The sequence below is a fragment of the Variovorax endophyticus genome, assembly GCF_025376855.1.
Classification (GTDB): Bacteria; Pseudomonadota; Gammaproteobacteria; order Burkholderiales; family Burkholderiaceae_C; genus Variovorax.
Map to the genome: position 1 here is coordinate 1 of NZ_JAHUTH010000045.1, position 56,139 is coordinate 56,139.

49 protein-coding genes, 4 tRNA genes and 1 pseudogene (1 of these 54 only partly in view) are annotated in these 56,139 nt (G+C 70.1%); 29 read left to right on the forward strand and 25 right to left on the reverse strand.

The window, feature by feature from the left end; translation table 11 throughout:
* A pseudogene (locus KV106_RS36965) lies at nt 1–186 on the reverse strand (hypothetical protein); the annotation flags it as partial.
* 111 nt (nt 187–297) lie between these two features.
* Here KV106_RS36965 and otnK point away from each other — a divergent pair.
* Complete coding sequence (otnK, locus tag KV106_RS36970; protein WP_261216938.1) at nt 298–1,578, forward strand: 3-oxo-tetronate kinase; 1,281 nt, start codon at nt 298–300, stop codon at nt 1,576–1,578.
* A 55-nt stretch (nt 1,579–1,633) separates the two neighbouring features.
* The gene (locus KV106_RS36975) at nt 1,634–2,314 is read left to right on the forward strand and encodes a class II aldolase/adducin family protein (RefSeq protein WP_261216940.1); all 681 of its coding nucleotides are present in this window, start codon (nt 1,634–1,636) and stop codon (nt 2,312–2,314) included.
* A 1-nt stretch (nt 2,315) separates the two neighbouring features.
* On the opposite strand, the gene KV106_RS36980 is transcribed toward KV106_RS36975, so the two are convergent.
* Nucleotides 2,316–3,863, reverse strand: coding sequence for a linalool dehydratase/isomerase domain-containing protein (locus KV106_RS36980; RefSeq protein WP_261216942.1), 1,548 nt, complete (start codon nt 3,861–3,863; stop codon nt 2,316–2,318).
* The gene (locus tag KV106_RS36985; protein WP_261216944.1) at nt 3,860–4,444 is read right to left on the reverse strand and encodes an SCO family protein; all 585 of its coding nucleotides are present in this window, start codon (nt 4,442–4,444) and stop codon (nt 3,860–3,862) included. Before KV106_RS36985 ends, KV106_RS36980 begins: the two co-directional genes overlap by 4 nt.
* A gap of 108 nt (nt 4,445–4,552) precedes the next feature.
* Here KV106_RS36985 and KV106_RS36990 point away from each other — a divergent pair, with 108 nt between their 5' ends.
* The 4 genes from KV106_RS36990 to KV106_RS37005 all read left to right on the forward strand — a co-directional run bounded on the left by KV106_RS36990 (nt 4,553) and on the right by KV106_RS37005 (nt 9,600).
* Nucleotides 4,553–5,233 carry a TetR/AcrR family transcriptional regulator gene (locus KV106_RS36990; RefSeq protein WP_261216946.1) on the forward strand — a complete coding sequence of 227 codons (681 nt, stop codon included), beginning with the start codon at nt 4,553–4,555 and terminating at the stop codon, nt 5,231–5,233.
* Between the two features lie 79 nt (nt 5,234–5,312).
* Nucleotides 5,313–7,484, forward strand: coding sequence for a sensor histidine kinase (locus KV106_RS36995; RefSeq protein WP_261216948.1), 2,172 nt, complete (start codon nt 5,313–5,315; stop codon nt 7,482–7,484).
* On the forward strand, nt 7,481–8,095 hold the full coding sequence (locus KV106_RS37000; protein WP_057591387.1) for a response regulator transcription factor: 615 nt from the start codon (nt 7,481–7,483) through the stop codon (nt 8,093–8,095). Before KV106_RS36995 ends, KV106_RS37000 begins: the two co-directional genes overlap by 4 nt.
* A 167-nt stretch (nt 8,096–8,262) precedes the next feature.
* Nucleotides 8,263–9,600, forward strand: a complete 1,338-nt coding sequence (locus KV106_RS37005) for an MFS family transporter (RefSeq protein WP_057591388.1) — start codon at nt 8,263–8,265, stop codon at nt 9,598–9,600.
* 72 nt (nt 9,601–9,672) lie between these two features.
* Here the strand turns inward: KV106_RS37005 and KV106_RS37010 are convergent, their stop codons facing one another.
* A complete protein-coding gene (locus tag KV106_RS37010) occupies nt 9,673–10,305 on the reverse strand; it encodes a TetR family transcriptional regulator (protein WP_261216950.1) in 633 nt (210 codons plus the stop codon).
* 83 nt (nt 10,306–10,388) lie between these two features.
* On the opposite strand from KV106_RS37010, the gene KV106_RS37015 reads away from it, so the two are divergent.
* The 3 genes from KV106_RS37015 (at nt 10,389) to KV106_RS37025 (ending at nt 12,916) form a co-directional block, all read left to right on the forward strand.
* A complete protein-coding gene (locus KV106_RS37015) occupies nt 10,389–11,054 on the forward strand; it encodes an O-methyltransferase (RefSeq protein WP_261216952.1) in 666 nt (221 codons plus the stop codon).
* Nucleotides 11,055–11,187: 133 nt separating this feature from the next.
* Complete coding sequence (locus KV106_RS37020; protein WP_261216958.1) at nt 11,188–12,384, forward strand: MFS transporter; 1,197 nt, start codon at nt 11,188–11,190, stop codon at nt 12,382–12,384.
* Between the two features lie 130 nt (nt 12,385–12,514).
* On the forward strand, nt 12,515–12,916 hold the full coding sequence (locus KV106_RS37025) for an HU family DNA-binding protein (protein WP_093341107.1): 402 nt from the start codon (nt 12,515–12,517) through the stop codon (nt 12,914–12,916).
* A 78-nt stretch (nt 12,917–12,994) separates the two neighbouring features.
* Here the strand turns inward: KV106_RS37025 and KV106_RS37030 are convergent, their stop codons facing one another.
* From KV106_RS37030 to KV106_RS37050, 5 genes are all read right to left on the reverse strand, one after another.
* Nucleotides 12,995–13,927 (reverse strand): LysR family transcriptional regulator, encoded by a 933-nt coding sequence (locus KV106_RS37030; protein WP_057591417.1) that lies wholly within the window; start codon nt 13,925–13,927, stop codon nt 12,995–12,997.
* 60 nt (nt 13,928–13,987) lie between these two features.
* On the reverse strand, nt 13,988–14,959 hold the full coding sequence (locus KV106_RS37035; protein ID WP_057591392.1) for a Bug family tripartite tricarboxylate transporter substrate binding protein: 972 nt from the start codon (nt 14,957–14,959) through the stop codon (nt 13,988–13,990).
* A gap of 86 nt (nt 14,960–15,045) precedes the next feature.
* Nucleotides 15,046–16,527 carry an FAD-dependent oxidoreductase gene (locus KV106_RS37040; RefSeq protein ID WP_261216963.1) on the reverse strand — a complete coding sequence of 494 codons (1,482 nt, stop codon included), beginning with the start codon at nt 16,525–16,527 and terminating at the stop codon, nt 15,046–15,048.
* Between the two features lie 41 nt (nt 16,528–16,568).
* Nucleotides 16,569–18,047, reverse strand: a complete 1,479-nt coding sequence (locus tag KV106_RS37045; RefSeq protein ID WP_261216965.1) for an aldehyde dehydrogenase — start codon at nt 18,045–18,047, stop codon at nt 16,569–16,571.
* Nucleotides 18,048–18,179: 132 nt separating this feature from the next.
* Nucleotides 18,180–19,127: a LysR family transcriptional regulator gene (locus KV106_RS37050; RefSeq protein WP_261216966.1), complete on the reverse strand. Its 948-nt coding sequence runs from the start codon at nt 19,125–19,127 to the stop codon at nt 18,180–18,182.
* A gap of 132 nt (nt 19,128–19,259) precedes the next feature.
* On the opposite strand from KV106_RS37050, the gene KV106_RS37055 reads away from it, so the two are divergent.
* The 6 genes from KV106_RS37055 to KV106_RS37080 all read left to right on the forward strand — a co-directional run bounded on the left by KV106_RS37055 (nt 19,260) and on the right by KV106_RS37080 (nt 27,497).
* A complete protein-coding gene (locus tag KV106_RS37055; protein ID WP_261216967.1) occupies nt 19,260–20,096 on the forward strand; it encodes an amidohydrolase family protein in 837 nt (278 codons plus the stop codon).
* Between the two features lie 22 nt (nt 20,097–20,118).
* Complete coding sequence (locus KV106_RS37060) at nt 20,119–21,111, forward strand: tripartite tricarboxylate transporter substrate binding protein (protein ID WP_057591396.1); 993 nt, start codon at nt 20,119–20,121, stop codon at nt 21,109–21,111.
* Between the two features lie 19 nt (nt 21,112–21,130).
* Nucleotides 21,131–24,202 carry a D-2-hydroxyglutarate dehydrogenase YdiJ gene (ydiJ, locus tag KV106_RS37065; protein ID WP_261216969.1) on the forward strand — a complete coding sequence of 1,024 codons (3,072 nt, stop codon included), beginning with the start codon at nt 21,131–21,133 and terminating at the stop codon, nt 24,200–24,202.
* Between the two features lie 53 nt (nt 24,203–24,255).
* A complete protein-coding gene (locus tag KV106_RS37070) occupies nt 24,256–25,140 on the forward strand; it encodes a LysR family transcriptional regulator (protein ID WP_057595175.1) in 885 nt (294 codons plus the stop codon).
* A 76-nt stretch (nt 25,141–25,216) separates the two neighbouring features.
* Nucleotides 25,217–26,377, forward strand: coding sequence for an agmatine deiminase family protein (locus KV106_RS37075; protein ID WP_314733667.1), 1,161 nt, complete (start codon nt 25,217–25,219; stop codon nt 26,375–26,377).
* Between the two features lie 28 nt (nt 26,378–26,405).
* Nucleotides 26,406–27,497 (forward strand): agmatine deiminase family protein, encoded by a 1,092-nt coding sequence (locus tag KV106_RS37080; protein WP_261216971.1) that lies wholly within the window; start codon nt 26,406–26,408, stop codon nt 27,495–27,497.
* Nucleotides 27,498–27,503: 6 nt separating this feature from the next.
* On the opposite strand, the gene paoC is transcribed toward KV106_RS37080, so the two are convergent.
* The 9 genes from paoC to KV106_RS37125 all read right to left on the reverse strand — a co-directional run bounded on the left by paoC (nt 27,504) and on the right by KV106_RS37125 (nt 36,536).
* The gene (gene paoC / locus KV106_RS37085) at nt 27,504–29,714 is read right to left on the reverse strand and encodes an aldehyde oxidoreductase molybdenum-binding subunit PaoC (protein WP_261216972.1); all 2,211 of its coding nucleotides are present in this window, start codon (nt 29,712–29,714) and stop codon (nt 27,504–27,506) included.
* Nucleotides 29,715–29,719: 5 nt separating this feature from the next.
* Nucleotides 29,720–30,670 carry an FAD binding domain-containing protein gene (locus tag KV106_RS37090; RefSeq protein ID WP_261216974.1) on the reverse strand — a complete coding sequence of 317 codons (951 nt, stop codon included), beginning with the start codon at nt 30,668–30,670 and terminating at the stop codon, nt 29,720–29,722.
* Nucleotides 30,667–31,311, reverse strand: coding sequence for an aldehyde dehydrogenase iron-sulfur subunit PaoA (gene paoA / locus KV106_RS37095; protein WP_261216976.1), 645 nt, complete (start codon nt 31,309–31,311; stop codon nt 30,667–30,669). The genes KV106_RS37090 and paoA overlap by 4 nt, the downstream gene beginning before the upstream one ends.
* A 418-nt stretch (nt 31,312–31,729) precedes the next feature.
* A tRNA-Ser gene (locus KV106_RS37100) sits at nt 31,730–31,817 on the reverse strand.
* Nucleotides 31,818–31,852: 35 nt separating this feature from the next.
* On the reverse strand, nt 31,853–33,127 hold the full coding sequence (gene hemW / locus KV106_RS37105; protein ID WP_409976598.1) for a radical SAM family heme chaperone HemW: 1,275 nt from the start codon (nt 33,125–33,127) through the stop codon (nt 31,853–31,855).
* The gene (gene rdgB / locus KV106_RS37110) at nt 33,118–33,717 is read right to left on the reverse strand and encodes an RdgB/HAM1 family non-canonical purine NTP pyrophosphatase (protein ID WP_057595164.1); all 600 of its coding nucleotides are present in this window, start codon (nt 33,715–33,717) and stop codon (nt 33,118–33,120) included. Before rdgB ends, hemW begins: the two co-directional genes overlap by 10 nt.
* A 52-nt stretch (nt 33,718–33,769) precedes the next feature.
* Nucleotides 33,770–34,501 (reverse strand): ribonuclease PH, encoded by a 732-nt coding sequence (rph, locus tag KV106_RS37115; RefSeq protein WP_093341137.1) that lies wholly within the window; start codon nt 34,499–34,501, stop codon nt 33,770–33,772.
* Nucleotides 34,502–34,567: 66 nt separating this feature from the next.
* Nucleotides 34,568–35,479 carry a PP2C family protein-serine/threonine phosphatase gene (locus tag KV106_RS37120; protein ID WP_057595161.1) on the reverse strand — a complete coding sequence of 304 codons (912 nt, stop codon included), beginning with the start codon at nt 35,477–35,479 and terminating at the stop codon, nt 34,568–34,570.
* 49 nt (nt 35,480–35,528) lie between these two features.
* Nucleotides 35,529–36,536, reverse strand: coding sequence for a serine/threonine protein kinase (locus KV106_RS37125; protein ID WP_057595160.1), 1,008 nt, complete (start codon nt 36,534–36,536; stop codon nt 35,529–35,531).
* 91 nt (nt 36,537–36,627) lie between these two features.
* Here KV106_RS37125 and KV106_RS37130 point away from each other — a divergent pair, with 91 nt between their 5' ends.
* From KV106_RS37130 to KV106_RS37145, 4 genes are all read left to right on the forward strand, one after another.
* Nucleotides 36,628–37,551, forward strand: coding sequence for a YicC/YloC family endoribonuclease (locus KV106_RS37130; RefSeq protein ID WP_261216980.1), 924 nt, complete (start codon nt 36,628–36,630; stop codon nt 37,549–37,551).
* Nucleotides 37,552–37,571: 20 nt separating this feature from the next.
* Nucleotides 37,572–38,192, forward strand: a complete 621-nt coding sequence (gene gmk, locus KV106_RS37135; protein WP_057595158.1) for a guanylate kinase — start codon at nt 37,572–37,574, stop codon at nt 38,190–38,192.
* Between the two features lie 30 nt (nt 38,193–38,222).
* Nucleotides 38,223–38,426, forward strand: coding sequence for a DNA-directed RNA polymerase subunit omega (gene rpoZ / locus KV106_RS37140; protein WP_057595157.1), 204 nt, complete (start codon nt 38,223–38,225; stop codon nt 38,424–38,426).
* A gap of 95 nt (nt 38,427–38,521) precedes the next feature.
* Nucleotides 38,522–40,777, forward strand: a complete 2,256-nt coding sequence (locus tag KV106_RS37145; RefSeq protein ID WP_057595156.1) for a RelA/SpoT family protein — start codon at nt 38,522–38,524, stop codon at nt 40,775–40,777.
* A 22-nt stretch (nt 40,778–40,799) separates the two neighbouring features.
* Here the strand turns inward: KV106_RS37145 and greB are convergent, their stop codons facing one another.
* The 4 genes from greB to hrcA all read right to left on the reverse strand — a co-directional run bounded on the left by greB (nt 40,800) and on the right by hrcA (nt 42,754).
* Complete coding sequence (gene greB, locus KV106_RS37150; RefSeq protein ID WP_261216983.1) at nt 40,800–41,375, reverse strand: transcription elongation factor GreB; 576 nt, start codon at nt 41,373–41,375, stop codon at nt 40,800–40,802.
* A 108-nt stretch (nt 41,376–41,483) separates the two neighbouring features.
* Nucleotides 41,484–41,560, reverse strand: a tRNA-Arg gene (locus KV106_RS37155).
* Between the two features lie 70 nt (nt 41,561–41,630).
* A tRNA-Ile gene (locus KV106_RS37160) sits at nt 41,631–41,707 on the reverse strand.
* Nucleotides 41,708–41,746: 39 nt separating this feature from the next.
* The gene (gene hrcA, locus KV106_RS37165; RefSeq protein WP_057595154.1) at nt 41,747–42,754 is read right to left on the reverse strand and encodes a heat-inducible transcriptional repressor HrcA; all 1,008 of its coding nucleotides are present in this window, start codon (nt 42,752–42,754) and stop codon (nt 41,747–41,749) included.
* 30 nt (nt 42,755–42,784) lie between these two features.
* Between hrcA and KV106_RS37170 the strand changes: the two genes are divergently transcribed.
* The 3 genes from KV106_RS37170 to rapZ are packed head-to-tail and all read left to right on the forward strand — an operon-like array spanning nt 42,785 to nt 46,287.
* The gene (locus tag KV106_RS37170) at nt 42,785–43,693 is read left to right on the forward strand and encodes an NAD kinase (RefSeq protein WP_057595153.1); all 909 of its coding nucleotides are present in this window, start codon (nt 42,785–42,787) and stop codon (nt 43,691–43,693) included.
* Nucleotide 43,694: 1 nt separating this feature from the next.
* A complete protein-coding gene (gene recN / locus KV106_RS37175; protein WP_261216991.1) occupies nt 43,695–45,380 on the forward strand; it encodes a DNA repair protein RecN in 1,686 nt (561 codons plus the stop codon).
* 31 nt (nt 45,381–45,411) lie between these two features.
* Nucleotides 45,412–46,287 (forward strand): RNase adapter RapZ, encoded by an 876-nt coding sequence (rapZ, locus tag KV106_RS37180; protein ID WP_057595151.1) that lies wholly within the window; start codon nt 45,412–45,414, stop codon nt 46,285–46,287.
* A 25-nt stretch (nt 46,288–46,312) separates the two neighbouring features.
* On the opposite strand, the gene mutY is transcribed toward rapZ, so the two are convergent.
* From mutY to mutM, 3 genes are all read right to left on the reverse strand, one after another.
* On the reverse strand, nt 46,313–47,353 hold the full coding sequence (gene mutY, locus KV106_RS37185) for an A/G-specific adenine glycosylase (protein WP_261217013.1): 1,041 nt from the start codon (nt 47,351–47,353) through the stop codon (nt 46,313–46,315).
* Nucleotides 47,354–47,426: 73 nt separating this feature from the next.
* Nucleotides 47,427–49,394 (reverse strand): dynamin family protein, encoded by a 1,968-nt coding sequence (locus tag KV106_RS37190; protein ID WP_261216993.1) that lies wholly within the window; start codon nt 49,392–49,394, stop codon nt 47,427–47,429.
* Between the two features lie 110 nt (nt 49,395–49,504).
* Nucleotides 49,505–50,314: a bifunctional DNA-formamidopyrimidine glycosylase/DNA-(apurinic or apyrimidinic site) lyase gene (mutM, locus tag KV106_RS37195; protein WP_261216995.1), complete on the reverse strand. Its 810-nt coding sequence runs from the start codon at nt 50,312–50,314 to the stop codon at nt 49,505–49,507.
* A 71-nt stretch (nt 50,315–50,385) separates the two neighbouring features.
* Here mutM and KV106_RS37200 point away from each other — a divergent pair, with 71 nt between their 5' ends.
* The 7 genes from KV106_RS37200 to pth all read left to right on the forward strand — a co-directional run.
* On the forward strand, nt 50,386–52,284 hold the full coding sequence (locus KV106_RS37200) for a tetratricopeptide repeat protein (protein ID WP_057595148.1): 1,899 nt from the start codon (nt 50,386–50,388) through the stop codon (nt 52,282–52,284).
* Complete coding sequence (locus KV106_RS37205; protein WP_261216997.1) at nt 52,284–52,811, forward strand: lipoprotein insertase outer membrane protein LolB; 528 nt, start codon at nt 52,284–52,286, stop codon at nt 52,809–52,811. The genes KV106_RS37200 and KV106_RS37205 overlap by 1 nt, the downstream gene beginning before the upstream one ends.
* Nucleotides 52,808–53,698 carry a 4-(cytidine 5'-diphospho)-2-C-methyl-D-erythritol kinase gene (gene ispE, locus KV106_RS37210; RefSeq protein ID WP_261216999.1) on the forward strand — a complete coding sequence of 297 codons (891 nt, stop codon included), beginning with the start codon at nt 52,808–52,810 and terminating at the stop codon, nt 53,696–53,698. The genes KV106_RS37205 and ispE overlap by 4 nt, the downstream gene beginning before the upstream one ends.
* 72 nt (nt 53,699–53,770) lie before the next feature.
* Nucleotides 53,771–53,847, forward strand: a tRNA-Gln gene (locus KV106_RS37215).
* 174 nt (nt 53,848–54,021) lie between these two features.
* A complete protein-coding gene (locus tag KV106_RS37220) occupies nt 54,022–54,996 on the forward strand; it encodes a ribose-phosphate pyrophosphokinase (RefSeq protein WP_057595146.1) in 975 nt (324 codons plus the stop codon).
* Nucleotides 54,997–55,131: 135 nt separating this feature from the next.
* Nucleotides 55,132–55,773: a 50S ribosomal protein L25/general stress protein Ctc gene (locus KV106_RS37225; protein ID WP_057595145.1), complete on the forward strand. Its 642-nt coding sequence runs from the start codon at nt 55,132–55,134 to the stop codon at nt 55,771–55,773.
* Nucleotides 55,774–55,856: 83 nt separating this feature from the next.
* A protein-coding gene (gene pth, locus KV106_RS37230; RefSeq protein ID WP_057595144.1) for an aminoacyl-tRNA hydrolase crosses the window boundary here: on the forward strand, nt 55,857–56,139 show its start. 350 nt of this gene lie beyond the right edge of the window; only the first 283 of its 633 coding nucleotides appear in the window; it begins with the start codon at nt 55,857–55,859; its stop codon lies off the right edge, out of view.

Consider the following 56,139-nt stretch of genomic DNA (forward strand, 5'->3'; position numbering starts at 1 on the left):
GTATTCGTTGCCGTCGACGTCCCAGACGCGGCAGCCCTGGCCGCGCTCGAAAAACTGCGGATAGCCCGCGGGCAAGCCCGCGGCATTCAGGTGCCCCGTCATGCCGCCGGGCACGACCTTGGCGGCGCGCTGCCGGAGCTGGAGATCGTGCTGGTTCGGCCTGTTCTGCGAGGCGACGGACGACATTCGGGAACCCTTCGTTGCGTTAGTTTTGAGGCATGATATATCATATTTACTGTAGCGCAATAGCTCACAAACCCGGCATCCGCCCTCGCACGAGAACGATCGGAGACACCCATGGCATTACTGTTCGGCGCCCTCGCCGATGACCTGACCGGCGGCATGGAACTGGCCGCGATGCTGGTGGCGCACGGCGTGCGCTGCGGCTTCGTGACGCGGCCCGAAGCGCTGGCCGAACTCGGCGACGAACTCGACGCGGTGGTGATCGCGCGCAAGACGCGCGTGGTGCCGGCGGCCGACGCGGTCGCGGCCTTCGAGGCCGGCGCGCGTGCGCTGCTGGAGCGCGGTGCGCGCCAGCTCTTCTTCAAGTACTGCGCCACCTTCGACTCCACCGACGACGGCAACATCGGCCCCTGCGCCGACCTGCTGCGCGCGCTCACGGGCGCGAAGCTCACCGCCTTCTGCCCCTCGTTCCCCGAGGCCGGCCGCCGCGTGTTCCAGGGCCACCTGTTCGCCGACCAGATGCTGATCTCGGAGTCGCCCAAGCGCTTCGACCCGCTGACGCCGATGCTCGATCCCAACCTCGTGCGCACGCTGCAGCGCCAGACCAAGACCCGCGTCGGCCTGATCCCGCAGCAGGTGGTGCATGCGGGCCTCGAGGCGATGCGCGCGCACGTGGCCGCGCTCGAGGCCGAGGGCACCGGCTTCGCGATCGCCGACGCGGCCGAGCCCGAGGACCTGCGCGCCCTTGCCGGCCTGACCTGGGACTGGCCGCTGATGACCGGCAACTCCTCGATCGGTGCCTACTACCCCGCGCTGTGGCGCGAGCATGGCTGGCTGGCGGCGGGCGACCGCGCGCCGCGCCTGCCCGCGGTCGAGGGCCCGGGCGTGGTGCTGGCCGGCAGCTGCGCCGACCGCTCGATCGAACAGCTGCGCGCCTTCGAACGCGAACGGCCGGTGCACTGGATCGACGTCGAACGCGCGATCGACGGCGCCGACGTGATCGGCGAGGCATTGGACTGGGCGCTCGCGGCGCTGCCGCAAGGCCCGGTCGCGATCGCGACCTCGGCGCATGCGCCGGTGATCGAGCGCGTGCAGGCACGCATCGGGCGGCACGAGGCGGCCGCGCTGGCCGAGGACATCCTCGGCCGGCTCGCGGTGCGGCTGCGCGACGCGGGCGTCAAGCGCTTCGTGATCTCTGGCGGCGAGACCTCGGGCTCGGTGCTCGCGCACCTGGCCATCGACCGGCTGCAGGTCGGCCCCTATGCCGGCCCCGGCATCGCGCGCGCGGTGACCCTCGGCGCCGCGCCGCTCGCGCTGTGCCTCAAGTCGGGCAAGCTGGGTCCGGTCGACATGCTGCTGCCCATGCTGCAGAGCATGCGCGACGCGGCCCGCTGAAGAACCGAACGTCCCACCTTCGCTTCACCGCGCCGACGCGCGCAAGGAACCGCCCATGACCACGTCCCCATATCCCCTCCCCCTGTCCGAAGACGCCCTGCGCCAGGCCCTGGCCGCCGGCTATCGCCGGCTCGCGCAGCTCGGCCTCAACAGCGGCAGCGCGGGCAACATCAGCTGCCGCTTCGACGGCGGCGCGCTGATCAGCCCCACGGGTGCCGACGCCGACACCATCGACCCGCAGGCACTGGTGTCGATCACGCTCGAGGGCGAGACCCGCGGCGCGGGCATCCCCTCGAGCGAATGGGCGATGCACACCGCCATCTACCGCCGCTACCCGCAGGCCGAGGCCGTGGTCCACACGCATTCGGATGCCTGCGTGGCGCTGTCGGCGCATCGGCGGCCGATCCCGGCCTTCCACTACATGCTCGCGGGCTTCGGCGGCGACGACATTCCCTGCGCGCAGTACGCCACCTTCGGCACCGATGCGCTCGCGCAATCGGCGGTCGACGCGCTCGAGAACCGCAACGCCTGCCTGCTCGCGAACCACGGGATGATCTGTTACGCGGCCACGGTCGAGAAGGCGGTGGCGAACGCCGCCAAGCTCGAGACCCTGGCGCGCCAGTACTGGATGAGCGCGCAGCTCGGCGCGCCCGTGATCCTCGACGCGCGGGAGATGGAGACGGTGCGCCAGCGCTACCGCGGCTACGGCAAGTCGCGGCTGCCCACGCGCGGCTGAGTCAGTCGGCGCCGAACGCCAGCACGAAGGCCGCGGTCGCGCCCTCGGGGCAGCGCAGCGCGAAGCCCTCGGGCGTCGCGCGCAGCGCCAGGGCCGCGCCGCCTTCGATGCGGTCCGCCTCGCCGCGCGCGACTTCGGCGCCATCGCACCACAGGGTCCAGGCACCGCGCGATGCCAGCCGCCCGATCTCGACCTCGACGCCGCCGCGCGCGCCCTCGCAGCGGCGCAGCGCGAAGCGCAGCACGCGCGCCTCGGTGTCGAACACCGCCTGCAGCACGTCGACCGCGTCGTCCACGCGCACCAGCGCGGGCTGGCGATGGTGGTGCTCGGGCCAGGGCTGGTTGTAGAGGCGCCAGAGCCCGTCGGGCACGTTGAGGCTCGCGTAGCCCAGCAGCACGTTGCCGGTCATCGGCTCGACCAGCGTGCGATGGCCCTGCGCGTCCTCGAGCTGGTCGTTGCGCGGGAAGTGGAAGCCGCCATCGCGCCAGGCCGGCGCCATGTGGCGATCGGCATGGTGCATGAAGCCCGCGAGCGTCTCGGCGTCGCCCATCTCCGAGGCCCAGGCCGCGGCGAAGCCGAAGTCGGAGTCGTCGTTGACCACCTGCTGGCCCATCACCGGCGGCCGCTCGGCCGAGCGCACCGAGCAGGCGCCGTCCTCGCCACGCAGCAGCCAGCCCGCGAGCTGCACCGGATAGTGCGCATGCACGAAGTCGCGGTTCCACATGTTCATCAGCATGCCGCACCAGGCATCGACCCAGGGCGAGGGGCCGGCGTTGTCGCGCAGCGCCTGCGTGTCCTGCGCCATCATCGTGAGGTAGTGGCCGTTGGCGCCGAGCCGGCCGAAGCGCTCCCAGGCCTGCTCGTAGGCCGCGGTGACCTCGGCCGCCATCGTGCCGCCATGCACCAGGTCGTGCATGCGAAAGCCCAGGATCGCGGGCTGGTTGCAGATCTGGAACACGCAGTTGGGCTCGCAGGCCACGCCGAGGTAGCCGCTCTCGACCATCTGCCAGTAGACATGCTGGTTGAGGCTGCGCTGGTCGTATTCGAAGCGGCGCTCCTTGCCGCCCCAGAAGAAGGACCAGTAGCTGAAGGTCAGCGCGCCGGGCTGCGCGTAGCGGTCGTCGTCGAACAGGTAGTGGTGCAGCAGCGCCATCGACTGCACGTAGGCGCTGTACATGATGTTGTCGCGCCCGACCGGGTTCCAGTCCTCCTCGTACGCGTTCGAGCGGTGCATGTTGAACACGCTGCCGCCGCGGCTCACGCGCGCCCAGTACATCCAGACCTCGGGCAGCAGCATCTTGGCGATCAGCCGCTCGAACACCGGCCGGAAGGCACCGGGCGCCGCGGGCAGCCGGTGGCGGTGCGCGAGCGCGATCGCGTAGGCCATGTAGGCGAGCTGGAAGCGGTAGCCGCCGAAGTCGTCCTGGCCGGTGCCGCGGCCCTGCATGCCCGACCAGTCGTTGACCGGCTGGCGCGAGAGGTTGGCGAAGTGGCGCAGGTGGCCGGCCTGCCGGTCGCTCAGCGGCATCGAGGCTTCGGGGCTGTTCATGGCGTGTCTCCGTGCATCAGTTCCTTCATGCGCGCGGCCACCGCCGGCGCGTCCAGCGATTCGGCGAAGTGCGCGAGGTAGCGGCCACCCGGCGCCATGAAGTAGGCCAGCGCGGTGTGCGGCACCACGTAGCCGCCGGGTGCCGCGGCATCGGGCACGCGGCGCGCGCACACGCGAAAGCTCTTCTTCGCGGCCTCGACCTGCGCCTCGCTGCCCGTGAGGCCGACGAAGCCGCCCGGATGGCGCGCCACGCAGGCGCGCAGCACCTCGGGCGTGTCGCGCGCGGGATCGACGCTCACGTAGAGCGGCTGCACGCGCGCGGCCAGCGGACCCAGCGCCCGCAGCGCCGCGCCGAGCTTGGCGAGCTCGCGCGGGCAGACCACGGCGCAGTGCGAGAAGCCGAAGAACACCAGCAGGTGGCGATCGCCATAGCTGCGCTGGTCGACCGGCGTGCCGAAGTGGTCGACCAGCGAGAAGGCGCCATCGATCGGCGCGGGCATCGGAGCCGGCGCGGCGGCAGCGGCGCCGCCGCAACAGCAGGGCGCGGGCGCGGCATCGGCGAAGGTGGAGAGGAAGGACATGGACGCATTCTTATTTGAACGCGTTCATTTATAGCCCGGGTTTTCCCGCAGCGCCACCTATACTTCGGCCGTCCATCGCCCCCACTCCCCTCGCCGGCCCCACGCTCCATGCCCTTGCGCGACCCGAAGCACGACCTGCGCCGCCGCGCGCGCAGCCAGGAAGACAAGGCGCTGGTGCGCGAGGACTTCATCGCCGCGGGCCGGCGGCTGCTCGCGGCCGAGGGCGCGGCCGGCGTGTCGCTGCGGCGCGTGGCGGCCGAGGCCGGCTATGCGCCGGGCAGCATCTACCAGTACTTCCACGACCAGCAGGACCTGTTCTTCCACATCCGCGGCCGCGACATGGACAGCGCCACCGAGCACCTGCGCCGGGCCATCGCGCGCACGCGCGATCCCGCGCGGCGCGTGCACAAGCTGTTCATGGCCACCGCCGACCACTGGCTCGCGCACATGGAGGAGTTCCTCGAGATCTTCCCCGCGCCCAGCCTGCGCGAGCCGCCGCCGCTGGACAGCGAGGGCCGGCCCTTCGGCCGCTCGCGCGCGGTGGTCGACAGCCTGCAGCTCTACTACGACACGGTCGATGCCTTCTTCGCCACGCTGCCGCGCCCGCCGCTGTCCTCGCGGCTCGCGGCCGACACGCTGCTGGCGTCGGTGTTCGGCACCATCGCCTTTCCGTGCATGACGCGCACCATGGCCTGGTCGGATACGCGCGCGATGGTGTCGCAGCTGGTCGAGGCGATGCTCGCGCAGTGGGCGGCGAAGGGCGCGGCGGCCGCGACACGCGCGCGCTGAGCGGCAAGCGGCGCCGGCGCGAAGGCCGCGGGGCGATCGGTGCAGAATCGCCTGCGCCGCGCCGGCCGTTCCCGCTTCCATGCCGCCCTCCCCGCCCTCTTCCGCCCCCCAGCCGCCGCCGCGCCGCCGCCGGCGCGCGCTGCTGCTCGGCGCCGGCCTGCTCGCGCTCGCGGCGCTGCTGATCGGCGCCGCCGGCCAATGGGCCGCCGCGCGCGAGGCCAGCTTCCAGGCCGACTCGATCCGCCGCGCGATGGAAGTGCACGTGCTGGGCCTGCGCGACTCGGCCGGCAAGTACAGCTACCTGCCGTTCACTGCGGCGCTGCATCCCGAGGTGCTGGCCGCGCTCGCGCACCCCGGCGACGCGGCCGTGAAGCAGCGCGCCAACCTCTACATCGAGGAGGTGAACCGGCAGGCCGGCTCCGACGCGCTCTACCTGATCGACCCGCAGGGCCTCACGCTCGCGGCCAGCAACTGGGCCACGCCGCAGAGCTTCGTCGGCGAGTCCTATGCCAACCGGCCCTACTTCATCGATGCGCGCGCGGGCCGCAGCGGCCTGTTCTACGGCGTGGGCCAGACCACCGGCGAACCGGGCCTGTTCATCTCGGCGCCGGTGCGCTCGGACACGGGCGCGGTGATCGGCGTGGTGACGGTCAAGGTCAGCCTGCGCGCGCTGCAGGAGGCCTGGACCTTCGTGCGCGACCCGATCCTGCTGACCGACGCGCGCGGCATCGTGTTCCTGAGCTCGGTGCCCGCGTGGATGTATCAGGCCACGCGCCCGCTCGACGCGGTGCAGCTCGAGCGGCTGCGGCGCGACCAGCAGTACGGCGCGCGCGCCAGCTTCCCCGCGCTGCCCTGGAAGACCCAGCGCGGCGACGGCGAGCCCGGCTACCTGGTGCGTACCGCGCTCGGCGGCAAGCCGCGCAGCTTCCTCGCGATCGACGAGCCGCTGCCCGACCTGGGCTGGACGCTCACGGTGATGGTCGACCATGCCGAGGTCACGCGCGCGCGCGAGCGCACCTGGATGCTGGGCCTGCTGGGCGCCGGCGTGCTGCTGCTCGGCGGCCTCTACTGGCGGCTGCGCGAGCGCCGCTTCGCCGAGCAGCGCGATGCGCGGCGCGAGCTCGAGCTGCGCGTGCGCGAGCGCACCCACGAGCTCGACGAGGCCCACGCCTTCCGCAAGGCGATGGAGGATTCGCTGCTGGTCGGCATGCGTGCGCGCGACCTCGAGGGCCGCATCACCTACGTCAACCCGGCCTTTTGCGAGATGACCGGCTACGGCGCCGACGAGCTGCTCGGCAAGCTGCCGCCCTACCCCTACTGGCATCCCGACGAGGTGCCGCGCCACTGGCACCACTACGACGCCATGATGAGCGGCCAGCCCGCGCTGTCGGGCTTCGAATCGCGGCTGCGCCATCGCGACGGCCGCGAGGTCATCACCATGGTCTACACCGCGCCGCTGATCGATGCCGACGGCGGCCACGCGGGCTGGATGAGCTCGGTGGTCGACATCACCGAGCAGAAGCGCGCCGAGCTGCGCCAGCGCCAGAACGACGAGCAGCTGCAGCATGCGCAGCGGCTCGCGAGCCTGGGCGAGATGGCCTCCACGCTGGCGCACGAGCTCAACCAGCCGCTGATGGCGCTGAGCAGCTTCGCGGGCGCGGCCAAGGCCTTCGCCGAGCAGGGCAACCAGGCGCTGCTGGCCAGCAGCCTCGACGAGACCATGGCGCAGGCGCGGCGCAGCGCCGAGATCGTGCGGCGCATCCGCGGCTTCGTGCGCCAGCGCACCGCGGGCACGGAAGACTGCGCGGTGGCGGCGCTGGCCGCCAATGCGCTGGCGCTGCTGCAGGGCGAGATGCGCCAGCGCCAGTCGCGCGCCGAGGTGCGCATCCCGGCCACGCTGCCGCCGGTGCGCGGCGACCGCGTGCTGCTCGAGCAGGTGCTGCTGAACCTGCTGTCCAACAGCCTGCAGGCGATGCAGGCCACGCCGGTCGAACGGCGCGTGGTCGAGCTCGAGGCCGAGGTGGTCGAGGGCCGCATGGAGATCCGCGTGCTCGACCGCGGCACGGGCATCGACGACGCGCTCGCCGAGCAGGTGTTCGCGCCCTTCTTCACCACCAAGCCCGGCGGCCTCGGGCTCGGCCTCAACATCTGCCGCACCATCGTCGAGGCGCACCGCGGCCGGCTGGTGTTCGACCACCGTCCGGGCGGTGGCACGGTATTCACCCTCGTGCTGGAGATCCCCTCCCCATGAACGCATCCGCCAACAACCTCTGCGTGGTCGACGACGACGAGGCCGTGCGCCGCTCGCTCGGCCTGCTGCTGCTCTCGCGCGGCTACGCGGTGCAGACCTTCGCCTCGGGCGAGGACTTCCTGGCCGGCGCCGACCTGCAGCGCGCGGGCTGCGCCATCCTCGACCTGCGCATGGACGGCATGAGCGGGCTGCAGGTGTTCGACGCGCTGCGCGCGCAGGACAGCCCGCTGGTGGTGCTGTTCCTCTCGGGCCATGGTGACATCCCGATGGCGGTGGAGGCGGTGCAGAACGGCGCCTTCGGCTGGCTCGAGAAGCCCTGCAACGACGAGCAGCTGCTCGACAGCATCGCGCGCGCCCTGCAGCGCGCCGGCGAGATCGCCGCGAAGCGCCAGGCGCGGCAGGCCGCGCAGGCGCTGTGGGACAAGCTCACGCCGCGCGAGATGCAGGTGGCGCGGCTGGTGGCCGAGGGCAAGCCCAACAAGCAGATCGCGCTCGAGCTCGCGCCGCTCGAGCAGCGCACGGTGGAGACCCACCGGGCCCACGTGTTCGCCAAGCTGGGCCTCGCGAACAGCCACCAGCTCGACCGCTTCCTGCGCGAGCACGGGCTGTAGCCGGGGCCGCGCCGCCCCGGAAACGTCACCTAGGGTTAACCCTTGCGTACCGATACGTAGCCGCGCGGCGGTGGGCTACGGACGACGGCGCGCGCGCGCCGCGCCAGACTCCCCGGGCACCGATTCAGGCCGCCTCCAGCGGCCGCGACCCGAGACAAGGACACGCCATGAACACCCTCGCCCGCACCGGCGGCGCCCCCGCCGGCGCCTCGCCGGCCGACACCACGCCCTACACCTTCGAGGAGAAGCGCAAGCGCATCTTCGCCATCTTCGCCGCCTCCTCGGGCAACCTGGTGGAGTGGTTCGACTTCTACGTCTACGCCTTCTGCGCGATCTACTTCGCGCCGGCCTTCTTCCCCAAGTCCGACCCCACGGTGCAGCTGCTCAACACCGCCGGCGTGTTCGCGGCCGGCTTCCTGATGCGCCCGATCGGCGGCTGGCTGTTCGGCCGCATCGCCGACCGCAAGGGCCGCAAGACCTCGATGGTGACCTCGGTCGTGATGATGTGCGTGGGCTCGCTGGTGATCGCCTGCCTGCCGACCTATGCGCAGATCGGCGCCGCCGCGCCCGCGCTGCTGCTGCTCGCGCGGCTGCTGCAGGGCCTGTCGGTCGGCGGCGAGTACGGCACCACCGCCACCTACATGAGCGAAGTGGCGATGCGCGGCCAGCGCGGCTTCTTCTCCTCGTTCCAGTACGTCACGCTGATCGGCGGCCAGCTGCTCGCGGTGGTGGTCGTGGTGGTGCTGCAGCAGGTGCTCGACGAAGCCGAGCTCAAGGCCTGGGGCTGGCGCATTCCCTTCGTGCTGGGTGCGGTGGCGGCCATCGTGGCGCTGCTGCTGCGCCGCACGCTGACCGAGACCGCCAGCACCAAGACCCGCGCCGCCAAGGGCGCCGGCACCATGGGCGAGCTGTTCCGCCACCACAAGCGCGCCTTCTTCGTGGTGCTGGGCTACACGGCCGGCGGCTCGCTGATCTTCTACACCTTCACCACCTACATGCAGAAGTACCTGGTGAACTCGGCCGGCATGTCGATCAAGACCGCCAGCAACGTGATGACCGCCTGCCTGTTCATCTACATGTGCATGCAGCCGCTGTTCGGCGCGCTGTCGGACCGCATCGGCCGGCGCAGCAACATGCTGCTGTTCGGCGCGCTCGGCATGCTGATGACGGTGCCGGTGCTCAGCAGCCTGCAGAACGTCGCGAGCCCGCTGATGGCCGGCGTGCTGATCACCGTCGCGCTGGCGGTGGTGAGCTTCTACACCTCGATCAGCGGCATCGTGAAGGCCGAGATGTTCCCGCCCGAGGTGCGCGCGCTCGGCGTGGGCCTGTCGTACGCGGTGGGCAACGCCATCTTCGGCGGCAGCGCCGAGTACGTGGCGCTGGGCCTGAAGTCGATCGGCCACGAGTCCTACTTCTACTGGTACGTGACCGCGATGATGGGCGTGGCCTTCCTGGTCAGCCTGCTGCTGCCGCGCCAGGCCACCTACCTGCATCACGACAAGTAAGACAAGGCGCTCGCGCGTCGAGAAGAGTCCCGCCGCGGGGTCCGCGCCGGGACTCTTTTTCTTGAGGCCCGATCACTCCGCGCCGAGGCTGCGCAGGTAGGCGCACAGCATGTCGGCCAGCGCCTCGGAGTAGGCCTTGATCTGCGCCTCGGTGCGCGGCGTTTCCGAGAACTGCTTGCCGACCGCGCTGAAGGTGGTGGTGACCAGCTCGCCGGCCAGCGCGCGCTTCGCCTTCGACAAGCCGGGCAGCGCCTCGCGCAGGAAGGCCTGCATCGCGCGTTCGCCCGCGGCGCGCGCGGCCTGAGCCTCGGGTGCGTCGCGGTAGAACGGCGCCGCGTCGTGCAGGGCGGTGCGCATGCCGGCCTCCTCGCACTCCGAGCGCACGAAGGCATGGACCAGCCGGCGCAGGCGATCGAGCGGCGGCGTCTGCACGTCCTCGAGGATGCCGCACAGCAGCTCGGTGGTCTGGCGCCATTCGTCGCTCTGCAGCCGGAACAGGATCGAGGCCTTGTTCGGAAAGTACTGGTAGACCGACCCCACGCTCACGCCCGCGCGCTCGGCCACGCGCGTGGTGGTGAAGCGGTGCACGCCCTCCTTGGCCAGAACCTGAAGGGCGGCTTCGAGGATCGCCGCGACAAGGTCGCTCGAACGGGCCTGCTGGGGCTGTCTTCTCGAGGAGAGCGGGGCGCTGCGGCGGGTGGGCATGGCGTGGCTTTCGGAATGCGAATGGAAAATCTGAAGCTTCCTTCATATTATCGACGCACACCGTCCGACTCCCGAAGAACACCATGAACACACTGACCACCGCACCGCTCGCGCCCCTGCTGGAGCGCCTGTTCGCCGAGGCCGATGCCTCCTCGCCGCGCACCAGCGCCGCCGTTGCCGGCCTGTCGAGCGACGAGCTCGCGCGCCTGATGCAAAGCCGCACCGAGTACCTCGATTTCTACGCCCGCCTGAAGGACTTCCCGCTCGCCGTCTCGCGCGAGACCGGCACGCTGCTCTACATGCTCGCGCGCGGCAACGGCGCGCGCAGCATCGTCGAGTTCGGCACCTCGTTCGGCATCTCCACCCTGCACCTGGCCGCGGCCCTGCGCGACAACGGCGGCGGCCGGCTGCTGAGCACCGAGTTCGAAGCCTCGAAGGTGGCGCGCGCCCGCGCGAACCTCGCGGCCGGCGGCCTCGCCGACCTGGTCGAGGTCCGCGAAGGCGACGCGCTGCGCACGCTGGCCACCGACCTGCCCGACCGCATCGACCTGCTGCTGCTCGACGGCGCCAAGGCGCTCTATCCCGGGGTGCTGGCGCTGGTCGAGCCGCGCCTGCGTCCCGGCGCGCTCGTGATCGCCGACAACGCCGACCACAGCCCCGAATACCTCGCGCGCGTGCGCTCGAGCGCGGCCGGCTACCTGTCGGTGCCCTTCGCCTCCGACGTCGAGCTCTCGATGCGGCTGGGCTGAGCCTTTCTTTTTTCCCGCCAGCCCCGCTGGCCGTAAGCGTCTGACGTCAAGCAACGCACCCCCGCGATCCTCGCGGCCGGGGTGCGTTTTCCTTTTCGCACCGGCCGTCCGAGGAATCACCTGGACCTCCTCAATGACCTCCACTTCCGTCCCGGCGATTCCCGCGCCGTCCCGCTCCGCGCAGAGCCGCCTGCTGCTGCTCGCCGCGGTGCTCTTCATCTCCTACCTCTGCGTCGGCCTCTCGCTGCCCGTGGTGCCGGTCCACGTGACGACGCGGCTGGGCCTCGGCAACTTCTGGGCCGGCCTCGCGGTCGGCATCGCCTTCCTCGCCACCGTGCTCACGCGCGCCCACGCGGGCAGCCTGTCGGACCGCCAGGGTCCCAAGCGCGCCGTGGTGCGCGGGCTGGCCTTCTATGTCGCGGGCGCGCTCGTCGCGTGGCTCGCGGGCCTGTGGATTCCCACGCCGTGGATCGGCTTCGCCCTGCTGGTCGCGGGCCGCCTGCTGCTGGGCCTCGGCGAGAGCCTGGTGGCCGTCGGCGTGATCGGCTGGGGCATCGGCCTCGTCGGCCCCGCGCGCTCGGGCCAGGTGCTCGCGCTCGTCGGTGCCGCCATCTACGGCGCGCTCGCGGTCGGCGGTCCGGTCGGCCTCGCGCTGCTCGAACGCTTCGGCTTCGCGGGTGCGATGGCCGCGAGCGCGCTGCTGCCCTGCATCGGGCTGCTGGCCGTGTGGCGGCTCGAGGGCGTGGCGGTGCAGCCGGGCGCGGGCCGGCCCTCGCTGCGCAGCGTGCTCGGCATCATCTGGCCGCATGGGCTGATCGTGTGCCTGCAGGGCATCGGCTTCGCGGCCATCTCCGCCTTCTTCGTGCTGCACTTCCGCGGCCAGCACTGGTCGCATGCGGGCCTCGGGCTCACGGCCTTCGGCAGCGGCTTCGTGCTGGTGCGTTTGCTGTTCGGGCATCTGCCCGACCGCATCGGCGGGCTGCCGGTGGCGATCGTGTCGCTGGCGGTCGAGGCCTTCGGCCAGGCGCTGATCTGGCAGGCGCCGAGCCCCGTCGCCGCGCTCGCGGGTGCCTTCCTCACCGGCCTCGGCTGCTCGATGATCTTTCCGGCCATGGGCCGAGAAGTGGTGCGGCTGGTGGCACCGCAACTGCGCGGCACCGCGCTCGGCGGCTTCTCGGCCTTCCAGGATCTGGCCTACGGGCTCACCGGCCCCGTGGCCGGGCTGCTCGCGGACCGCGCGGGCTATGGCGGCGTGTTCCTCATCGGCGCGGGCGCGGCGCTCGCCGGCCTCGCGATCGCACTGCGGCTGCGCAGCGTCGCGCGTGCATGAGAAAGCCCCACTCTCCCTTCGCACCGCAGGCCCTCTCTCGCGTTCGAATACACTCCACGCCGCTTGCAGCCTGCATCCGAGGCTGCGCCGTCATAGGCAACATGACGAATCAAACCTATCAGGAACTCAGTTGAACCGCATCGAACTCGTTGAGAAAATCGCCACCACCCACAACGTCAGCAAGGCAGAAGCCGCGCGCATCGTGGAAACGGTCACCAGCTCCATCGTCGCCGCCGTGAAGAAGGGCGACCCCGTCCAGATCGTCGGTTTCGGCACCTTCAAGCAAGTTGCTCGTGCAGCCCGCACCGGTTTCAATCCGAGCGTCGGCACCAAGATCAAGATCGCCGCCCAGAAGGTGCCGAAGTTCGTGCCGGGCGCCGCCTTCAAGGCCGCCGTGGACCCGAAGGCCGCCAAGCGCAAGGCCGACGCCAAGCCCGCCGCCAAGTCGGCTGCGAAGCCCGCTGCCAAGCCGGTCGCGAAGAAGGCTGCTGCCGCCCCCGCCAAGAAGGCCGTGGCCGCGAAGAAGAAGTGATGCACCGCGGCCTCTCGCAGGCCGCATGCACGCGATGAAGACGGCCCCGCGGGGCCGTTTTCTTTTGGGGTCAGCGAATCAGGCGCGCTTCCTCGGCCGCCGCACCGCCTGCGCGCCCGTGCTGAACTCGGCCGCCGCCTCCACCACCCACTCGCTGAACAGCTGCACCGCCTGCGAATCGCGCTTGTGCTCGGGGTAGACGAGGCAGTAGCGCTTCTCGTGCTTGAGGCTGATGTCGAAGGGCATGGCCAGCGTGCCGCGCGCCACGTCCTCCTGCACGTAGAAGCGCGGCACCAGCCCCACGCCCAGGCCCGCGCGCGCGGCATCGATCACCATCGCATAGAGCTCGAAGCGCATCGCCGGCGGCGGCACCGGCTGCGTCGAGCCCGCGGCCTCGAACCAGCGCTGCCAGGCCTCGGGCCGCACGCGCTTGTGCAGCAGCGGCAGCGCGATCAGGCCGGCGGGCTTCTTCAGCTTCGAGAGGTCGAAGTGGGCCGGGCTCAGCACCGGCACCACCTCCTCCTCGAACAGGTGCACCTTCTCGACCGCATCCCACACCGGGTCGTCGAAGTGCAGCGCGGCATCGAGATTGGTGCCGCGGAACGCGAAGGGCTCGGCGCGCTCCGACAGGTTGACGGTGATGCCCGGGTTCCTGCGCAGGAAGTCGTGCAGCCGTGGCAGCAGCCAGCGGCTCGCGAAGGTCGGGATCACGGCGAGCTCGAGCACGCCGCCCGCGCCCTTGTGCTGCATCAGCGACTTGGTATGCAGCTCGATCTCGTCGAGGTTGCCGCGGATGTTGCGCGCATAGAGCCGGCCCGCGTCGGTCAGCACCACCTGCTTCTTGCCGCGGCTGAACAGCTTCACGCCGAGGAAGCCCTCGAGCACGGCGATCTGCCGGCTCACCGCGCTCTCGGTCAGGTACATCTCGGCCGCGGCGCGCGCGAAGCTCTCGTGGCGCGCGGCCGACTCGAACAGCGACAAGGCGACGGTGCTGGGGATTTTTCGCTTCATGACGGATCGCGGCCCTTGGATCGAGGCGCCATTCTTGACCAGGACGAGCCGCGGCGGCACCTATTCCTCCACCTGGATGCGCGCGGCGCGCACCACCGTGCCCCAGCGCGCGTTCTCGCTCTTCACGAAGGCGCCGAAGTCGCGCGGCGCGATGTTCGAGGGCGTGTAGCCGATGTCGGTCATGCGCGCGCGTGCCGCCGGATCGCGCACCACCTTCTCGACCTGCGCCTGCAGCGCCTCGACCACGGCGGCGGGCGTGCCGGGCGGCGCGAGGATGCCGAACCAGGTGTCGGCATCGACCGCGTAACCGAGCTCCTTGAGCGTCGGCACGTCGGGCAGGCCCGCGAAGCGCTCGGGCGAGCCGAGCGCGAACAGCTTGAGCTTGCTGCGGCTCGCGACCGCCAGCGGCGTGGGCACGAAGCCGTACTCGACGTCGCCGGCCATCACGGCCGACATCACGGGCGCGGCGCCCGCATAGGGCACGGGCAGCGCCTTCGTGCCCTCGGCGCGCGAGCGCAGCAGCTCCATGCCCATCTGCGCCATGCTGCCCGGGCCCCAGTGCGCATAGGTGACCTCCCTGGCGCGCGCGCGGGCCACGAAGTCGGCCACGTCCTTGGTCTCGCTCGCGGGCCGCGCGGCCATCACGAAGCCCATCTTCGCGACCAGTGCCACGGGCTGGAAGCCGTCGGGGTCGTAGCGCACGGCCTTCTTGTAGATGTGCGGCGAGACCGAGATGAAGTCGGCCGCCGCGAACAGCAGCGTGGTGCCGTTGGCCGGCGCCGCATAGACGTAGTTGGCGCCGAGGATGCCGTTGACCCCGGGCCGGTTCTCGACGATCAGCGGCTGGCCCAGCGTGCTGCCGATCTGCGTGGCGACCAGCCGCGCGAGCACGTCGGTGCCGCCGCCGGGCGCATAGGGCACGACCAGGCGAATGGGCCCGGGCGGTGCCCAGTCGGCGCGGGCCGCGAAGCCGCCGAGGGCCGCGCAGGCGATGGCCAGGGCCGCGAGGCGGCGCGTCGTGATGAAGGGCATGTCTGTCTCCTTGGTTGTATGGACGTGCCGCGCCGCACCGCGCGGGCGGTGATGGCTGGGCGGCCGGAAAGAAAGCGGGGGCCGCGTCAGCGCGGTATCGCGTGGCGCGCGGCATGCGCGCCAGCGATGCGTCCGAACACGGCGCCGCGCAGCACGGAGGTCGCGCCCGTGTAGACCTGGTGGTAGAGGCCCGCGGCCTCGCCGGCCGCATAGAGGCCGGGGATGGTGCGGCCGTCGTTGTCGATCACCTGCGCATCGCGGTTGGTCTTCACGCCGCCGAAGGTGAAGCAGATGCCCGACATCACCGGGTAGGCGCAGAAGGGTCCGCGCGCCAGCGGCAGCGCCCAGTTCGACTTGGGCGGCGCGATACCCGCGGTGGCCACGCCGTCCACCGCGAGCGGCGCGAAGCGCGCGTCGGCATCGCCCGCGCAGGCCGCGTTGAAGGCCGCCACCGTGGCCAGCAGGCCGGCCGGGTCGATGCCGCAGGCGCGCGCGAGCGCTTCCAGCGACCCGGCCTCGATCGGCGGCTGGTCGGTGCGGATGCCCTTCTTCCAGTTCGGCACCTCGTGGATGCGCTGGTCGTAGACCATGAAGGCGATGCCGTCGGGCTGGTCCTTGATGGCGCGCGCGATCGGGTCGTAGTGCACGTCGACCGGCCCGGGCGCCTCGTCGACGAAGCGCCGGCCCTCCTTGTTGACCAGCAGGCCGTACGAGAAGCTCATCACCAGCGGCTCGACCTGGGCCGAGCGCGGGTCCATCGGCTCGGCATGGTAGGAGCCGAAGTCGCCGGCCGGCGCGCCGCCGGCATCGAGCGCCATGCGGATGCCCTCGCCGCGGTTGTAGTAGCCGCCGCGCGCCACCGGCCGCAGGTAGCGCGCCTGCGGGCCGATGTAGCGCGTGAGCATCTCGGGGTTGCCCTCGAAGCCGCCCGTGCCCAGCACCACGCCGCGCGCCACGATGCGCCGCACGCTGCCGTCGGGCCCGACGGTGTCGACCGCCAGCTCGCCGCGCGCGTCGGCGCGCCGCAGCTGCTGCGCGGTGCTGCGGTAGCGGATCGCCACGCCCAGGCGCAGCGCTTCGTCGCGCAGCGCCTCGATCAGCGCGAGGCCGCCGCCCACCGGCATCAGCCGCGGCGCGGCCGCGGTCACGAAGTAGGTCGGCAGCGCCGCGAAGCGCACGCCGAAGCCCTGGAGCCACCGCACCGTGGCGCCGGCCTCGCCGGCCAGCGTGGCGACCAGCTCGGGGTCGGGCATGCCGTGCGCCTTGACGTGCGGCGGCCAGTCCTCGTAGGGCGCGGCCGCGTGCTGCACGATCTCGGGGTCGATGTGGTGGCCGGCATTGGCCACCAGCAGTTGCTCGAAATCGTCGCTGACCTCGGTCTCGCTCTTCATGCGGAAGTAGGACTCGGTCCAGCGCGTGTTGCCGCCGAACTCCTCGGGTGTGGCGCGTTCCAGCACCGTCACGGTCGCGCCCGCGGCGGCCGCGGCCACCGCCGCGCTCAGGCCCGAGATGCCGCAGCCGACGACCAGCACGTCGCAGCGGTCGATGGGCAGGGATGCTTCGTTCATGTCTCCACTTTCTTCTCGTGTCGTTGCGTCGCGCGCGGCTGTCAGTACTTGCGGATGAACGGGTCCGGCATGTCGAGCTCGGTCGAGATCCACACGCTCTTGGTCTCGAGGAATTCCTTCACCGCCTCCACGCCGCCCTCGCGGCCCTGGCCGCTGTCCTTGAAGCCGCCGAAGGGCGTGGTGAAGCTGGTCGAGCGGTAGTTGTTGATCCACACCGTGCCGGCCTTGAGCCGCTCCGACATGTGCATCGCGCGGTGCAGGCTGCGCGTCCACACGCCGGCCGCGAGGCCGAAGCGGATGTCGTTGCCGATGCGCACCGCGTCGGCCTCGTCCTTGAACTTGAGCACCGACAGCACCGGCCCGAACACTTCCTCCTGCGCGATGCGCATGCCGTTGTCCACGCCCGTGAAGATGGTCGGCTCGACGAACTGGCCCGCGCCGTAGCCCGGGCCGCTGCGCACCTTGCCACCGAACGCGCAGTGCGCGCCCTCGGCCCTGGCGATGTCGATGTAGCTCACCACCTTGTCGAACTGCGGTCGCGTGGCCACCGGCCCCACCTGCACGTCGGGCAGCGAAGGATCGCCGAGCTTGGCCTTGGAGGCGATCGCGACCAGCCGCTCGACGAACTCGTCGTGGATGCTCTCCTGCAGCAGCAGCCGCGAGCCCGCCATGCAGGTCTGGCCGCCGGCCGAGAAGATGCCGGTGATCACGCCGTTGGCGGCGCGCGCGAGGTCGGCGTCGTCGAACACGATGTTGGGCGACTTGCCGCCGAGCTCGAGCGTCACGCGCTTGAAGTGCTTCGCCGCCGCCACGCTCACGCGGCGCCCGCCCTCGTCGCCGCCGGTGAAGGCGATGCAGGCCACGCCCGGATGCTCGACCAGCGGCTCGCCCACCTCCTTGCCGAAGCCCGTGACCACGTTGAACACGCCGGGCGGAAAGCCCGCTTCGACGAACAGCCGCGCGAGCTCGAGCAGCGACACCGAGGTGTGCTCCGAGGGCTTGGCGACGATGGCGTTGCCGGCCGCGAGCGCCGGCGCCACCTTCCATGCCGTCAGCAGCAGCGAGGAGTTCCACGGCGTGATGGTGCCGACCACGCCGATCGGCTCGAGGCGCGTGTAGTTGAAGACCTTGGGCTTGTCGATCGGGATCACCGCGCCCTGGATCTTGTCGGCCAGGCCGCCGTAGTAATAGAAGTACTTCGCCATGTACGACACCTGGCCGCGCACCTCGCTGCGCAGCTTGCCGTTGTCGCGCGCCTCGGCCTCGGTGAGGGTGTCGAGGTTGGCCTCGATCAGCGCGCCCAGGCGATGCAGCAGCATGCCGCGCTGCGTGGCCGACATCTGGCCCCACGGGCCCTGCATCGCGGCCTCGGCCGCCTTCACCGCGCGGTCGACGTCCTCGGCATTGCCCTGCGGAATGCGGGCCCAGGGCTCGCCCGAGAACGGGTCGAGCGAATCGAACCACTGGGCCGAGGCGCTCGCCTGCCATTCGTTGCCGATGAAGAGTCTGTACTGCTGCATTGCTTGCGTGCTCCGTGTGTGGGCCGGGTGAACTGGATGAATGGCGTTCAGTTTCCGGCGCGGCACGCGGGGGCACAAGCGATGAGTCCTGGGCCTCTCGTGAGCTTTCGTCATCGATGGCCGCGGCGGCGTTCAGCGCAGCACGCGCGACTTGTCGCAGGCCTCCTCGAAGATCCGGTGGATCAGTTCGCGGAACCAGCGGTGGCCCGCGTCGTGCTCGTTGCGCGGATGCCAGACCGCGTCGATCGACAGGCCCAGCTCGGGCAGCGGCATCGGCACCGCCACGCAGTCCGAGCCCGAGAGCACGCTGTCCATCCAGTGCGCGGGCATGGCCGCGATCAGGTCGGTGGATTCGATCACCGGCACCATGCCGAGCCAGGTCGGCACCTGGATCATCACGCGGCGCGCGAGCCCGCGCTCGGCCAGGATCTCGTCGAGGATGCTGCTGCCCACGCCCGAGACCTTGAGGTGGCCCAGCGAGAGGTACCTGTCGAGCGTCATCGGTTCGGAGGCCGCGGGATGGCCCTTGCGCATCAGCACCATCCACTGGTCGTCGAGGATGCGCCGCGAAGCCGACAGCACCGAACGGCCGCGCGACACCGACAGCCGGATCTCCACGCCCTCGTACTCCACGCGGTCCGAGGGCTGGTACATGTCGAAGGACTGCACCGACAGGCTGACGCCGGGCGCCACCGAGCTCAGGTGGATGCACAGCCGCGGCAGCAGCAGCACGCCGACGTAGTCCGACAGCCGCAGGTGGAAGGTGCGGCGCGCGGTCGCGGGATCGAAACCGCCGCGCACCTCGATCGCGCTCTCGATCTCGCTGAAGGCCTTGCGAAAGCTCGTGGCCAGCCGCACGGCCTCGGGCGTGGGCGCCATGCCCTGCGGCGTGCGCGTCAGCAGCGGGTCCTTGAACTGCGTGCGCAGGCGGCGCAGCGCATGGCTCACGGCCGAGGCGGTCAGGCCCAGCCGGGTCGCGGCCTTGACCACGCTGCGCTCCTCGAACAGGGCTTCGAAGATGACCAGCAGGTTGAGGTCGATGCTGCGCAGGTTCAGGGGCGGACCGCCGGCGGCGTTCATGGGATGAATCCGGTTCACGATGAAGATGACAAAGATGATCTTGCCGCATGCGGGGGCGTCTTAGAACAATAAGCCCGCATCCCCAGCTTCCTCTCCATGACCTCGCTTTCCCCGCATGACCGCCACCCGCCCGTGAGCGATGACCGCCCCGAGATATTCCCCGAAGGCTCCTGCGACACCCACTTCCACGTCTTCGGCGACGCGCGCGAATTCCCGCTGATCGACGAGCGTTCGTACACGCCGGCTCCGGCCTCCATGGCCGACTACCGGGCCGCCTTCGGCCCGGTGGGCGTCGAGCGCTGCGTGCTGGTGCAGCCCAGCGTCTACGGCCGCGACCATTCGCTGCTCAAGCGCACGCTGCGCGAAGCGGCGCCCGGCAGCATGCGCGGCGTGGCCGTGATCTTCGAGGACACGAGCGAGCGCGAGATCGAGGAACTGCACGCGCTGGGCGTGCGCGGCGCGCGCTGCAACGCGCTGTTCTCGGGCGGCGTGTCGGCCGCCAGCCTGCGTGCCATTGCCAGCCGCATCACGGCCTTCGGCTGGCACCTGCAGCTGCTGGTCGACGTGGAACGCGATCCCTTTCTGGTGCCGCGCATTGCCGCCACCGGGTTGCAGGTGGTGGTCGACCACTTCGGCCATCCGGCCCCGGGCTGGACGCCGCAGGGCCGCGGGCTCGCGAACCTGCGCGCGCTGCTCGCGGAAGGGCGCGCCTGGGTCAAGTTCTCGGGCGCCTACCGGCTCAGTGCATCGGCCTGCGCCACCGATCCCGCCGTGATCCCGCTGGCCCATGCGCTGGCGCGCGCCAACCCCGAACGCATCCTCTGGGGATCGGACTGGCCGCATCCCGGCATCGACGCGCGCTCCACCGCCAGCAGCGAACTGGCCGGAGCGCTGCGCGCCTGGTTGCCCGACGGCGATCTGCGACAGGTGCTGGTGCGCAACCCCACGCAGCTTTACTGGAACCATTGATTCATCACAGGGAGACGTTCGAATGACCGACAACAAGTTCAACCGCAGGACCTTCATCCAGGGCGGCGTCGCGCTCGCCGCATCGGCGGCGGCCTGGCCCGGCAGGGCACAGGGCCGGGCCTTTCCGACCAAGCCCCTCACGCTGATCGTGCCCTTCGCGCCGGGCGGCAACGTGGACATCACCGCCCGCACCCTGGGCGTGCCGCTGACGCGGCATGCGGGGCAGTCGGTGATCGTCGACAACCGCGCCGGTGGCGGCGGTGCCGTGGGCACCGGCTGGGCCGCGCGCGCCGAGAACGACGGCCATTCGCTGCTGGTGGCCACGCCGGGCCAGCTCGGCACCCTGCCCGAGATGATCAAGGTGCCCTACCGCGCCGACAGCTTCGTGCCGGTGGCCGTGCTGAGCCGCACGCCCGTGGTGGTGGTGGTGCGCGCCAACGATGCGCGCTTCAAGACCGCGGGCGACTTCCTGCGGGCGATGCAGGCCGGGAGCGAGAACGTGACCATCGGCCATGCGGGCCCGGGCTCGCCGAACCACCTGGCGCTGCTGCAGCTCGAGGATGCCGCGAAGGCACGCGTCAATGCCGTGCCCTACAAGGGTTCGGGACCGGCCGTGGTCGACCTGCTCGGCGGCCAGATCGACGCCGTGATCGACCAGATCACGAGCTCGGCACCGCACATCAAGAGCGGCGGCCTGCGCGCGCTGCTGGTGCTCGGCCCGCAGGTCGGCGGCATGCTGGCCAGCGTGCCGAATCTGGCGCAGCAGGGCATTGCGAACTTCGACGCCACCACCTTCGTCGGCGTGTTCGCGCCCAGGGGCATCGCGCCGCAGACCGTCGCTAGCCTGCAGGGCTGGATCGCGAAGTCGGTGGCCGAGCCGGAGTTCTCGAAGCCGATCCGCGAACTGGGCAGCGAGCCCTTCGCCGAGAGCGCGGCCTACCTGCAGCGGCTGGTGCAGGAGGACGCGGTGCTGGCGGCGCGGCTGGTCAAGCAAGGCCGCCTCAAGGCGGACTGATCGGCACGCACGGCCAGCCATGATCGCCCACGTTCCACCCCCGGTCACGCTGGCGCAGCACTATCGGCAGTTTCTCGCGGCGCTGGCCGCCGCAGGCTTCGAGGGCGAGATCAGCCAGCGTCATGCCGACCGCACGGTGCTCGCGACCGACAACTCGATCTACCAGCGGCTGCCGCAGGCCGTGGTGTTCCCGAAGCATGCCGACGACGTGGTGCGGCTCGCGACGCTGATAGACCGCGACGAGCATCGGCGCGTGGTGCTCGCGCCGCGCGGCGGCGGCACCGGCACCAACGGGCAGTCGCTGACCGACGGCATCGCGGTCGACCTGTCGCGGCACCTGAACGGCATCGTCTGGATCGATCCGGTGCGGCGCGTGGCGCGCGTGCAGGCCGGGGTGGTCAAGGACCAGCTCAACGCGGCGCTCGCGCCGCACGGCCTGTTCTTCGCGCCCGAGCTGTCGACCTCGAACCGCGCCACCATCGGCGGCATGGTCAGCACCGACGCGAGCGGCCAGGGCAGCTGCAGCTACGGCAAGACGCGCGACCACGTGCTCGCGCTCGAGGTCGTGCTGCCGGGCGGCGAGCGCTTCGAAAGCCGCCCCGCCGGACCCGACGAACTCCAGGCCCAGCTGGCGCGCCCGGGCCGCGTGGGCGATGCCTGGCGCTGCGCGCACCGGATCGCCGAGCGCGATGCCGCGCTGATCGAGCAACGCTTTCCCAGGCTCAACCGCTGCCTCACCGGCTACGACCTCGCGCACCTGCGCGAGCGCGACGGACGCTTCAACCTCAACAGCGTGCTCTGCGGCGCCGAAGGCTCGCTGGGCTTCATCGTCGAGGCCGAGCTCAACCTGCTGCCGATTCCGCGCCACACGATGCTGGTCAACGTGCGCTATGCGAGCTTCATGGATGCGCTGCGCGACGCCCAGGCGCTGATGGCGCATGCGCCGCTGTCGATCGAGACCGTGGACTCGCGCGTGCTGATGCTCGCGATGGAGGACATCGTGTGGCAGGGCGTGGCCGAGTACTTCCCCTCGAGCGGAGACAGCGCGCCCACGCGCGGCATCAACATGGTCGAGTTCAGCGGCGATTCGCAGGAGGCGCTCGAGACCCGCGTCGCGGCCTTCGTCGCGCACCTCGCGCGCGATGCCGGCGCGGCGCGCCTGGGCCACACCATCGCGGCCGGCCATGCCGCCGTGACCCGGGTCTACGCGATGCGCAAGCGCGCGGTGGGCCTGCTGGGCAATGTGCAGGGCGAGGCGCGGCCGCAGCCCTTCGTGGAAGACACCGCCGTGCCGCCCGAGCGGCTCGCCGACTACATCGCAGAGTTCCGCGCGCTGCTCGACGGCCACGGCCTCTCGTACGGCATGTTCGGTCATGTGGACGCCGGCGTGCTGCATGTGCGGCCCGCGCTCGACCTCAAGGACCCGGCCCAGGCCGCGCTGATCCGCCCGCTCTCCGACGCGGTCGCGCGGCTCACGCAAAAGTACGGCGGCCTGCTCTGGGGCGAGCATGGCAAGGGCGTGCGCTCCGAATACGCGCCGGCCTTCTTCGGCCCGCTGTATGCGTCGCTGCGGGAACTCAAGGCCGCCTTCGATCCGCACAACCAGCTCAACCCCGGCAAGATCGCGACGCCCGCGGGCGTCGATGCGGCGCTGCTGCGCATCGACGAGGTGCCGATGCGCGCCGACGCCGACCGCCGCATCGACGAACGCGTGTGGCAGAGCTACGCCGGCGGCCTGCATTGCAACGGCAACGGCGCCTGCTACGACTTCGACCCCGACGACGCCATGTGCCCCTCGTGGAAGGCCACGCGCGAGCGCCGCCATTCGCCCAAGGGGCGCGCCTCGCTGCTGCGCGAATGGCTGCGGCTGCAGGGCGAGGCCGGCGTCGACGTGCTGCAGGCCGCGGCGCGGCAGCCCTCGTTCCTGGCCGGGCTGCCCGAGCGCTGGCGCAACGGCCGGCGGAGCGCGAAGGCCGCCGACGATTTCTCGCACGAGGTCTACGAGGCGATGGCCGGCTGCCTGGCCTGCAAGTCCTGCGCGGGGCAATGCCCGGTGAAGGTCGACGTGCCGGATTTCCGTGCGCGCTTTCTCGAGCTCTACCACGCGCGCTACCTGCACCCGCTCAAGGACTACTTCATCGGCTCGCTCGAATACAGCATGCCCGGCCTCGCACGCATGCCGGCGCTCTACAACGGCCTGATGGCCCTGCCCGCGGTGCGCGGCCTGCTCGCGCGACATGCCGGCATGGTCGATGCACCGCTCTTGAGCCGCTTCGATTTCGGCGCCACCCTGCGGCGCTGGAACGTGCGCCACGCCACGCCCTCGGCGCTGGCGCGGCTGAGTGCCGACGAGCGCGCGCGTTCGGTGGTGCTGGTGCAGGACGCCTTCACGCGCTACTTCGAGACGCCCGTGTTCGCGGCCTTCATCGCGCTGGCCGCGCGACTGGGCTGCACCGTGTGGCTCGCGCCCTTCCGGCCCAACGGCAAGCCGCTGCAGGTGCAGGGCTTCCTGCGCGCCTTCGACCGCGCGGCGCGCCGCAACGCCGACATGCTCGATGCGCTGGCGCAATGCGGCGTGCCGCTGGTCGGCCTCGATCCCGCGATGACGCTGGTCTACCGCCAGGAGTACGCCAAGCTGCCGCGGATGGCGCGCCTGCCTTCGGTGCTGCTGCCGCAGGAATGGCTGCTCGATGCGCTGCCCGCCGAAGCGCCGCCGCGCGCCGCGCCGGGCGACTTCCGCCTGCTCGCGCATTGCACCGAGAAGACCAACGCGCCCGCGGCCGCCGCGCTGTGGCCGCGGGTGTTCGCGCGCGCCGGCCTGCGGCTCGAGGCGCAGGCCAGCGGCTGCTGCGGCATGTCGGGCACCTACGGCCACGAGCAGCGCAATCTGCAGACCTCGCAGCGGATCTTCTCGCAGTCGTGGGCGCCGCTGCTGGCGGCCGAGCCCGCGCCGGCGGAATTTCTCGCCACGGGTTATTCGTGCCGCAGCCAGGTCGAGCGGCTGCGGGCGCGGCGCCTGCGCCACCCGGTGGAGGTGCTGGCGCAGCTGTATGGCGGTGGTCACGAAGAGGACGCCGACGCCGCGCACTGAACCCCGTCGATGAAAGGCGCTATCTTGTGTGCCGATCCATCGACCGGGTTCCCATGTCCAACGCCAGACTGCCCTCCTTCAAATTCCTGATCGGCTTCGAAGCGGCCGCGCGCCTGGGCAACTACTCGCGCGCGGCCGAGGAGCTTCACGTCTCGCAATCGGCCATCAGCCACCAGATCGCGCAGCTCGAGCAGCAGGTCGGCCAGCCGCTGTTCCGGCGCAAGGGACGCGGCGTGGAGCTGACCGTGGCCGGCGGCCTGCTGCTCGACAGCGTGGGCAAGTCGCTCGAGCAGATCCGCCACGGCCTGCACCGCATCGAGACCTACATGGACGACCGCCTCGTCACGCTGGTCTGCCCCGCGCCCGTCGCGCACGGCTGGCTGCAGCCGCGCATCGACCGGCTGCTGCAGGCGCATCCCGACCTGTGCCCGATCGTCTCGGTCGACGAGAGCGCCCGCTTCATCGACGAGCTCGACGTGGACATCGCGATCACGCGCGAGCCGCTGCAGCAGCCGGGCGTGTTCGAGGTGCCGCTGCTGAGCGACGAGCTGGTGGCGGTCGGCCTGCCCGACGCCGACACGGATGCCGCGCCCGGCCTGCTGTGCCTCGAGGCCGACCTCACGAGCGACCGCATCGGCCCCTTCATCCGCGAGCACTTCGGCCAGTTGCGCAAGGCCGCGATCTACGACGACCCGCGCCTGCTGCTCGACGCCGCACTGCGCGGCCGCGGCCTCGCGCTGGTGTCGCGGCTCTCGGCCGACGATGCGCTGCGCAGCGGCCGCTTGCGCCACCTGGCGGCCTCGCCGAGCCTGCCGCTCGGCACCCTCTGGATCTCCCGCACGGAAGGCCCGTCGCGCCTGCCGCTGGTGCGCGAGGTGTTCGACAGCCTGTGGGGCTTCGCGCGTGAAGACGGTCATTTCATGAGCCAGATCGATTGATATGGCCAGAAAAGATCAATTGTGCGGATGAGTGAGCGTCTACAGAATCCGGGACTCCGTAGAAACCCTGATTCTTATGACGACTCGACGAACGCTCCTGGGCCTCGGTGGCCTGGGCCTCTTCCATGGACTGCTGAGCGCCTGCGGCGGTGGCGGCGGCAGCGCCGGCGGCCCCTCGCTCCCATTTCCGCCGCCGGCGCCCGCTCCCGCGCCCGCGCCTTCCCCTGCACCCGCCAGCGTCTGGCGCATGCCCGACGAGGGCGGTGCCCATCGCGCCGTCTGGATGGCGTTCGCCGCGCGCGAATCGATCTGGAGCGCCGAACTGCGCCAGCCGGTGCAGCGCGCGCTGGCGCGCATCGCCAATGCGATCAGCGTCTACGAGCCGGTGAAGATGCTCGTGAACGCCGAGGATGCGGCCACGGCACGCCAGCTCTGCGGCTCCAACGTGCAGTTGATCGAACACCCGATCGATGACCTCTGGGCGCGCGACACCGGTTGCGTGTTCGTGCGCAACGCCCGCGGCGAGCGGGCCGCCGTGAATTTCAACTTCAACGGCTGGGGCCGCAAGCAGCCGCATGCGCGCGACGCCACGGTGGCGGCGCGCATGGCCGAACTCGCGGGCGTGCCGCTGCTGCGCAGCCGCCTGGTGCTCGAAGGCGGCGGCATCGAGGTCGACGGGGAAGGCACGGCCATCGTCACCGAGAGCTGCGTGCTCAACGAGAACCGCAACCCGGGCGTGACCAAGGCCGCGGCCGAGAAAGAGCTTCAGCGCCTGCTGGGACTCACGAAGATCATCTGGCTGCCCGGCATCGCGGGCCGCGACATCACCGACGGCCATACCGACTTCTATGCACGCTTCCTCAAGCCGGGCGTGGTGGTGGCGGCACTGGACAACGACCCCGAGTCCTTCGACCATGCCGTGACCCGGCGCCACCTGGAACTGCTGCGCACGGCGACCGATGCGCGCGGACGCGCCCTGCGCATCGTCACGCTGGCCACGCCGGGCCGGGTGCGCCCCACCTACGCACGCAAGGAGTTCGCGGCCGGCTACGTGAATTTCCTGCTGACCGACAAGGCCGTGTTCCTGCCCGAGTTCGGCGATGCGGTGGCCGACGCAGCGGCCCGCGCGGCGCTGTCCGCGGAACTGCCGAGCCACCAGGTCGTGCAGCTCGACATCGATGCCATCGCCGCGGGCGGCGGCGGCATCCACTGCACCACGCAGCAGGAGCCGGCGTGACCCCGAACGCTTTCGCCAGGAGACCGACATGCATTTCTCGATGACCCGCCGCCGCCTGACCAGCGCCCTCGGCCTCGCGCCGCTGGGCTGCATCGCCGCCTCGCCCGCCGCCACGCCCGACAGCTGGCTGATGCCCGACGAAGCCGCGCCGCACCGCGCCACCTGGATGTCCTTCGGCCCGAGCGAGGCGATCTGGGGCCGGCGCCTGCTGGCGCCGGTGCGCCAGCACCTGGCCCGCATCGCGCGCACCATCGCCGAGTTCGAACCCGTGCACCTGCTGGTTCGCGAACGCGAGCACGACCTGGCCGCGCGCCTGTGCGGCAACCGCGTGCAGCTCGAGGTGCAGCCGGTGGACGACCTCTGGATGCGCGACACCGGGCCGGTGTTCGTGCGCAATGCGGCGGGCGAATGGGGCGGCGTCGACTTCAACTTCAACGGCTGGGGCGGCAAGCAGGCACATGCCGACGATGCCGAGGTGGCGGGCTATGTGAGCGGTGCCGCCAAGGCACGGCCGCTGGCCACGGAGCTGGTGCTCGAGGGCGGCGGCATCGAGGTCGACGGCGCGGGCACGGCGCTGATCACCGAGAGCTGTGTGCTCAACGCCAACCGCAATCCCGGCTGGCGCAAGGAGGACTGCGAGGCCGAACTGCGGCGCCTGCTGGGCCTGCGCAAGATCATCTGGCTGCCCGGCATCGCGGGCCGCGACATCACCGACGGCCACACCGACTTCTATGCGCGCTTCGCGGCACCGGGCATCGTGGTGGCGGGCCTGGAGAACGACCCCGATTCCTACGACCATGCCGTGACCCGGCGCCACCTCGAGATCCTGCGACAGGCCACCGACGCGCGCGGCCAGCGCCTGCGCGTGGAAGTGCTCGCAGGGCCGGATTCGGTGCGCGACGCCTACGACAGCGACGAGTTCGCGGCCGGCTACATCAACTTCTACGTCTGCAACGGCGCCGTCATCGCGCCGCAGTTCGGCGATGCGCGCGCCGACGGCAACGCCCGCGCACTGCTGCGCGAGCTGTTCCCGAAGCGCGAGGTGGTGCAGCTCGACATCGATGCGATCGCCGCGGGCGGCGGCGGCATCCACTGCACCACGCAGCAGCAGCCGCGCTGAAGTTCCTCAGGCCACCGGCGGCAGTCGATCGAGCAGCTTGTCGAGCGTGATCGGATAGCTGCGCACGCGGATGCCGGTCGCGTTGTAGACCGCGTTGGCGACCGCGGCCGCGACGCCGCACATGCCGAGCTCGCCCACGCCCTTGGCCTTCATCGGCGAGGAGATCGGGTCGGTCTCGTCGAGGAAGACCACGTCCTGGTGCGGGATGTCGGCATGCACCGGCACCTCGTAGCCCGCGAGGTCGTGGTTGACGAAGAAGCCGTGCCGCTTGTCGACCGCCAGTTCCTCCATCAGCGCGCCGCCCACGCCCATGGTCATCGCGCCGATCACCTGGCTGCGCGCGGCCTTGGGGTTGAGGATGCGGCCTGCTGCGCAGACCGCGAGCATGCGCCGCACGCGGATCTCGCCGGTGACCGCATCGACGCCGACCTCGACGAAGTGCGCGCCGAAGGTCGACTGCTGGTACTTCTTGTCGAGGTCGCCGTACTCGATGCCGTCCTCGGCCGAAAGGCCCTCGGCGCCCGCGGCCTCGGCCAGCGGCACCGCGCGCTCGCCGGCGTGCACCATGCCGTCGGCAAAGCTCGTATCGGCCACCGCGAAGCCCAGCTTGCCCGCCACCGCCTCGCGCAGCTTCATGCAGGCCGCGAACACGCCCGAGGTCGAGTTGTTCGCGCCCCACTGCCCACCCGAGCCGGCCGAGGCCGGATAGGCCGAATCGCCGAGCCGCACCTGCACCTTGTCGAGCGGCAGCCCCATGGTCTCGGCGGCGGTCTGCGCAATGATGGTGTACGAGCCGGTGCCGATGTCGGTCATGTCGGTTTCCACCGTGACCACGCCGCGGTTGTCGAGCCGCACGCGCGCGGCCGACTTCGTGAGCAGGTTGTTGCGGAAGGCCGCGGCCACGCCCATGCCGACGAGCCAGCGGCCGTCGCGCTGTTGCCCCGGCGACGCGTTGCGCCGGTTCCAGCCGAAGCGCTCGGCGCCGGTGCGCAGGCATTCGATGAGGCTGCGCTGCGAGTACGGGCGCTCGGGCTTCTCGGGATCGACCTGGGTGTCGTTGAGCACGCGGAACGCGATCGGATCGATTCCGAGCTTCTCGGCCATCTCGTCCATCGCGACCTCGAGCGCCATCAGGCCCGGCGCCTCGCCGGGCGCGCGCATCGCGTTGCCCTCGGGCAGGTCGAGCACCGCGAGCCGCGTGGCCGTGAGCCGGTTCGCGCCGGCATACAGCAGCCGGGTCTGGTTGACCGCCGTCTCGGGCTGGCCGCCCTCGAGGTCGCCCGACCAACCCTCGTGCGCGATGGCGGTGATGCGGCCGTCGCGCGCGGCACCGATGCGGATGCGCTGCACGGTCGCGGGCCGGTGCGTGGTGTTGTTGATCATCAGCGGTCGCGTCAGCGCCACCTTCACGGGCCGACGCGCGGCGCGCGCGCCCAGCGCGGCGAGCAGCGCATCGGCGCGCACGAACAGCTTGCCGCCGAAGCCGCCGCCGATGAAGGGCGAGACCAGGCGCACGTTCTCCTTCGGGATGCCCAGGGTCTTGGCGACATCGCCGACGCCCCAGGCGATCATCTGGTTGGCGGTCCAGATCGTGAGCCGGTCGCCCTGCCACTGCGCGATGGAGGCATGCGGTTCCATCATCGCGTGCGACTCGTCGGGCGTGCTGTAGGTCGCGTCGAGCTGCACCGGCGCCGCGGCGAAGGCGCCCGCGAAATCGCCGACCTTCGTCTCCGGCTCGCCCGAGAAGGCACTGGCCTTGGGCGGCTTCGCCGACGCCATCTCGGCCGCGAGGTCGAAGCGGCCGGCCGCGCGCGTGTACTCGATGCGCACCAGCTGCGCCGCGGCGCGCGCCTGCTCGAAGCTCTGGGCCACGACCACGGCCACCGCCTGGTGGTAGTGGTCGATCTCGGGGCCGGCCAGCAGCTTGGCGGTGTTGAAGTCGCCCTTGGCGAGCTTGCCGGCATTGCGCGCGGTGACGATCGCCAGCACGCCGGGCGCGGCCTGCGCGGCGCGCAGGTCCATCGAGGCGATGCGGCCCTTGGCGATGCCGGCGCCGATCACGTAGCCGTAGGCCGCGCCCGGCACTTCGGCATGGCGTTCGTAGGCATAGCGCGCGCTGCCGGTGGTCTTGACCGGGCCGTCGATGCGGTCGGTGGGCCGGCCGATGACCTTGAGCTGGTCGATCGCGTTGGTGGTCGCGGGGGTGTCGAATTTCATGATGTTCAGCTCCTCGCCTGCACCAGGGCCGCCGCGAGCGCGCGTTCGGCCAATGGCAACTTGAATGCGTTCTCGTGGGTCGGCTGCGCATCGGCCATGAGGCGTGCGCTCACCGCGCGCGCGCCCTGCGGCATCGCGGCCTCTGCGGCCTCGATGCGCCATGGCTTGTGCGCGACGCCGCCGAGCGCCACGCGCCCGGTGCCGTCGCGCTGCACGATGGCCGCCACCGACACCAGTGCGAAGGCATAGGAGGCGCGGTCGCGCACCTTGCGGTAGACCTGCGTGCCGCCCACGGGCCGCGGCAGCGTCACGCCGGTGATCAGCTCGTCGCGCTCGAGCGCGGTCTCGATGTGCGGCGTGTCGCCGGGCAGCCGGTGGAAGTCGGCGATCGGGATCACGCGCGTGCGCCCGTCGGGCTTCACGGTCTCGACGGCCGCGTCGAGCACGCGCATCGCCACTGCCATGTCGCTCGGATGGGTCGCGATGCAGGCCTGGCTGGCGCCGATCACCGCGAGCTGCCGCGTCACGCCGCCGATGGCGCTGCAGCCGCTGCCGGGGCGGCGCTTGTTGCAGGGCTGGTCGGTATCGTAGAAGTAGGGACAGCGCGTGCGCTGCAGCAGGTTGCCGGCCGTGGTCGCCTTGTTGCGCAACTGGCCCGAGGCGCCGGCCAGCAGTGCGCGCGACAGCACGCCGTAGTCGCGGCGCACGCGCTCGTCGGCCGCCAGGTCGGTGTTGCGCACCAGCGCGCCGATGCGCAGGCCACCGTCGGTGGTCGCCTCGATGCGGTCGAGCTTCAATGTGTTCACGTCGACCAGGTGCACCGGCGCCTCGATCTGCAGCTTCATCAGGTCGAGCAGGTTGGTGCCGCCCGCGATGAACTTGGCGCCGGGATGGCCGGCCACGGCCGCCGCGGCCTGCGCGGGCGTCTGCGCGCGCTCGTAGGTGAAGGGCTTCATGCGCGGCTCCCTGCCACCTCGGTGATGGCGTCGACGATGTTCGAGTAGGCGCCGCATCGACAGATGTTGCCGCTCATGCGCTCGCGCAGTTCGTCGGCCGACAGCAGCGGCCGCGCCGTGAGGTCGGCGCTCACGTGGCTGGGCACGCCGCGGTGCACCTCGTCGATGGCCCCGACCGCCGAACAGATCTGGCCCGGCGTGCAGTAGCCGCACTGGTAGCCGTCGTGCTTGACGAAGGCCGCCTGCAGCGGGTGCATCGCCTGCGGCGTGCCCAGTCCTTCGATGGTCGTGACCTGCGCGCCCTCGTGCATGACCGCGAGCGTGAGGCAGGAATTGATGCGGCGTCCGTCGAGCAGCACGGTGCAGGCGCCGCACTGGCCGTGGTCGCAGCCCTTCTTGGTGCCGGTCAGGTGCAGGTGTTCGCGCAGTGCATCGAGCAGGGTCGTGCGCGTGTCGAGTTCGAGCGCATGCGATTGGCCGTTGACCTGCAACGAGAGTCTGGTGGAGGGCATGTTCGTGGGCGATGGTGATGCTGCGGCCGGCGCGGCCGCGGCGGGAAGGTGGGACGAGACTGCCGCGGCGGTGGCGGCGGTCGCGATGAGAGCATCGCGCCGGGTGATCGAGGTCGTGGGGCTTTCCATGGGGGACTCCTGTGGTTGGAGGGTCGGATGCGCGTGGGAACACTGCTGATAGCGCGAGCCATCGGGGATTGCAGTAGGAGAAGGGATGTTGTTGGGTCCCGTGGGTGGCTCGCCGCGCGCGGGTGGCGGGTGCTTGCGCTCGTTTGCCCGTCTGGTGCGGGCGTGGCGAAGCACCATTCTTGGGAAGCGCTCGCGGAATCGATTGCGCGTTTCGCGCGTTTTCTTGCCTGATTCGACGAGCTTGCGCGGGTGCGCGGCGATGCGAACGTTCGTGTGTAAGAAGGCGGGCTTACAAGTGGCTGTGGCTACGCCCGACGCCGCGAGCCAGCGCCTCGGTCGCGCCTACCAGCGTCCCAACGAAAAAAGTCCCGTCGCATGGGCTGCGCGGGACTTTCAAAAAAGCGGACCTGGATGATCCTGGCGGAGAGTGTGAGATTCGAACTCACGGACGGTCGCCCGTCGGCAGTTTTCAAGACTGCTGGTTTAAACCACTCACCCAACTCTCCGGAGCCGGCGATTCTATGCCGAGCCCGGCCCGTGCTCAGTCCTCGGGCAGGAACAGGGTCTGCAGGTCGCTGAGGAAATCGAGCCCGCGCTCGGTGGGCCACACGCGACTCAGGTCGCGTTCGACGAGGCCCTTGCGCTCGGCCTCCTCCAGTCCGCGCTGGATCGCGGTGAAGGCCAGGCCGGTGCGCTCGCCGAACTGCATCAGCGTGAAACCGGCCTTCAGGCGCATGGCGTTCAGCATGAACTCGAACGGCAGGTCGGCCAGCGCGACCTCGTCGCTCTGCGCGACGGCGGTGCCGGCACGGGCGTTGTCCATGTACAGGCGCGGTTCGCGAAAGCGCACCTGGCGCACGATGCGGTGGGCGAAGCTGAGCTTGCTGTGGGCACCGGCGCCGATGCCGAGGTAATCGCCGAACTGCCAGTAGTTGAGGTTGTGCGCGCAGGTATGGCCGGGCCGCGCATAGGCCGAGACCTCGTAGCGCGACATGCCGATGGCGCCGGTGCGCTCGGTGATGCGGTCGAGCATGGCGTAGGCGATGTCGTCCTCGGGCAGCTGCGGCGGGAACTTGGCGAACCAGGTGTTCGGCTCGATGGTGAGGTGGTAGACCGACAGGTGCGGCGGCGCGAGCGCGAGCGCCTGCGTGAGGTCTGCGTCGAGCTGCTCGAGCGACTGGCCCGGCAGCGCGTACATGAGGTCGAGGTTGAAGGTGTCGAACGAAGCGGCTGCCTCCTCGGCGGCGGCGATCGCCTGGGCGCGGTCGTGCACGCGGCCCAGCGCCTTCAGGTGCTCGTCGTTGAAGCTCTGCACGCCCAGCGACAGCCGGGTGACGCCGGCCGCGCGGTAGGCGCGGAAGCGGTCGCGCTCGAAGGTGCCGGGGTTGGCCTCGAGCGTGATCTCGCAGTCGGGCGCGAGCTTGAGGCGCGCGCGCACGTCGCCCAGCAGGCGGTCGATGGCCTGGGGCGAGAAGAGGCTCGGGGTGCCGCCGCCGATGAAGATGGCCTGCACGCCACGGCCCCAGATCAGCGGCAGCGCGGCATCGAGGTCGGCAATGAGCGCGTCGATGTACGCGGACTCGGGCATGCCGTCGGCCTCGGCGGTGCTCGTGGCGCGCCACTCGTGGGAATTGAAGTCGCAGTACGGGCACTTGCGCAGGCACCACGGCAGGTGGATGTACAGCGTGAGCGGCGGCAGCGCCGTCAGCTGCAGCGGGCCGGGGCGCATCCAGTGCAGCACGTCGTTGGCGTGCGGCGCGCCGGCCGGCGCCGCGGGCTGGATGGGAACGACGGACGAGGGAGCGCTCACAGCCATCGCTCGCGCATCAGCGCCAGCATGGCGCGCGCGGCCTGGCCGCGGTGGCTGTGGGCGTTCTTCACCTCGGGCGTGAGCTGGGCGAAGGTCTTGCCGAAGGCGGGCAGGTACATCACGGGATCGAAGCCGAAGCCGTTGTCGCCGACCGGCGCCGGCGCGATCTCGCCGGCCACGCGGCCCACCGCGATCAGCGGCTCGGGGTCGTCGTGGCGGCGCAGCGCGACCAGGGTGCTGACGAGCGCGGCGCGGCGATTGGCCTGTCCGGCCAGTTGCTCGAGCAGCGCCTTCACGTTGTTGGCATCGCCCTTGGGATAGCCGAACTGGGTGGCGTAGTAGGCGGTGTCGACGCCCGGCAGGCCGCCGAAGGCATCGACGCACAGGCCGGCGTCGTCGGCGATGGCGGGCAGGCCGGTGGAGGCGCTGGCGTGGCGCGCCTTGGTCAGCGCGTTCTCGACGAAGGTGCGGAACGGCTCCTCGGCCTCGCTCACGCCGAGCTCCGACTGCCGCACGAGCGTGACGTCGAGTTCGGCGAAGAGCTGCTGCAGTTCGGCCAGTTTGCCGGCGTTGTTGGAAGCCAGGACGAGTTTCATACGTGGAAAGGAATAACGACGGCGGCCTTCTGCGGGCCGCGGTTCATGGCTGCTACTTCGACTGCAGGGCCTGCTGCTGCAGGACGACGAGTTCGCCGATGCCCTTCTCGGCCAGGCCCAGCAGCAGGTTCATCTCCTCGCGTGTGAAGGCCACGCCCTCGGCCGTGCCCTGCACTTCGACGAAGTGGCCGGCGCCGGTCATGACGACGTTCATGTCGGTGTCGCAGGCGGAGTCCTCGGTGTACTCGAGGTCGAGCAGCGGCGTGCCGCCGACGATGCCCACCGAGATGGCGGCCACATGGCCCTTGATCGGCGAAGCGGCCAGCGTGCCGGCGGCGATCAGTTTGTTGACGGCATCCTGCGCGGCGACGAAGGCGCCGGTGATGGCGGCGGTGCGGGTGCCGCCATCGGCCTGCAGCACGTCGCAGTCGAGGTGGATGGTGCGTTCGCCGAGCGCGGCGAGGTCGAACACGGCGCGCATCGAGCGGCCGATGAGGCGCTGGATTTCCTGCGTGCGGCCGGTCTGCTTGCCCTTGGCGGCCTCGCGACTGCTGCGGGTGTGGGTGGCGCGCGGCAGCATGCCGTACTCGGCCGTGACCCAGCCTTCGCCGCTGCCCTTCTTGTGCGGCGGCACCTTCTCCTCGACCGAGGCGGTGCACAGCACGCGGGTCTGGCCGAACTCGATCAGCACCGAGCCTTCGGCGTGGATGGTGAAGCCGCGCGTGATGCGCACGGGGCGCAACTGGTCGGCGGCGCGGCCGCCGCTACGGGTGAAAGCTGTCATGGTCTGATGAAGAAAAAGGAAGGGAAAAACACGGGCGCGCCCTCGAACGGGAAGGCGCGGAACGATTCAGGTCTTGCGGGCCGCCGAACGCCGGATGGCTTCGTTGATCTCGGCGATCGAACGCTCGATGGCGTCCTCGTCGAGGTCCTCGATCTCGTCGTCGGCGAGCATGCCGGCCTGGATGGTCGAGGCGAACACGCCGTCGCTGATGCTGTCGGTGGAGATGCCGGGCTCCTCGCCGGGCGCGTCGGGCATTTCCCATTCGAGCGCGATCAGCGTCACGTTGTCGCTGTGCGAGCCGCCCTTGCGCAGCGCCATCTCGGCGAGGTCGGGGGCGGCATCGGACACGGGCTTGCCGGACGACAGGGTATGGACGATGAGCGCGTCGTCGAGCACGCCCCAGACGCCGTCGGAGCACAGCATGATGCGGTCGCCGCGCTGCAGCGCCAGCGGGGCCGACACGTCGAACAGCGGCGTGGTGGGCGAGCCGAGGCAGGTGAGCAGCAGGTTGCGGTTGGCGGGCGAGGACTCGGACACGCCGCGGTGGCGCGGGCGCTCGGCATGCGAATGGTCGAGCGTGCGCACCAGCAGGCGGCCGTCGCGCACGACGTACAGGCGCGAGTCGCCGCAATGCATCCAGGTGGCCATGCCGGCCTGCAGCACGGCTGCGACCACGGTGGTGCGCGGGGTGTCGAGCATCGCCTTGCTGCTGGCGTAGCGCATGATCTGCTGGTGTGCGGCCATCGCCGATTCGGCGAGGAAGGCCTTGGGGTCCTTCACCATCGGGCGCGCCTCGCGCTGGTAGAGCGCGGCCACGGTCTGCAGCGCGATCTGCGCGGCCACCTCGCCCTCGGGATGGCCGCCCATGCCGTCGGCCAGCACGAACAGGCCCGATTCGCGCGTGTAGCAGTAGCCCATGCGGTCTTCGTTCTTGACGCGGCCGCCCTTGCGGCTGACCTGGAAGACGGAGAACTTCATGGCCGCGTTTCCAGGCGGGCAAGGATCGGGGAGGCGATGCGCTGCGTCGTCATGCCGGGCGGGTCGTCGGTGCCGCCGCGCGGGGCGCGCTCTTCTTGTCGAAGGAGCGGATGTTGTCGATCGACAGGCGCACCTTCTCGCCCACGGTGAGCTTGGTGTAGCGGCGCTCGCCCTCGCGGCTGAGTTCCTTCTGCAGCGCGAACACGGACTGCGGGCGCGAGAGCGGATCGAGCGACATGCACCACTCGACCACCTCGATGAGGTTGTCGGAATAGACGCCGCGCAGGCGCGACAGCGAGAGGCTGAGGCGGTCCTTCTCGATGCGGCGCGGCGCGTCGTTGGGCGGGTAGCCCTGCATGCAGGCGTAGATGCAGGCGCCGATCGCGTAGATGTCGGTCCAGGGGCCCATCGAGGAATCGCGGCGGTACATCTCGGGCGCTGCGAAGCCGGGCGTGTACATCGGGCGGATGAAGATGCCTTCCTTGCTGAGCACCTCGCGCGCGGCGCCGAAGTCGATCAGCACGGCCCGGTCGTCGTCGGTGACGAAGATGTTGGCGGGCTTGATGTCGAGGTGCAGCATCTTGTACTGGTGCACGATGCGCAGGCCGCGCAGGATCTCGTCGAACAGCGAGCGGATCGTCGATTCGCGGAACACCTTCTGCCGCTTGAGGTCGCGCGCGGTGACCACGAAGTCCTGCAGGGTCGCGCCCTCCAGGTAGTTCATGACCATGTAGACGGTCTCGTTCTCGCGGAAGAAGTTGAGCACGCTGACCACCGAGGCATGCGAGATCTGCGCGAGCGAGCGGCCTTCCTCGAAGAAGCTCTTGAGGCCGAGGCGGTACAGCGAGAGCTTCTCGGCCGGCACCTGCGGGGCGAGTTCGCCGGGGCCGCGGGTGGCGAGCGAAGAAGGGAGATACTCCTTGACCGCGACCTGCTGGCCGCTGGGGTCGATCGCCAGGTACACCACCCCGAAACCGCCCGCCGACAACCTGCGAACGATGCGGTAGCCGCCGATGGTCGTATCGGGCGGCAGAGGTGACGGCTTGACCTTTGACATAATCCGGGAGTTTCGCCCGAAGGCGATGGTGCGGCAAGCGAACGCCGTGCCGGTGCCTCGGTGCATGCAAGCAGAACCACAGAGAGGCGCAATGCCAGTTTACAGCATGACCGGCTATGCCAGCGGCCAAAACGGCCCCTCGGGCAGCCACGCCGAAGCCGACGCGCGGCCCTCCGCCGCGGGCCGGCTCGGGGTCGAAATCCGCTCGGTCAACAGCCGCTTCCTCGACCTCACCTTCAAGCTCCCCGAAGAGCTGCGCCAGCACGAGACCGCCCTGCGCGAACTGCTGACCGGCCGCCTCAAGCGCGGCAAGGTCGAGCTGCGCGCGGCCATCGAAAGCAATGCCCAGGGCGGCGTGGCGGAGCCCTCCGTCAAGCTGCTGCAGCGGCTCAACGGCGTGCAGGACGGCATCAAGGCCTGGCTGCCCGGCGCGCGCGAACTCAGCGTGGCCGACGTGCTGCGGCTGGCCGGCAGCGACAGCGCGCCGCGCGGCGACTGGGGCGCCGACCTGCTCGAGGTGGCCGGCAAGGCGCTCGATGCCCTGGTGTCGGCACGCCAGCGCGAAGGCGCGCGGCTGGCCAAGATGCTCGAGGCCCACCTGGGGCAACTGCGCGAGCTGGTCGCCCAGGCCGGACCGCTGGTGCCGCAGCTGGTCGAACAGCAGCGCACCCGTTTCCTCGAGCGCTGGCAGGAGGCCATGGGCCTGGGCGCCAACGGCGGCGGCACGCTGCCCGAGGCGGCGCAGGACCGCGCGCTGACCGAGGCGACCGCGTTCGCGATCCGCATCGACGTGGCCGAGGAGCTGACGCGGCTGAACTCGCATCTCGACGAGATCGAGCGGCTGCTCAAGAAGGGCGGCGAGATCGGCAAGCGGCTCGACTTCCTGATCCAGGAGCTGCATCGCGAGGCCAACACGCTGGGCTCCAAGTCGGCGGCGCTGGAACTCACGCGCATCGGCGTGGACATGAAGGTGCTGATCGAGCAGATGCGCGAGCAGGTCCAGAACATCGAGTGAGCGAGCGAGTGAAGGAAAGCATGGACTATCCCGGCAACATCTTCGTGGTTGCGGCACCGAGCGGGGCCGGCAAGTCGAGCCTCGTGAAGGCCCTGATGGAGCTCGACTCGGCGGTGCAGCCCTCCGTGTCGCACACGACGCGCTCGCCGCGCGGGCAGGAAAAGCACGGCCGCGAATATTTCTTCGCCTCGACCTCGGAGTTCGACGCCATGGTGGCCTCGGACGCCTTCGTCGAATGGGCCCACGTGCACGGGCAGCGCTACGGCACCTCCAAGAAGGCGATCGAGGAGCGCATCGCCCAGGGCGCCGACGTGATCCTCGAGATCGACTTCCAGGGCGCGCTGCAGATCCGCAAGGCCTTCGCGAACGCGGTGATGATCTTCATCCTGCCGCCGAGCTGGGAAGAGTTGCGCTCGCGGTTGGAACGCCGGGGCGAGGACAGCGCCGCGGTCATCGAACTGCGGCTGCAGAACGCCGCCGAAGAGATGGCGCAGGCCGGGAAATTCGATTTCGTTATAATCAACGAGTTATTTGAGCGCGCACTGTTCGATCTCAAGGCGATCGTCCACGCTCAGCGGCTCCGGTATTCCGCACAGCGACGCGCGCGTGCCGACACTTTCGCCGCCCTGAACATCCCCTGATTCCTCGCTCACCGACCGAAAGATTCCATCATGGCCCGCATCACCGTCGAAGACTGCCTGCAGCAGATCCCCAACCGCTTCCAGCTCGTGCTCGCCGCGACCTACCGCGCGCGCATGCTGAGCCAGGGCCATGCCCCGAAGATCGAAAGCAAGAACAAGCCGGCCGTGACCGCGCTGCGCGAGATCGCCGAAGGCAAGATCGGCCTGGAAATGCTCAAGAAGGTTCCCGGCTGATTGCTGACGCAGGCTTGCAACGGAAAAGCACCGCGACGCGGTGCTTTTTTTACGCCTGATCACGTCCACACAGCGGTCACGCTAAAGTGATAGCCATGAGCGCGGTCGCAAAATCTCAGTCCCATGCCCCTGCGGGCACGCCGAAGCCGAGCCCGGCGGCGCTGAATGCGGCCGCCGCCAGCTTCGCGGCCCTGACGGCCAGGCTCGACTACCTGAGCCCCGAAGACACCGAACTGGTCCGCCGCGCCTACCGTTTCGCCGACGAGGCCCACCTGGGCCAGCTGCGCAACAGCGGCGAGCCCTACATCACCCACCCCATCGCCGTGGCGGCGCAATGCGCCGAGTGGAAGCTCGACGCGCAGGCCCTGATGGCCGCCCTGCTGCACGATGCCATCGAGGACTGCGGCGTCACCAAGCCCGAACTGATCGAGCGCTTCGGCGCGCCGGTGGCCGAGCTGGTGGATGGCCTCACCAAGCTCGACAAGCTGCAGTTCAACACGCGCGAGGAGAACCAGGCCGAGTCCTTCCGCAAGATGCTGCTGGCGATGGCGCGCGACGTGCGCGTGATCCTGGTCAAGCTGGCCGACCGCACGCACAACATGCGCACGCTGGCCGACGCGCCGCGCGAAAAATGGGCCCGGATCTCGCGCGAAACGCTCGACATCTACGCACCCATCGCGCACCGGCTCGGCCTCAATCAGACGTACCGCGAGTTACAGGAACTGTCGTTCCGGCACCTCAAACCGTGGCGCTATGCAACGTTGGCCAAGGCCGTGGCCAAGGCGCGCGGTCGCCGGCGCGACCTGATCCAGAAGGTGCAGCGCGAGGTCGAGACCGCCTTCGCCGCCGCCAACATGACGCTGCGGATCGCGGGGCGCGAGAAGACGCTCTATTCGATCTACCGCAAGATGGAGGAAAAGCACCTGAGCTTCGCCCAGGTCACCGACATCTACGGCTTCCGGCTGATCGTGCCGAACGTGATCGCCTGCTACACCGGCCTGGGCATCCTGCACCAGATGTACAAGCCGCTGCCGGGCAAGTTCAAGGACCACATCGCGATCGCCAAGCTCAACGGCTACCAGTCGCTGCACACCACGCTGGTGGGCCCGGCGGGCGTCAGCGTCGAGTTCCAGCTGCGCACCGACGCCATGCACGTGGTGGCCGAGTCGGGCGTGGCGGCGCACTGGCTCTACAAGGCCGCGGACCCGAGCACGGCCAGCAACGACCGCCTGGGCACCAAGTGGCTGCAGTCGCTGCTCGACATCCAGGACGAGACGCGCGACGCCGCGGAGTTCTGGGACCACGTCAAGGTCGACCTGTTCCCCGACGCCGTCTACGTCTTCACGCCCAAGAGCCAGATCATGGCGCTGCCGCGCGGCGCGACCGTGGTCGACTTCGCCTACGCGATCCACAGCAACATCGGCGACCACACCTCGGCCGCGCGCATCAACGGCGACCAGGTGCCGCTGCGCACCGAGCTCAAGAACGGCGACGTGGTCGAGGTGATCACCGCGCCGGTCTCCACGCCCAATCCGGCCTGGCTCGGCTTCGTGCGGACCGGCCGTGCGCGCTCGAAGATCCGCCACTACCTCAAGACCCTGGCCCACGCCGAATCCGAAGGCCTGGGCGAGAAGCTGCTGGCGCAGGCCCTGCGCGCCGAAGGCCTGAGCAAGCTGCCCGAGGACGATGCGGAGCACCAGCCGCTGTGGGAAAAGCTGCTGCGCTTCACCGGCAACCGCACGCGCGCCGAACTGCTGACCGACATCGGCCTGGGCAAGCGCATCGCGAGCATCGTGGCCAAGCGGCTGATGGCGCTCATGGCCGAGCTCGGCGAGCGCCCCGACGCGCTGCTGTTGAGCCGCGAGCGCTTCATCTCGCACGAAACCATCTCGCAAGGCGCGGTCACGCTCGACGGCAGCGAGAACTCGTCGGTGCGCTTCGCGCTGTGCTGCCGCCCGATCCCGGGCGACCCGATCGTGGGCTACCTCGGCCACGGCGAGGGCCTGGTGGTGCACACCGAGGCCTGCGGCGTGGGCCAGCGCCTGCGCCACAAGGACAGCGAACGCTTCTTCGCGGTCGAGTGGGCCGACGAACCGACACGCGCCTTCGAAACCGGCGTGATCATCACCGTGCGCAACGACAAGGGCGTGCTGGCGCGCGTGGCCGCCACGCTGGCCGATGCCGAAGCCGACATCACCCACGTCGAGATGGCCGACGAGACGCCGCAGGATTCGACCGACCTGCGCTTCGTGATCGCGGTGCGCGATCGCTCGCACCTCGATGCGGTGCTGCGTTCGGTGCGCCGGACCACCTCGGTGCTGTCCGCCGCGCGCAGCGTTCCCGCGTCCTGATTCCGCGCCTGCGGCGCAGCCTCTATGCGGCGCCTGGCCCCGGCGCCGGATAGACGACCGACAGCAACTCGACCTCGTGCGTGCCGCCCGGCGTCACGAGCTTGACCACGTCGCCCTCCCGCGCCTTCAGCAGCGCCCGCGCGATCGGCGAGATCCAGCTGACCTGCGACTGCGCGCTGTCGGCCTCGTCGATGCCGAGGATCGTCACGCTGCGCTCGTCGCCGTTCTCGTCCGCATAGCGCACCGTGGCGCCGAAGAAGACCTGGTCGCTGCCCTGGTGCACGGAGGGGTCGGTCACCTCGGCGATCTCGAGGCGCTTGGTGAGGAAGCGGATGCGGCGGTCGATCTCGCGCAGCCGCTTCTTGCCGTAGAGGTAGTCGCCGTTCTCCGAGCGGTCGCCGTTCTTGGCGGCCCAGTGCACGGCCTCGACCACCTTGGGCCGCTCCTCGTCCATCAGGTGCAGCAACTCGGTCCGCAGCCGCTCGTAGCCCGCCGGCGTGATGTAGTTCTTGCCGCCCGCGGGCAGCGGCGGCATGGCGCCGTCGGCGCCATCGTCGTCCGCGTCGGAATCCGTTTCCTTGGTGAATGCCTTGTTCAAGCGACGCCTTTCGGAGATCGAAAGAAAAGCGTGGCGTCCGCCGTGCACGGACGAGCCCCGCACCAAAAAGAAAAGGGTCAACTCGTTTCCGAGTTGACCCTTGAAGAGTGGTGCGGCTGGCAGGAATTGAACCCACGACCCCTTGGTTCGTAGCCAAGTACTCTATCCAACTGAGCTACAGCCGCACAGCTTGCGATCATAGCACGTATTTTTGGGACCTTTCCGATTCGTCGAAACAAATCTCAAAAATACGGGTGGTAGGCCGTGCTGGGCTTGAACCAGCGACCAACGGATTATGAGTCCGCTGCTCTAACCAACTGAGCTAACGGCCCACGTGGACCCGATTCTATTCGCGCCGAAAAGGCGCCCCGCTACTTGCGGTGGCTCAGCGCGTTGCTGACCAGCCTCGAGGTGATGTCGACGATCTGGATCATGCGCTCGTAGGGCATGCGCGTCGGGCCGATCACACCCAGCGTGCCCACGACCTGGCCGTCGACCTCGTAGTTGGCGCTGACGATGGACAGCTCCTCGACCGGCACCACCTGGCTCTCGCCGCCGATGAAGATGCGCACGCCCTCGGCCTTGCTCGACACGTCGAGCAGCCGCATCAGCTGCGCCTTCTGCTCGAAGAGCTCGAAGGCGCGCCGCAGCTGCCCCATGTCGCTCGAGAAATCGCTGACCGCGAGCAGGTTGCGCTCGCCCGAGATCACGACGTCGTCTTCCTGCGATTCGCTCAGCACGTCCGAGCTGACCTTCACGGCCGCCTGCATCAGCGCCGCGATCTCGCCGCGCAGCGTGTCGACCTCGGACTGCAGCCGGTCGCGCACCTGCTCGATCGTCAGGCCCGCGTAGTGGGCGTTGATGTAGTTCGCGGCCTCGACCAGCTGCGACTGCGAGTAATCGGCCTCGGGAAAGATCACGCGGTTCTGCACGTCGCCCTCGGGCGAGACGATGATCACCAGCAGCCGGCGGTCCGACAGGCGCAGGAACTCGATCTGCTTGAACACCGACGAACGCCGTGGCGCCATCACCACGCCGACGAACTGCGAGAGGTTCGACAGCAGGTGCGCCGCATTGGCGATCACGCGCTGCGGCTGGTCGGGCGCGAGGCTCGGCGCGGCCAGGTGCTCGCGCTGCGCGGTGAGCATGGTGTCGACAAAAAGCCGGTAGCCGCGCGCCGTGGGCACGCGGCCGGCCGAGGTGTGCGGACTGGCGATCAGCCCGAGCGCCTCGAGGTCCGACATCACGTTGCGGATGGTCGCGGGCGAGAGGTCCAGGCCCGAGGAACGCGAGAGCGTTCGCGAGCCGACCGGCTGGCCGTCGGCGATGTAGCGCTCGACGAGCGTCTTGAGCAGCAACTTGGCGCGGTCGTCCAGCATTGCAAGATTTTAGTGTTGTAATTTGTAGCCATGACTTCCCCCTTTCGTCACGTCGCGCTGATCGGCAAATACCAGGCTTCCGGTGCCCGGTGCGGCGAGCGCGACAGCGTGATGGAAGGCATCGCGAGCTTCCTCGAATCTCAAGGCTGCAAGGTCTACGTCGAGCAACCGCGCGGCGACGACGAACCGGCCCAGGCGCTGCCCACCGGCGACCGCTACGAAGCCCTCACGGTCGAGCAGATCGGCCAGCAGTGCGACCTCGGCCTGGTGGTCGGCGGCGACGGCACCATGCTCGGCATCGGCCGGCAGCTCGCGGCTTTCGGCATCCCGCTGATCGGCATCAACCGGGGCCGGCTCGGCTTCATCACCGACATCCCGCTCGACAACTACCAGGCCACGCTGATCCCGATGCTGGCCGGCGAATACGAGGAAGACCACCGCAGCCTGATGCACGCGCAGGTGATGCGCGACGGCGCCGTGGTGTTCGACGCGCTCGCGATGAACGACGTGGTGGTCAACCGCGGCGCGACCTCGGGCATGGTCGAGCTGCGGGTGTCGGTGGGCAAGCATTTCGTGGCCAACCAGCGCGCCGACGGCCTGATCATCGCGTCGCCCACGGGCTCGACGGCCTATGCGCTGTCGGCCGGCGGGCCGCTGCTGCATCCGGCGGTGCCGGGCTGGGTGCTGGTGCCGATCGCGCCGCACACGCTGTCGAACCGCCCGGTGCTGCTGCCCGATGCCGACGAGATCGTGATCGAGCTCGTGGGCGGGCGCGACGCCAGCGCGAATTTCGACATGCAATCGCTGGCCTCGCTCGCGATCGGCGACCGCGTGGTGGTGCGCCGCTCCGATTTCCGCGTGCGCTTCCTGCATCCGCGCGGCTGGAGCTATTTCGACACGCTGCGCAAGAAACTGCATTGGAACGAAGGAGGTTCCTGAGATGGCGCTCAGACGCATCGCACTGCGCGATTTCGTGATCGTGCGATCCCTCGAGATCGACCTGTCCGGCGGCTTCACGGTGCTGACCGGCGAAACCGGCGCGGGCAAGTCGATCCTGATCGATGCGCTGCAGCTCGCACTCGGCAACCGCGCCGATGCGGGCGCGGTGCGCGAAGGCGCCGAGCGGCTCGACGTGAGCGCGGAGTTCGACCACGACCCGGCCTTCACGGCCTGGCTCGACGAAGGCGGCTTCGAGGCGGGCGATGCCCTGCTGCTGCGCCGCACCGTCGACCTGCAGGGCCGCAGCCGCGGCTGGATCAACGGCAGCCCCGCCACCGCGACGCAACTGCGCGACATCGGCGACCGGCTGCTCGACATCCATGGCCAGCATGCCTGGCAAAGCCTCACGCGGCCCGACGCGGTGCGCGGCCTGCTCGATGCCTACGCGGGCGTGCGCACCGATGCGCTCGACGCCGCCTGGCACGGCTGGCGCCAGGCGCTGTCCGCGCTCGAGCAGGCGCGCGGCACGCAGGATTCGCTGCAGCGCGAGCGCGAGCGGCTGCAGTGGCAGATCTCGGAGGTCGCGAAGCTCGCGCCCGGCGCCGACGAATGGGAAGAACTGTCGGGCAGCCACACGCGCATCTCGAACGCGCAGGCGCTGATCGACGCCGCCCAGGGCGCCAGCCACGCGCTCGAGGACGAGGACAACGGCGCGCTGGCCGCGCTCTCGCGCGCGGTCACGCTGCTGCAGAACTGCGAACACATCGAGCCCGAATTCCGCGCGCTCGGCGAAGTGCTGTCCTCGAGCATCGCGCAGGCCGCCGATGCCGCGCACTCGCTGCACGGCTACCTGCGCGACGCCGACACCGACCCGCAGCGGCTGGCCGAGCTCGACGAACGCATGAGCCTGTGGATGTCGCTGGCGCGCCGCTACAAGCGCCCGCCGGCCGAACTGCCGGCGCTGCTGGCCGGCTGGCAGGCCGAGCTGCAGGCCCTCGACGCGCAGAGCGACCTCGAGGGCCTGGAACGCGCCGAGCAGGCCGCGCAGCAGGCCTACCTGAAGGAAGCCCGCGCGCTCGGCAAGCTGCGCAAGCAGGCCGCGCCCAGGCTGGCCCAGGCGGTCACGCAGGCGATGCAGGGCCTGGGCATGCAGGGCGGCCGCTTCGAGGTCGATCTGCAGCCGCTGGCCCAGCCGGGCAAGGCCGGTCTCGAGGAGATCGCCTTCCTGGTCGCCGGCCACACCGGCAGCACGCCGCGGCCGATCGGCAAGGTGGCCTCGGGCGGCGAACTCTCGCGCATCGCGCTCGCGATCGCGGTCACCACCAGCCAGCTCGGCACCGCGCAGACGCTGATCTTCGACGAGGTCGATTCGGGCGTCGGCGGCGCGGTCGCCGAGACCGTGGGCCGGCTCATGAAGCAGCTGGGCCGCGACCGCCAGGTGCTCGCGGTCACGCACCTGCCCCAGGTGGCGGCCTGCGCCGACCACCACCTCGTGGTCGCCAAGCGGCAGACCGCGGGAACCGCCGGCAAGGACGGCCCGCGCACCGAGAGCGGCGTGTCGCTGCTCGACGGCGACAGCCGCGCGAACGAGATCGCGCGCATGCTGGGCGGCGAGAAGGTCTCGCAGACCTCGCTCGCCCACGCGCGCGAGATGCTGGGCCACAAGACGCCGGCGGCCGCCTCATGAAGGCGGCGCGCCAAGACCACGGGGCTGCGCGATGAGCCTCGACCTGGTGCTCATCACCGGCATGTCGGGCTCCGGCAAGTCGGTTGCGCTGCATGCGCTCGAGGATGCGGGCTACTACTGCGTCGACAACCTGCCGCCCGAGCTGCTCACGCCCTTCATCGCGCTGCAGCATGCGCAGAACGCGCAGCGCGTGGCGATCGCGATGGACGTGCGCAGCGGCGTCTCGTTGCCGATCGTTCCGCAGCAGCTCGAGGCGCTGCGCAACGACGGCGTGTCGCTGCGCTCGCTGTTCCTCGACGCGACCACCGACGCGCTGCTGCGCCGCTATTCGGAAACCCGGCGCCGCCATCCGCTGTCGAGCCAGGAAGGCCGCACCGACGTGCCCGACCAGCAGCGCGTGCTGGTGCAGGCCATCGAGCTCGAGCGCGAGCTGCTGGCCGACCTGCGCGAAGGCGCCGACGTGATCGACACCAGCCTGATCCGGCCGGCGCAACTGCAGAGCTACGTCAAGTCGCTGATCTCGGCGCCGCAGAGCCGCCTGACGCTGGTGTTCGAGTCCTTCGCGTTCAAGCGCGGCGTGCCGCTCGACGCCGACTTCGTGTTCGACGTGCGCATGCTGCCCAACCCGCACTACGTGCCCACGCTGCGGCCGCTGACAGGCCGCGACGCGCCGGTGGCCGACTGGTTGCGCGAGCACGACGACGTGGCGCGCATGTACGAGGACATCGAGCAGTTCCTCACGCGCTGGCTCGATGCGCTCGCGCGCGACCACCGCAGCTACGTGACGGTGGCGATCGGCTGCACCGGCGGCCAGCACCGCTCGGTGTTCCTGGTCGAGCAGTTGGCGCGCAGCTTCGGCGCGCGCTGGGGCGCGCTCAAGCGGCACCGCGAACTCGACGCGAGCTGAAGAAACAAGGGCGAGGGGCCGGGCCTCAGCCCCCGGTGCTTTCGAGCAGCTTGCGCACCGGCGCGGGCAGTCCCAGGCCCGGCCACTCCGAGGCCTCGACCCAGCGCGCCGCATCGCCGCGCGGTGTTCCGCCATCGATGCGCACCGGATGCAGATGCAGGTCCTTGTGGGTCAGCACGTGCACGAAGGGCGCGAGGTCCTCGCAGCGGTCGCGCTCGGCCGCGGGCAGCGCGGCCAGCAGTTCGTCGCGCGAATCGAACACCGGCAGGCAATGCAGGCCGGCCCAGATGCCCTTGGCGGGACGTTTCTCGAGCCACACGCGCCCCTTCGCATCGCGCGCCAGCAGCACCCACAGCGACTGCGCCGTGCGCCGCAGCTTGCGCGTCTTGACCGGATAGCGCTCGGGCGAACCTTCGCGCCGCGCCACGCAGCTGTCGTTGACCGGGCACAGCATGCAGCTCGGCTTGCGCGGCAGGCAGACGGTGGCGCCGAGGTCCATCTGGCCCTGCGTGTAGCTCGCGATCGCCTCGCGGTCGTCGGCCGGCGGCAGCAGCCGCGTCGCATGCTCCCAGAGCAGGCGCTCGCTGGCCGAGGAGGACAGGTCCTCGCCGAAGCCCAGCACGCGCGTCAGCACGCGCTTCACGTTGCCGTCGAGGATGGCCACGCGCTCGCCGAAGCAGAAGGCCGCGACGGCCGCGGCGGTGGAACGGCCGATGCCGGGCAGGGTCGCCAGTTCGGCGGCCGTCTGCGGGAAGCGGCCGCCGAAGCGCGCCATCACCTCCTGCGCGCAGCGGTGCATGTTGCGCGCGCGGCTGTAGTAGCCGAGTCCGCTCCACAGGCCGAAGACTTCGTCCTCGGTGCCTTCGGCCAGCGCCCGCACGTCGGGAAAGCGCTCGAGGAAGCGCGCGAAATAGCCGAGCACCGTCGTGACCTGCGTCTGCTGCAGCATCACCTCCGACAGCCACACGCGGTAGGGATCGCGCGTGTTCTGCCACGGCAGCTCGCTGCGGCCATGGCTGCGCTGCCAGGCGACCACGCGCTCGGCGAAGTGCGCCGGGAGTTTCAAGGCGACGGACGCGGCAGCCTCGGGGCTGCTGCGCTTGCGCGTGCGCGCGGCAACGGTCGCCGGCACGCCGTGCTCAGGCCGCGGCACGCAGTTCGTCGGCCGAGGCCGCCGTGGCGGACGGCTTGCCCTGCTGCGCGATCAGCGCGGTGAATTCGCTCAGGCGCTGCTGCAGCCCGGCCAGCGCGCTCTCCTGCGTGGCCAGTTCGAGCAGCCGCTCGTCGAGGCTGCCGGCCGCGTTCTGGATGCGCTCGATCGCCTCGATGCGCTTGCTGAAGTTGCGGCGGCGCTCCTTGAGCTGCGCATCGATCTGCGCGCTGGCGCCCTTGCTCCAGCGCTCGACCTCGGTCATGGCGGCCTCGTTCACCAGCCGCAGCCGGCTCGCGAGCGCGCGCACCAGCTTGTCGCAGAAGTCGGCCTGCGCGAGCTTGAGCATGTTGCCCACGCCCAGGTAGTGGATGTGGCTGCGCTCGATCTGGCTGAGCTCCTGCTCGAAGCCGCTGAGGTCGGGCTCGGCCGGCGCCTGCAGGGTGAAGCCCTGCTCGGCATTGAGCTGGCGGAAGGTGGCGTGCAGCATCGACTGGATCTCGGCCGTGGTCGCCTGCACCTCGCGCAGGTTGTTGCGCAGCGAGTCGAAGGTCTCGCCGTACACCTTGCGCACGTTGAACTTGACGCCGGGCCGCTTGAGCGCGGCCGACAGCCGCACCATGTCGGCCTTGAGCGCCGTGCGGCCCAGCACCGCATAGACCTCGCGCAGCAGCTTGCCCTGCACCGAGCGCAGCGCCAGGATGCGCGCGTTGCTGCCCTCGAACTCGTTCTGTTCCTGGTCGATGCGCGCGCGCATGTGCCGGATCACCGACACGTTCTTGCCGCGCAGCCCCTGCAGCTCGAGCGCCTGCTCGGCCAGGTCGCGCTGTCGCACCTTGAGGATGCGCTCGGCCTCGGTCCGCAGCGCGGCCATGCCGGCATCGACGGCCAGCCGCAGCATGGTCTCGCGCTTGCCGAGCACGCCCTGGCCCAGCAAGGCCTCGAGCGCGGGCAGGCGGCTGGCCTCGAGCAGCCGCGCGTCGCGATGCACCTTGGCCTGCAGTCCCTTCTGCGCCGACACCGGCAGCACCTGCGCGAGCGGCACGTCGAGGTGCTTGGCGGCGACCTGGCGCTGCTGCTCGATCTGCTGCTCGATCTGCGCGTGGGTGCTCAGCGTGTCCCACAGGGTGTCGATCTTGTTGAGCACCACGAAGCGCGTGTCGCTGCCCTCGTTCTCGGTCACCAGGTGCTCGCGCCAGATCGACAGGTCGGAGCGGGTGACGCCGGTTTCGGCGCCGAGGATGAAGACCACCGCATGCGCCTGCGGGATCAGGCTCACCGTCAGTTCGGGCTCGGCGCCGATCGCGTTGAGACCCGGGGTGTCGAGGATCACCAGCCCCTGCTCGAGCAGCGGATGCGGCATGTTCAACACGGCATGGCGCCAGCGCGGGATCTCGACCCGGCCCTCGGCGTCCTGCACCGGGTTGTCGTCGGGCGTTTCCTCGTTCCAAAAGCCCAGCGCGCGCGCCTCGTCCTGCGAGACCCAGCGCACCTCGGCCACCTTGGCCATGGCCTGGGCCAGCCGCTCGGCATCGCCGACGTCGATCGCGATCTCGGTCCAGCGCGCGGGCTGGTCACGCCAGTAGGCGAGCGAATGCGGCTCCAGGCGGGTTTCGATCGGCAGCAGGCGCAGCTTGGGCGCCAGCGTGGCGTCGTAGCCGAGCTCGGTCGGGCACATGGTGGTGCGGCCGGCGCTCGCCGGCATGATGCGCCGCCCGTAGCCGGCGAAGAAGATCGCGTTGATCAGCTCCGACTTGCCGCGCGAGAACTCGGCCACGAAGGCCACCATGACCTTGCTGGTGCGGATCTGCGATTCGAGCCCGCGCAGCCGCTCGGCCACCGCCTGGTCGAGCAGCTCGTTCTCGGTCAGCCAGCGGGACAGCCACTGCAAGCGGTGGGCGAAGTTGCTCCGCCACGCACCGTGCTGGTCGAGTTGTTGGTTGAAGGAGCGGCTCAAGGTGGAAATGTAAAAACTTTCTTACAAATATAACATCGCAATCTGAAAACCGGGTGACCCGCGTGCATTGACCTGCGGCCGGGCTGCGGCACTGCGCCCCTTCATCCGGGCTACTTCTGGCACACCGGACAGAAATAGGTCGAGCGCTGCCCCTGGCGCAGCAGCCGGATCGGCGTGCCGCAGACCCTGCACGGTTCGCCGGCGCGGCCGTAGACCGTGGCCTCGAGCTGGAAGTAGCCGTTCTGGCCGTCGATGGAGAAGTCGCGCAAGGTACTGCCGCCCTTCTCGACCGCCCGCGCCAGGATCTCCTTGACCGCGGCATGCAGCCGCGCGGCGCGCGGCCGGCTGATGCGCGCGGCCGACAGCGTGGGACGGATGCCGGCCTGGAACAACGCCTCCGAGGCGTAGATGTTGCCCACGCCCACCACCACGTCGCCCGCGAGCAGCACCTGCTTGATCGCGGTGCGGCGCTTGCGCAGGCCGGCATGGAAGGCATCGAGGTCGAAGGCCTCGCCCAGCGGCTCCATGCCCAGCCCGCCGAGCAGCTTGATCGCCCAGGGCGCGGCCTCGTCGTCGACGTAGACCACGGCGCCGAAGCGGCGCGGATCGTTGAGCCGCAGCGTGCCGCGGTCGGTGACCAGGTCGAAGTGATCGTGCGCACCGGGCTCGGGCAAGGCGGCATCGAAGCGCAGGCTGCCCGACATGCCCAGGTGCAGCAGCAGCAGGCCTACGTCGAGATCGATCAGCAAATACTTGCCGCGCCGGCGCACCTCGCGCACGCGGCGGCCCACCAGCAGCTCGGGCGCCACCATCAGCGCCCAGCGCAATGGCTTGCCGATGCGCACCGCGTCGATGCGCGCGCCGGCGATGCGGTCGGCGATTCCGCGCCGCGTGACTTCGACTTCGGGTAGCTCGGGCATGAGGCTCCAACAACTGCGTGACACGAAGCCCCACGCGGTGCTCGTTCAAATGCATGGATTATTATGGTTCGATGATTCCATCGCCCCGCCGACACCGCCTTGCGGCGGCCGCGTCACTCGTGCTCCTGGCCTGCGCCGCCCACGTCCACGCGCAGTCCTCCGACCCCGCCGCGCCGGACAGCCCGGCCCCCATCATCGAACGCAGCGCGCCGCCCAAGCCGGCGACGCCCGCGAGCCCGCAGCCCGCCAAGCCACCCGCGCGCACGACGCCCGCGAAGCCTGCTGCAGCGGCCGCCGCGGCCGATCCCGCGCCGCAGCCCTCGGCCCTGAGCGCCGACATGTTCTACGAGATCCTCATGGGCGAGCTCAGCGCGCGCTCGGGCGATCCCGGCTCGGGTTACCAGTACGTGCTCGATGCGGCGCGCAGGCTGCGCGACGGCAGGCTGTTCCAGCGCGCGATCGAGATCGCGCTGCAATCGCGCTCGGGCGATGCCGCCCTCGCCGCGGCACGCGCCTGGCAGGACACGGTGCCCAACTCGCGCGACGCGCGCCGCTTCGAGCTGCAGATCCTGATCCTGCTCAACCGCATCGGCGACACCACCGAACTGCTGCGCGCCGAGATCGCGGCCAGCCCGCAGGTCGAGCGGCCGCTCCTGATGGCCGTGATCGCGCGCAACTACTCGCGCGCCACCGACAAGAAGCTCGCTGCCTCGGTGGTCGAGCAGGCGCTGGCCGACGAGCTCAAGAATCCCGCGACGGCGGGCATGGCCTGGGCCACGGTGGGCCGGCTGCGCCTCAATGCCGGCGACAACGCGGGCGCGCTCGAGGCCGCGCGCAAGGGCCAGCAGGCCGATCCGGCCTCCGATGCGCCGCCTGCGCTCGCGCTCGAACTCATCGATCCGGGCCAGCCGCTGGCCGAGCCGATCGTCACGCGCTACCTGGCCGGCAATCCGAAGGCTTCGCCCGAGCTGCGCGTGGCCTATTCGCGCGTGCTGGTCGAGAACCGCCGCTACGCCGACGCCTCGAGCCAGCTGCAGTCGCTGACCGTTGCGCGCCCCGAACTCGCCGAACCCTGGCTGCTGCTCGGCAGCCTGCAGGCCCAGGCACGCCAGGACGCCGCGGCCGAGACCTCGCTCAAGCGCTACCTCGAGCTGGCCAGCAGCCAGCCGGCCCCCGCGCAGGCCGAGGCCGTCGACCGCAACCGCGGCGTGACGCAGGCCTATCTGCTGCTGTCGCAACTGGCCGAGCGGCGCAAGGATTTCACCGGCGCCGAACGCTGGCTCGCGCGCATCGACAACACCGACGACCTGGTGATCGCGCAGACCCGCCGTGCCGGCCTGCTGGCGCGCCAGGGCAAGCTGCCGCAGGCGCGCGAGATCGTGCGCGGCCTGCCCGAGCGCACGCCCGAGGACAAGAAGCAGAAGTTCCTGGCCGAGGTGCAGCTGCTGCGCGATGCCAAGCAGTTCCAGGCCGCCTACGACATGCTGGCCCAGGCCTCGGCCGCCGCACCCGACGACACCGACCTCGTCTACGACCAGGCCATGATGGCCGAGAAGCTCGACCGCCTCGACGAGATGGAACGGCTGCTGCGCCGGCTGATGCAGCTCAAGCCCGAGAACCAGAACGCCTACAACGCCCTCGGCTACTCGTTCGCCGATCGCAAGATCCGGCTCGAGGAAGCCCGCACGCTGATCCAGAAGGCCGTGCAGCTCGCGCCCGAAGACCCGTTCATCGCCGACAGCCTGGGCTGGGTCGAGTTCAGGCTCGGCAACACCGCCGAGGCCATCCGCATCCTCGAGGCCGCCTACAAGACGCGCCCCGATCCGGAGATCGGTGCCCACTTCGGCGAAGTGCTGTGGAGCATCGGCCAGAAGGAGCGCGCGGTCACGATCTGGAAGGAAGCGCTGCTGAGCGACGCCGACAACGAGACCCTGCAGGAAACGCTCAAGCGCCTGCGGGTCAAGCCTTGATGGCGGCGCTCGCAGCCCCCGACGGCCGCCGGCGCCTGCTGCTGACGGCACTCGCGGCTTTCTCGGTGGCGGGATGCGCGCAGTTCACGGGCGGCTCGAAGGCCTCCGCGCCGCGCGCCACGAACGCCTGGAGCGGCCGCATGTCGCTGCGCGTGGACAGCGAGCCGGTGCAGACCTTCTCGGCCCTGTTCGAGCTGCGCGGCTCGCCCGAGACCGGCGAGCTCTCGCTCACCACGCCGATCGGCAGCACGCTGGCCCAGTTGCACTGGTCGCCGGGCGAAGCCCTGTTGAAGAACGGCAACGACACCCGCCGCTATGCCTCGCTCGACGCGCTGATCGAGGCCGCCACCGGCGCCGCGATCCCGGTCGCCGCGCTGTTCGGCTGGCTCGACGGGCGCAACGACCCCGTGCCCGGCTGGCGCCCCGACCTCGGCCAGCTCGCGAGCGGCCGGCTGCAGGCCGTGCGCGAAACGCCGGCGCCGCGGGCCGACCTGCGCATCGTGTTCGAGCGCATGCCGGCGTCATGAAGGCGATCTACGACCTTCCCGCGCCGGCCAAGCTCAACCTCTTCCTTCACGTCACCGGCCGGCGCGAAGACGGCTACCACCTGCTGCAGTCGGTCTTCATGCTGATCGACTGGTGCGACACGCTCCACGTCGAGCTGCGCGGCGATGGCCAGCTGAGCCGCGAGGACCTGACCGTGCCGCTGCCGGCCGACGACCTCGTGCTGCGCGCCGCGCGCGCGCTGCAGGCCCATGCGGCGCCGGGCCAGGGCGCGCACATCGGCGTCGCCAAGCAGGTGCCCGCGCAGGCCGGCATGGGCGGCGGCTCGTCCGATGCCGCGACCTGCCTGCTGGCGCTCAACCGGCTCTGGAACCTGCGGCTGCCGCTCGCGGAACTCGCGCGCATCGGCCTGTCGCTGGGCGCCGACGTGCCTTTCTTCCTCTCGGGCCACAACGCCTGGGTCGAAGGCATCGGCGAGAAAATCCGCCCGATCGAACTGCCGTCGGCACGCTTCGTGGTGGTCAAACCACCCGAGGGACTCGATACCCGTTTAATTTTTTCTGCGGATGATCTGCAACGGGCCAGTCCTGTTGCTATAATCACGGGCTTTGCTGCAGTACGCGAACAGCACGCAGATCAAAACCCCTTACGCCTCGGCGAGGAAGTTTTCGATTTCGGCCACAACGACCTGCAGCCGGTTGCCCAGCGGCTCTGTCCCGCGATCACCGAAGCCATCGATTGGCTCGGCGCTCGAGGACTTCAAGCCAGGATGACCGGCTCCGGAAGTTCGGTGTTCGCCAGAATGCAGCAGGAACCGCAAAACGCGGAACTGCTTTCGGGCCCCACGGGCTGGCAGGTTCGCCAATGCAACAATCTGGCTGCTCATCCACTCCGGGGTTGGGCAGACTGAGAAACTGATCGGAGCGCCCAGGCGTTTCGATGCGACATATATCGGTAGGCGGTGCAAACCGTCGACCTGTGTAGGGGAGTCGCCAAGCTGGTTAAGGCACTGGATTTTGATTCCAGCATGCAAAGGTTCGAATCCTTTCTCCCCTGCCAAATCTTTCAGACACTACGGCCCGCGGGCCGTAGTTTCTTTTTGAAGCCGCGGTCCCTGGACCCGGCACTTCGTTTGCGGCCGACCCGCTGCAATAATCGGCGGCCCCAGGGTCGCCAGGACTCGTAACTCTTTGGCGGCTTTCCCAAGCCAAATCGCTCAGCCGGGACGCGCTCATGCAGGCTCACCATCCTGATTTCATGGTTTTCACCGGCAATGCCAATCCGGGCCTTGCCGCAGAAATCGCGAGCAACCTGGGCACCACCCTCGGTGCCGCCCGCGTCGGCCGCTTCTCCGACGGTGAAGTCACCGTCGAGATCAACCAGAACGTCCGGGCACGCGATGTGTTCGTGGTGCAGTCCACCTGCGCCCCGACCAACGAGAACCTGATGGAACTGCTGATCATGGTCGACGCGCTCAAGCGCGCCTCGGCCGAACGCATCAGCGCCGTGATCCCCTATTTCGGCTATGCCCGCCAGGACCGCCGCCCGCGCTCGAGCCGCGTGCCGATCTCGGCCAAGGTCGTGGCCAACCTGCTGGAAACCGTGGGCGTCGAGCGCGTGCTCACCATGGACCTGCACGCCGACCAGATCCAGGGCTTCTTCGACATTCCGGTCGACAACATCTACGCCTCGCCGGTGCTGCTGGGCGACCTGCGCGCCAAGAACTACGAAGACCTGATCGTGGTCTCGCCCGACGTCGGCGGCGTGGTCCGTGCCCGCGCGCTGGCCAAGCAACTGAATTGCGACCTCGCGATCATCGACAAGCGCCGCCCCAAGGCCAACGTCAGCGAAGTCATGAACGTGATCGGCGAGATCGACGGCCGCAACTGCGTGATCATGGACGACATGATCGACACGGCCGGCACGCTGGTCAAAGCAGCCGAGGTGCTGAAGGAACGCGGCGCCAAGAGCGTCTACGCCTACTGCACGCACCCGATCTTCTCGGGTCCCGCGATCGAACGCCTCAGCAAGGGCACGGCCCTCGACGAAGTGGTCGTGACCAACACCATTCCCCTTTCCGACAGCGCCAACGCCTGCGGAAAGATTCGCCAGCTCTCCGTGGCACCGCTGATCGCCGAGACGATCCAGCGCATTGCCAAGGGCGAGTCGGTGATGAGTTTGTTCTCGGACCAGGACAATCTCTTCTGAGATTGCGCTCCTGCCGTCCGGGCAAAAAGCCGGCTTCCCCGATCGGGAAGTCATTTTGAAACCGGCGCCGCACTGGTCGCGGTCGGCGCTCAAGAAGCGAAATGGCCGTCGTGCCTTCGCTCCAAGGAGTTAACCATGAAATTCGTCGCTTACGAGCGCGCCAAGCAGGGCACGGGTGCGAGCCGCCGTCTCCGCATTTCGGGCAAGACGCCCGGTATCGTCTACGGTGGCGAAGGCCAGCCGCAACTGATCGAGCTCGATCACAACGCGCTGTGGCACGCCCTGAAGAAGGAAGCCTTCCACGCCTCCGTCCTCGAGATGGAACTCGGCGGCAGCGTGAGCAAGGTGCTGCTGCGCGACGTGCAGTACCACCCGTTCCGCCAGCTGGTCCAGCACATCGACTTCCAACGCGTCGATGCCAAGACCCGCCTGCACATGAAGGTGCCGCTGCACTTCAAGGGCGAGGAAGAGTCCGATGCCGTCAAGCTCGACCACAACCTCGTGAACCACGTGATGACCGAACTCGAAGTCAGCTGCCTGCCCAGCGACCTGCCCGAGTTCATCGAGATCGACCTCTCGGGTCTGAAGAAGAACGCCACGCTGCACGTCAACGACATCAAGCTGCCCAAGGGCGTGAAGTTCGTGAGCCATGGCAAGACCAACCCGGTCGTGGTCTCGGCCGTGCCGCCGCTGGTCGCCGAAGAGCCGGCACCCGCCGCCGAAGGCGCCGAAGCCGCTCCCGCAGCAGCTCCTGCCAAGAAGTCCGGCAAGAAGTAATTCTTCTCGGCTTCGCGCTGCAAACCAAAGGCCCGCCTCGCGCGGGCCTTTTGCATTGCGCGACCGCCCGATAATCCCGCCCCATGATCAAACTGTTCGTCGGCCTCGGCAATCCCGGGCCTGAATACGAAGCCACGCGCCACAACGCCGGCTTCTGGTGGATCGACGCCCTCGCGCGCGACTGGAAGCTCAACCTCGTGCCCGAGCGCAGCTACCACGGCCTCGCGGCGCGCGCCAACATCGGTGGTCAGAGCATCTGGCTGCTCGAGCCGCAGACCTTCATGAACCTCTCGGGCAAGTCGGTCGCCGCGCTCGCGCGCTTCTTCAAGATCGCGCCCGAGGAGATCCTCGTGGCGCACGACGAGC

Excerpts from the sequence above, each read along its gene's own strand:
- otnK (WP_261216938.1), top strand. The coding sequence starts at position 298 with ATGGCATTACTGTTCGGCGCCCTCGCCGATGACCTGACCGGCGGCATG.
- KV106_RS36975 (WP_261216940.1), top strand. The coding sequence starts at position 1,634 with ATGACCACGTCCCCATATCCCCTCCCCCTGTCCGAAGACGCCCTGCGC.
- KV106_RS36980 (WP_261216942.1), bottom strand. The coding sequence starts at position 3,863 with ATGAACAGCCCCGAAGCCTCGATGCCGCTGAGCGACCGGCAGGCCGGC.
- KV106_RS36985 (WP_261216944.1), bottom strand. The coding sequence starts at position 4,444 with ATGTCCTTCCTCTCCACCTTCGCCGATGCCGCGCCCGCGCCCTGCTGT.
- KV106_RS36990 (WP_261216946.1), top strand. The coding sequence starts at position 4,553 with ATGCCCTTGCGCGACCCGAAGCACGACCTGCGCCGCCGCGCGCGCAGC.
- KV106_RS36995 (WP_261216948.1), top strand. The coding sequence starts at position 5,313 with ATGCCGCCCTCCCCGCCCTCTTCCGCCCCCCAGCCGCCGCCGCGCCGC.
- KV106_RS37000 (WP_057591387.1), top strand. The coding sequence starts at position 7,481 with ATGAACGCATCCGCCAACAACCTCTGCGTGGTCGACGACGACGAGGCC.
- KV106_RS37005 (WP_057591388.1), top strand. The coding sequence starts at position 8,263 with ATGAACACCCTCGCCCGCACCGGCGGCGCCCCCGCCGGCGCCTCGCCG.
- KV106_RS37010 (WP_261216950.1), bottom strand. The coding sequence starts at position 10,305 with ATGCCCACCCGCCGCAGCGCCCCGCTCTCCTCGAGAAGACAGCCCCAG.
- KV106_RS37015 (WP_261216952.1), top strand. The coding sequence starts at position 10,389 with ATGAACACACTGACCACCGCACCGCTCGCGCCCCTGCTGGAGCGCCTG.
- KV106_RS37020 (WP_261216958.1), top strand. The coding sequence starts at position 11,188 with ATGACCTCCACTTCCGTCCCGGCGATTCCCGCGCCGTCCCGCTCCGCG.
- KV106_RS37030 (WP_057591417.1), bottom strand. The coding sequence starts at position 13,927 with ATGAAGCGAAAAATCCCCAGCACCGTCGCCTTGTCGCTGTTCGAGTCG.
- KV106_RS37035 (WP_057591392.1), bottom strand. The coding sequence starts at position 14,959 with ATGCCCTTCATCACGACGCGCCGCCTCGCGGCCCTGGCCATCGCCTGC.
- KV106_RS37040 (WP_261216963.1), bottom strand. The coding sequence starts at position 16,527 with ATGAACGAAGCATCCCTGCCCATCGACCGCTGCGACGTGCTGGTCGTC.
- KV106_RS37045 (WP_261216965.1), bottom strand. The coding sequence starts at position 18,047 with ATGCAGCAGTACAGACTCTTCATCGGCAACGAATGGCAGGCGAGCGCC.
- KV106_RS37050 (WP_261216966.1), bottom strand. The coding sequence starts at position 19,127 with ATGAACGCCGCCGGCGGTCCGCCCCTGAACCTGCGCAGCATCGACCTC.
- KV106_RS37060 (WP_057591396.1), top strand. The coding sequence starts at position 20,119 with ATGACCGACAACAAGTTCAACCGCAGGACCTTCATCCAGGGCGGCGTC.
- ydiJ (WP_261216969.1), top strand. The coding sequence starts at position 21,131 with ATGATCGCCCACGTTCCACCCCCGGTCACGCTGGCGCAGCACTATCGG.
- KV106_RS37070 (WP_057595175.1), top strand. The coding sequence starts at position 24,256 with ATGTCCAACGCCAGACTGCCCTCCTTCAAATTCCTGATCGGCTTCGAA.
- KV106_RS37075 (WP_314733667.1), top strand. The coding sequence starts at position 25,217 with ATGACGACTCGACGAACGCTCCTGGGCCTCGGTGGCCTGGGCCTCTTC.
- KV106_RS37080 (WP_261216971.1), top strand. The coding sequence starts at position 26,406 with ATGCATTTCTCGATGACCCGCCGCCGCCTGACCAGCGCCCTCGGCCTC.
- paoC (WP_261216972.1), bottom strand. The coding sequence starts at position 29,714 with ATGAAATTCGACACCCCCGCGACCACCAACGCGATCGACCAGCTCAAG.
- KV106_RS37090 (WP_261216974.1), bottom strand. The coding sequence starts at position 30,670 with ATGAAGCCCTTCACCTACGAGCGCGCGCAGACGCCCGCGCAGGCCGCG.
- paoA (WP_261216976.1), bottom strand. The coding sequence starts at position 31,311 with ATGGAAAGCCCCACGACCTCGATCACCCGGCGCGATGCTCTCATCGCG.
- hemW (WP_409976598.1), bottom strand. The coding sequence starts at position 33,127 with ATGGCTGTGAGCGCTCCCTCGTCCGTCGTTCCCATCCAGCCCGCGGCG.
- rdgB (WP_057595164.1), bottom strand. The coding sequence starts at position 33,717 with ATGAAACTCGTCCTGGCTTCCAACAACGCCGGCAAACTGGCCGAACTG.
- rph (WP_093341137.1), bottom strand. The coding sequence starts at position 34,501 with ATGACAGCTTTCACCCGTAGCGGCGGCCGCGCCGCCGACCAGTTGCGC.
- KV106_RS37120 (WP_057595161.1), bottom strand. The coding sequence starts at position 35,479 with ATGAAGTTCTCCGTCTTCCAGGTCAGCCGCAAGGGCGGCCGCGTCAAG.
- KV106_RS37125 (WP_057595160.1), bottom strand. The coding sequence starts at position 36,536 with ATGTCAAAGGTCAAGCCGTCACCTCTGCCGCCCGATACGACCATCGGC.
- KV106_RS37130 (WP_261216980.1), top strand. The coding sequence starts at position 36,628 with ATGCCAGTTTACAGCATGACCGGCTATGCCAGCGGCCAAAACGGCCCC.
- gmk (WP_057595158.1), top strand. The coding sequence starts at position 37,572 with ATGGACTATCCCGGCAACATCTTCGTGGTTGCGGCACCGAGCGGGGCC.
- rpoZ (WP_057595157.1), top strand. The coding sequence starts at position 38,223 with ATGGCCCGCATCACCGTCGAAGACTGCCTGCAGCAGATCCCCAACCGC.
- KV106_RS37145 (WP_057595156.1), top strand. The coding sequence starts at position 38,522 with ATGAGCGCGGTCGCAAAATCTCAGTCCCATGCCCCTGCGGGCACGCCG.
- hrcA (WP_057595154.1), bottom strand. The coding sequence starts at position 42,754 with ATGCTGGACGACCGCGCCAAGTTGCTGCTCAAGACGCTCGTCGAGCGC.
- KV106_RS37170 (WP_057595153.1), top strand. The coding sequence starts at position 42,785 with ATGACTTCCCCCTTTCGTCACGTCGCGCTGATCGGCAAATACCAGGCT.
- recN (WP_261216991.1), top strand. The coding sequence starts at position 43,695 with ATGGCGCTCAGACGCATCGCACTGCGCGATTTCGTGATCGTGCGATCC.
- rapZ (WP_057595151.1), top strand. The coding sequence starts at position 45,412 with ATGAGCCTCGACCTGGTGCTCATCACCGGCATGTCGGGCTCCGGCAAG.
- mutM (WP_261216995.1), bottom strand. The coding sequence starts at position 50,314 with ATGCCCGAGCTACCCGAAGTCGAAGTCACGCGGCGCGGAATCGCCGAC.
- KV106_RS37200 (WP_057595148.1), top strand. The coding sequence starts at position 50,386 with ATGATTCCATCGCCCCGCCGACACCGCCTTGCGGCGGCCGCGTCACTC.
- KV106_RS37205 (WP_261216997.1), top strand. The coding sequence starts at position 52,284 with ATGGCGGCGCTCGCAGCCCCCGACGGCCGCCGGCGCCTGCTGCTGACG.
- ispE (WP_261216999.1), top strand. The coding sequence starts at position 52,808 with ATGAAGGCGATCTACGACCTTCCCGCGCCGGCCAAGCTCAACCTCTTC.
- KV106_RS37220 (WP_057595146.1), top strand. The coding sequence starts at position 54,022 with ATGCAGGCTCACCATCCTGATTTCATGGTTTTCACCGGCAATGCCAAT.
- KV106_RS37225 (WP_057595145.1), top strand. The coding sequence starts at position 55,132 with ATGAAATTCGTCGCTTACGAGCGCGCCAAGCAGGGCACGGGTGCGAGC.